Raw genomic sequence first — 57053 nt, 5'->3', positions numbered from 1 at the left:
TGCGGCGGTTGCAGCGGCTTCGCCTTCACCGTCAACAGCGAACAGGACGCCGACCTGGGCCGGGAGATCCTTGGACGTCTTGTGCAGGTAAGCGTCAACCGTGGTGCCCTCAACGCGGGAGATGCGACGGACAACAACCTTTTCGCCGAGGACAGCGCCCTCTTCGACGACGACCTCGGACAACGGCTTGCCGTCGACCTCGGTGGCCAGCAGGGTTTCGAGGTCGGCTGCGCCGGACTCGACTGCAACGTTGAGGACCTTGTCAGCCAACTGGATGAACTTGTCAGCCTTGGCGACGAAGTCGGTCTCGCAGTTGACCTCGATCATTACGCCAACCCCACCGTTGACCTTGGCAGCAACCAAGCCTTCAGCCGTGGAACGGCCTTCGCGCTTGGTGGCACCCTTGAGGCCCTTGATGCGGATAATCTCGATGGCCTTCTCAGCGTCACCGTTGGCTTCGTCAAGAGCCTTCTTGACGTCCATCATGCCGGCGCCGGTACGCTCGCGCAGGGCCTTGATGTCAGCAGCAGTGTAGTTCGCCATGTGAACCCCTCTGTCTAGAAATTTGTGTGTTTACGGACTGACAGGACGGCAGCCCACCGTGTGAGCCGCCATCCTGTCAGTTGCCCCCGACGCTGTTTCCAGCATCAGGGAAGGTCCAGATTTACTTGGCTTCGGCTTCGCCGGCTGCAGCTTCCGTTGCTTCCGGAGCTTCTGCTGCGGGAGCTTCTGCGGCCGGAGCCTCAGCTGCTGCCGCTTCTTCAGCCTTGCTGCCTTCGAGGAGCTCGCGCTCCCACTCGGCCAGCGGCTCTTCCGGAGCTTCGGTGGTGCCGGTTGCGCGCTGGTTACGGGCGATGAGGCCCTCAGCTACGGCGTCGGCAACAACGCGGGTGAGCAGGTTGACGGAGCGGATGGCGTCGTCGTTGCCCGGGATCGGGAAGTCAACTTCGTCGGGATCGCAGTTGGTGTCCAGGATGGCAACAACCGGGATGTTCAGCTTCTTGGCTTCGTCAACAGCAAGGTGTTCCTTCTTGGTGTCAACAACCCACAGAACCGAAGGAGCCTTGGTCAGGTTGCGGATACCACCGAGGTTGGACTCAAGCTTGGTGAGTTCGCGCTTGAGGAGCAGGAGCTCCTTCTTGGTGTAAGCCGAGCCTGCGACGTCGTCGAAGTTGATCTCTTCGAGTTCCTTCATGCGCTGGATGCGCTTGGCGACGGTCTGGAAGTTGGTGAGCATACCGCCCAGCCAACGCTGGTTGACGTACGGCTGGCCAACGCGGGTAGCCTGCTCGGCAATTGCTTCCTGAGCCTGCTTCTTGGTGCCGACGAACAGGACGGTGCCGCCGTGGGCGACAGTAGCCTTGACGAACTCGTAAGCGCGGTCGATGTAGGACAGCGACTGCTGGAGGTCAATAATGTAGATGCCGTTGCGCTCCGTGAAGATGAAGCGCTTCATCTTCGGGTTCCAACGACGGGTCTGGTGTCCAAAGTGGACGCCGCTGTCAAGCAGCTGGCGCATAGTTACGACGGGCATGCCGACGCTCCTTCCGGCAGGTCATTCATGAGAGAGCCCATGGGGCTGCTCTTACCCTGCCAATAGTTGACGGTTGTTTAGCCTTTGCCCGGACGGGCGCGGCTCCTGGCATCCATTGCGCTTCTCATCCGGCGGGAGCCTGAACTCAGCCGGACCGCAAGAGGCACAATCCTCCGCAGCCTGAAGCCAAGAAGCTTCGCTGGTGGAGGGCTGGATACGCGTAGTCAGCTTGGGACCCCCACATATCTGAATGAGACATGTTCCTGAACAAGCCTGAGGGCACAGCAAACTGCTCCACCAAGTGTACTACAGCGACCCCACCGGTTTGACCGCGTGAGACCACCGGTTGTCCACATACAGGGGGCTGGGGATCCTCCTGGCTTTGCCACCAAGGCAGGCTGGGGTCATGGTCCTTTTGAAGCTCGCAGCGTCCACGATTCTTACCATTGTTGTGCTGGGTGTTGTGCTGGGCGGAACCGTCAGCTCTTCACCCACGCCCGAGGCACGGTGGCAGTGGCCTCTCTCCCCCAAGCCGGCCGTCCTGCGGACGTTCGATCCGCCTGACAAACCGTGGCTGAGCGGGCACCGCGGCGTGGACTTGGGGCCAGCGCCCGACGGCGGCCCAGTCACCGCACCGTCGGACGGCGTGGTGACCTTTGCCGGCGTCGTGGTTGATCGCCCGGTTCTGACCATCGACCACGGCGGAGACGTCCGGAGCAGTTTCGAACCCGTGACCAGCGACCTCAAGCCCGGCGACACGGTGCGGAAAGGACAGATGGTCGGCATTGTGGAGCCAGGCCATTGCGGGAGCGGCATCTGCCTGCACTGGGGCGTCCGTCGCGGCGACGAATACGTCAATCCATTGAGCTTCGTAACAGACATGAGGCCATCCATCCTTCTGCCGCTCGGCTGAGTCGCCGAGCGGCCGACAGTATTGCAGGACGGCGGGACCTCTAAACGATGGCCGAAACTCCAGTGATCGCACGCCCGGTCACCAGGGTGTTGATCTCGTGCGTGCCTTCGTAGGAGTAGATTGCCTCTGCGTCCGAGAAAATCTTCGCCATTCCGTAGTCAGTCACAATGCCATTGCCACCCAGGATGCTCCGGCCCAGGGCTACACTTTCGCGCATACGTGCGGTGGTGAACGCCTTCGCCAGGGCCGACTGCTCGTCCTTCGCCACGCCGGCATCTTCGAGTTGGGCCAGCCGCACCATCATGCCCATGGAAGCCACGGTGTTGCCGAGGATCTGCACCAGTTGATTTTGCACGAGCTGGAACGCCGCCAGCGGGCGGCCAAACTGCTGGCGTTCCACGGCGTAGCTGCGGGCGACATCGAAGGCTGCCATCTGCAGGCCTACCGCTTGCCAGGCGACGGCCAGGCGCGTGACCTTGAGGACCTTGTTGGTATCGCGGAAGCTGTTGCCGTTGGCCAGCTTGAAGAAGTCCGGTACTACCACGTTGTCCAGAACGATGTCCGCGTTCTGCACCGTGCGGAGGGAGATCTTGTTCTCGATCTTGCTGGCGGAGTAGCCGGGCAGAGTGGTGTCCACCAGGAATGCCTTGACCTGGTTATCGGCCACATCCTTGGCGTAGATGACTACCCAATCGGAGAAAGTGGCATTGCCGATCCAGCGCTTGGCGCCGTTGAGGATCCACGTGTCGCCGTCGCGCTGGGCCGTGGTGCGGGTGCCGCCGGCTACGTCGGAGCCGCCGAGCGGTTCGGTCAGGCCGAAGGCGCCGATCTTCTTCAGGGAGTAGATGTCCGGCAGCCAGGCGTCCTTCTGCTCCTGGGAAGCGAGTGCCTCGATGGAACCCGTGAAGAGGCCGTCGTGAACGCCCATGAAGGTAGCGATGGACGCATCCGCCCGGGTTACCTCTGCGTGGAGCATGCCGGCAAACAAGTTGGAGTATCCCTGCCGGCGTACCGGGCTGACCAGGTCGAGTTCGCCGAGCTTGGGGATGAGGTCCATGGGGAATTCGCCGCGGTTCCAGCAATCCACGGCGATCGGCTTGACCTCGCGAGCCAGGAAGTCACGGACCTCTGCCAAGCGGTCTTGTTCCTTGCCCGTCAGCATCTGCTCAAAGGCGTAGAAGTCGCCGTCGGCATATGGAAGGTCGGTGGCGTCGAATGCGGCGTTGGACATGTTCGCTCCTTCAAGGGTGGTCACCTGCGACCACGTCGGGACCGGGAAGGGCTGCGCTGCGCGCAGGGCGACAGGCGGCCAGGTTACCGGCGGGTAGTAAGTTACTGATCAGTAACATACCGCACTCGAGGGGGAACGCAAAAGAGCCGTGGCCGACGAAGTTATCGTCGGCCACGGCTCTTTTGCGTGAAATTGTAGGGCTACTCGGACTTGAACCGAGGACCTTAGGATTATGAGTCCCGCGCTCTAACCAGCTGAGCTATAGCCCCGTGATGCCCGGTCCGGCCGCTGCGAGGCAGCTGAACCGGGCAAAGCACTCTAGCAATACTAATAGCTAAAGAGGAGTGCTTCGGTCACACCACTTTGTCCTCGTAGGAGGCTCCGCGGTAGAGGTCCTCGAACGTCTGGAGCGTGCCGTTGATGCTGTGCGGTTCAACCATTTCGCGGCTCAGCTTTCCCATGGCCTGGAGCTCGTCCTTTGGCAGCTCCACCAGCTTGGTGATCTTCGCCGCGAGTTCGTCGCTGTCGTTGGGCGTGAACAGGTAACCGTTCTCACCGTCACGGACCAGATGAGGCAGGGCCATGGCGTTGGCGAGCAACACGGGGGTGGAAGCGGACATGGCCTCCAACGTCACCAGGGACTGAAGCTCGGCCGTGCCGGGCATGCAGAAAATATCGGCCTTGATGTAGGCCTCGCGCAGATCTTCGTCGCTCGCCAAGCCAAGGAACTTCACCCGATCCCCCAGTCCGAGCTTGGCCACCTGTGCCTCAAGGGCAGGACGGACTTCGCCGCCACCCACGATTTCCAGGTTCACGTTCAGCGCGCGGGGCGTCTTGGCTACGGCGTCGATGAGGATATTGATGTGCTTCTCTTCGGCCAGTCGGCCCACGAACAGGACGGTGGGGTTGGCATGGGGCTCGATGGTCTCCCCCGGCTGCAGCTCATAGGCTGAAGAGTCAATGCCATTGGACAGCGGCAGGACTTTACGCAGGAAGGCGTGCTGGTGCATGGCCTTTGCCGCCAGTGGCGTAGGTGTGGTGACCACGTCCGCCTGGCCCATGACCTTGCCCATGTCTTTCCACGAGATCCGGCCCACAATGTCCTTGAACCATTGCGGGAACGGAAGGAAGGGGTTCAGGTTCTCCGGCATGAAGTGGTTCGTGGCAACAATCCGGATGCCGCGCTTCACGGCCTCGTAAAGAACGTGCTCGCCGATCATGTAGTGGCTCTGGATGTGCACGACGTCGGGCTTGACCTTGTCGAACAAGAGGCTGATTTCCTTTTTGATTTCCCACGGGAAGCAAATACGGAAGTACTCGTGGGTGAAAACGCCATGGGAGCGGAGCCGGTGGACGGTGGCTTCGTCACGGAATTCGGTGTAGCTCTTGCCCGAATCCGGCCGGCAGGCCAACACGTGTACGTTGTGCCCACGTGCCGTCATCCCCTTTGCCAGGCGGTAGCCGAACTGGGCGGCACCGTTCACGTGCGGCGGGTAGGTATCCGCGGCAATCAAAATAGTGAGCGGCTTGGTGGTGTCGGGAATGGTCACGTGGAGAACTCCTGATGGTCACGGTGCGGACAGCGTTGCTTGTGGCAATGCTGCGGTGTCGCCGGGTTGCCGACCGCATCAGCGGTGGCGCAAGGTAATGATGTGCCCTAGGCCTTCCGGTTGGCAGCCGCCTTCGCGTCCTTCTTGCGTTTGGTGACTTCCGGGTGGTGCCGGCTCAGGGCAATAACCCCCACGATAGCAAGCGTTGCCGCCGCGGCCATGGCGATCGCCATCACGGCGTGGACATCGGGACGCAGCTCACCAAGGATCACAATGCCGATGGCGATGCCCACCATGGGGTCGATGACGGTCAGTCCGGCGATCACCAGGTCGGGCGGGCCGCCGGAGTAGGCGCTCTGGACGAACCAGGAACCCAGCCCTCCTGCGGCCACGATGGCGATGAGCGTGTACCACTGGACGTTGAGCAGGAACAGGCCGTTCGGATCGAGCAGGTGCTTGCCGATGATGCGCGTCAGTACTGCCACGAAACCGAACAGAACGCCCGCACCCAGAATGTAGACAAAGGCACTCATCCGGTGTTTGAACATGACGGCCAGCGTGCCGAAGATGCCCACGGCCAGGGCCAGCAGGAGGACAATGGTCAGCTCGTCCTCGGCGTTGACGTGATGGTTCTCCTGCGTGACGTTGACTGCCAGCAACACGAACAACGCCGAACCGGTGACGCAGGCGCTGATGGCCACCACGGTTGCCCTGTTGATGGTCAGTCCCTGGTCCTTGGCGTTGACCACTGTGGTGATGACCAGCGCTATGGCACCAATCGGCTGCACGACGGTGAGGGGCGCAGACACCAAGGCAATGGCGTTCATCACCATTCCGAGGGCCAGGAACAAGAGGCCGAGCATCCAGCGCGGATTACGCAGGAGCCGCAAGAACCCGTTGGAGCTCAGCGCGAGGCCGCCGGTGTCGGCTTTGACTGCGCTGCCCTGCCGTTGGGCGCCAATGGCAAGGAAGAAGGCACCTAGTACCGCGAGGAAGACCGCCAGCCAAACCATCAGCCGCGTCCGCCGTCGTCGGATTTCAGTTCTTTACCCTTGCGCAGAATGGCCCAGAAGTAGTTGTAGGCGGCAATCCAATGGCCGACCAGGCCCAATCCCAGGAAGGTCCAGGCGGCCACGAAATAGACCTCGGTCAACGGGATTGGCAGCTTGGAAAGCACCAATAAGGGGGTGCCGATCAGCAGCAACGCTGTCCGGATTTTTCCGATAATGCTCACGGGAAGGTCCGGGTGGCTGCGGAAGTAGATCAGCGAGGCAATGGCCAAGGTGGCGTCCGGCACCAAGAGCGCGGCCAAGTACCACCACTGCACGACGCCGGCAATCGCCAAGGTGACAGCCACAGCCAGGAGCGCGGCCCGGTCTGCCATGGGATCCAAGATCCGGCCCAGCTTGGACGTTTGGTCGAAGCGCCTGGCGATGTAGCCGTCAATCCAGTCAGTGCTCCCCATGATGACAAGGACCAGGACCGCGAAGCCGTACTCCTGTTCAGAAAGGACGAGCCAAACGAATAACGGGACACCCATGAAACGGAGGACCGTGAGGATGTTGGGGACGGTGAAGATGAGGTCGTGATCAACCTGTGGCCGGTCGGGGTGCGACCCAGCACCGATCAATTTCATGTTGTCCCCCTTCCTCGTCTTCTGTGTTTGGTACCGCAGATGGCTGCTACTTCTTCAGCAGCTTCCTCAGGGCAACCACGAAGACCACGGCGGCCGTGGCAAACGCTGCGAGGTCCTTCCAGCGGGCGGCAAGCCGTTCGGAAAGGCTGTCGGGTACGGAATCTCCGAGGTCTGCAAGCTTGGAGGCAGCGAATTCCTTGCCCTCCTGAAACTTGCCATTGGCGCTTTCCAGCAGGGCCTGGCCCTGCTTCTTGACGTCCAACTGCTCCCCAAGCTCGTCACGGACCCCGGTCAGGTGTTGGCGGCGCTTCTTCAGGCGCGAGCGAAGTTCAGCTTCCGTGGGGGCCTTGACGGCGTCGGCTTCCTTGGCCGCTTCCTTTGCGGCTTTCTCCGCCTTGGCCTTCTCCGCGGCGGCTTCCTTCTCAGCCTTGGCAGCCTTGGCGGCCGGCGAATTCGGATCCAGGATCGACTCGTCGAAAGCGGAGCCTTCCTTCGCTATGCCGAGATCGTGCTTGATGCCACGAATGGTGTCCTCGGGGACCAAGGGCATGGCCTTCTTGAACTTGGCGATGCCTATCAGCGAGGCGATGGCAACAATCAGCAGGAAGAACGCCGCAACGATGAGGGCTGCGAGCCAACCGGGCATGATGGTGGCCAGACCGAGGATCGCCGCCACGACCAGCGCAATCACGAGGAGTGCGAGGAAGACCAGTGCTACGCCGAAGAAGGCGCCGGCGATTCCCACCTGGGTGGCTTTGCGCTTGAGTTCCACCTTGGCCAAGGCGATTTCGTCGTTGATTTGGCGTGGAGCCAAGCGCGCAACGAGCTTGAGGGTCTTCGGCAAAGTACGAATGGCTGGTCCTTGACTGGTCCGGCCGGTGTGACGTCCACTCATGGGTTCCGCCTAACTGCTTCCTCTGGGCATCGTGTTGGGCGAACGCGGCGGAAAACGATCACCGCGGACACCTGTCCTCAAAGCTATCATTCAGGTTCCTGCTGAACTTTCGGGGCCGCACTGCGGCGCGCCTGTCATACACCCAATAAATATGATCTGGGCCATAGGATAGATGATCGTGACCTCTCCCATTGCTCCGGGCGATTCTCTGAGCCGACGCGAAAAACTTGTCTACATTCTCCTGCTGGGCGCCTTGACCGCCCTGGGACCTTTCACCATCGATCTCTATCTCCCGGCGTTTCCTGCCTTGGAGGAAAGTTTCGATGTTTCGGCTGCGGCAATCCAGCTCACACTCACCGGTACTACTGTCGGCTTCGGCCTCGGCCAATTGGTGGTGGGGCCGTTCAGCGACAAGGTGGGCCGCCGCCTGCCTTTGATCCTGGCCACAGCCGTCCACATCGGCTCGTCGCTGGGAGCCGCCCTTGCCACGGACATCGGGATGCTCTCATTGTTCCGTGTGCTCATGGGCATCGGCGCGGCCGGTGGAGGCGTAGTGGCCATGGCCATGGTCCGTGACCTCTTCCACGGCTACTCCATGGTCCGCATGTTTTCCCGGATGTCGCTGGTCAACGGCCTTGCCCCCATCCTGGCTCCGGTGATCGGCTCGCAGCTGCTGCTGGCCTTCCCCTGGCCGGGCATCTTCTATTTCCTCGCAGGGTACGGCCTGCTGGTCATCCTCGCGTCCATTTTCTTCATCCGGGAGACACTCCCCGCCGAACAGCGGGGCAAGTCCACGGTCACAGTGGGCCAACGCTACAAAACTGTCCTGAGCGACCGGATCTTCGTGGGCATGGTCATGGTGGGAAGCCTGAACTTCGGTGGCCTTTTCGCCTATCTTTCGGCCTCAACTTTCCTGTTCCAGAACATCTACGGCTTTTCCCCGCAGGAATACGGCATCCTCTTCGGCATCAACTCCTTGGGCATCGTTGCAGGCGTGCAGATCAGCTCGCGCCTGATCCGCCGCGTGGCCCCGCAATGGATCGTGGCCGGCGCAACAGTCTTCATGCTGCTGATGGCCGCCCTCATCGTCATCCTGGACCTTTTGCACGTGGGGTTGTGGGGCATCCTCATTCCGTTGTGGTTCTACATCTGCGCCACCGGCTTCATGTTCCCCTGCGTTCAGGTGTTGTCCCTTGCGAACCACGGCGCCCAAGCCGGTACGGCAGCATCGCTGCTGGGTGCGTCCCAGTTCATGATGGCCGGGATCGTGCCGCCGGTGGTCGGTTGGCTGGGTGTCAGCTCCGCTGTCCCCATGGGCTCGGTGATGGCAGTCTGCATCACTGGCGCGATCGCCGCACTGTGGTTGGTTGTCCGGCCCCGGACCGTGCCGTCCATCCACTAGCCCCACCCAGCCGCCAGCGCCGCCGGCCAACAGGGAAAGCCCGTAGGCTGTGACCATGACCAAGAAACCGCACCGCAACGGCCGCGGCCTCTTCCTCGGCGCGTTGCTCGGCGCCGTCGCAGGCGCCCTTCTCGGCCGGGCGGCCGGGAGCGCCCTGTTTGGCGCGATTTTGGGTGCAGTTATTGGGGCTGCGGTGCTGTACCGAGTGAATCCGGGCCCCTGGAAACGGGACTAAGCAGCCCCCGACGGCGGGCAGCGGCCGTCGTTAGTTTTGGAACCCTCCCCTTACGGCCTCCTGCAAGGCAGAATGGTGGCCAGCCGGGGTAACCGGTGCTTGACCGGTGAAGGGGACATCACATGAGCACGGCTATGGGATTTCGGGGCACTGTGCGCGGCTTGGCAACCGTTCGGAGGCTGCCCTTGACGCTGGCCCTGGTGGCTCTTTTGTGGCTCCTTGGTGTCACTACAGGGAGCCTGCTCGGCGGCCCCAGCGAAGCCCTCCTTGACCAGGTGGGCCTGGGCCTGGCGGTGGAGCCCGGGCCCTGGTGGTCCATCTTCACGTCATCATTCTTTGCCACCTCCCTGCTGGACTACCTCGCCTGCACGGCCGTTATCCTGGTCGGTGTCGGAATCGCCGAGCGCGTCCTGGGCCCGTGGCTCGCTCTCGCCGCTTTCGTGGTGGGCGCCGCGCTCAGTGCCTTGGTGCTCGTTGCGCTGGTGGCCTATGGGACGGACAACAGCGACCAATGGCTGAGCTTCCTGGGCGGCGAGTACGTGGTGGGAGCCTATGGCGGCGCAGCCGCTGCCTTGGGATGCGCGACGGCGGCACTTGAGTCCCTGTGGCGACGGCGCCTGAGGACGTGGTTGCTGGCCGCCACGCTGATGTTCGCCCTGTTCGTGGGAGTAGCTCAAACCCTGCAGGCACTTGCCGGGGCCGTGATCGGCATGCTGGCGGGCTGGGCATTCCAGTCGCTGATCCTGCGCCGCCGGGCGGGGTCGCTCCACTCATCCAGCCTTCGGGAGACAAGGTTCCTCGTAGGCACCGTGGTGGGGGTCTTCGCCGTCGGCCCCTTGCTCACGCAGCTCACGGGGACGTGGGAAGTCGGGCCGCTCTCGGTCGTTTCCGAGGTCATGCTCCAGGCCAGCCCGGATGCGGACGAAGTCCAGGAAGCCTGCGGCAACGACAGGAACTGCGTCACGTTGCAGGGCATTGTTGGTGTGCAGAGTTTCGGTGCGGCGATCCTGACGCTGATTCCCGTACTCCTTCTGCTGGTGTGCGCCGAAGGGCTGCGGCGTGGCCGCCGCCTGGCATATCGCCTCACGCTTGTCATCCAGGTGTATTTGGCAGCGGTGACGGTACTTTCCATCCTGCAATACATCACTGATCCTGATGTCGCGTTGGGCGCTGACGACTTCGGATACCTGCTCTTGTACGCGGTCCCTGCAGTTCTGGCGCCCGTCATCATCGTGGCCTTGCTGCTGGCCAACCGGCATAAGTTCAGGGTGGAGTCGAGCGACGCGGGCTACCGCACCCTGGGACGGACATCCCTCCTCCTGGCAGTCGCGGCTGTTGTCTTGTACGTGGTCTTTTGGTTCCTGGAAGGCAATCCGGGCAGGTCCACTTTGCTGGACCTCGCCGGGCAGCTGACGCACATCCTGGTGCCCTTCCCCGTACCTTTCGTCGTGGCGCTCCCGCAAGGACTGCTGAGCACCGTTCTCTATGGACTGGGCGGGGACGTCATTTGGCTGTGCATCCTGGTGCTGGTCCTGAACAACTTCCGTCGATTCCGGATGCTGGCCAGCGATCCGGCAGCGGATCTGGGCCACGCCCGGGAACTGCTCCACGATGGCGGCGGAACGTTGTCGTGGATGGCCCTCTGGGACAACAACCAGTACTGGTTCACGCCCGACCGCAAGGCGGGCGTTGCCTACCAGGTCCACAACGGAGTGGCCCTCACGGTGGCGGGGCCCTTCGGCGCCACTGAACACCATGCCGCCGCAGCCACAGGCTTCCTTGCCCACTGCGCCGGCCTGGGATTGACCCCTTGTTTCTACTCGGCCACTGCCGAGCTTGATGTGGCGCTGCTCCCCCAAGGCTTCCGAAAGCTGGAAGTGGCGGAAGAGACCCTCCTCAATGTCCAGGCCATGACCTTCAAAGGCAAGGAATGGCAGAACGTCCGTACGGCCCTGAACCGTGCCGACAAGCTGTCCATCAAGGACCACTGGTACCACTACCCGGATATGCCTCCCGGAATCAGGGCGCAGCTCGCCGAGATCTCCGAAGAGTGGGTGGCTGACAAGGCGCTCCCCGAGATGGGTTTCACCTTGGGCGGCTTGAACGAACTGAAGGACCCCGAGGTGCTTTGCTGCGTAGCCGTGGACGACGACGGCTTGGTCCATGGGGTGACCAGCTGGCTGCCCGTATTCAGCAACGGTGTCATCTCCGGGTGGACCTTGGATTTCATGCGGCGTCGCACCACGGGCTTCAAGGGCGTCATGGAATTCCTCATCGCCTCTGCCGTGACCCACTTCAAGGAAGGAGTCCCCCACATTTCGCTGTCCGGTTCTCCCCTGGCCAATGCAGGGGCGGACGCTGCCGAGGGTGACCGCAGCACGCTGGACCGTGTTCTGGCGCTGCTGGGAAATGCGCTGGAACCCATGTACGGCTTCAAGTCCCTGGCAGCTTTCAAGTCACGGTTCCAACCGGAACACCGGACGTTGTACATGTACTACCAGGACCCTTTGGCACTGCCATCCATCGGTATTGCTGTGGGCTCCGCCTATCTGCCGGGGCTCTCGCCCGCCCAGAGCGCGGGCCTGCTGCGGCAGATGGTAGCCAAGGAGCCGGCAGCATGACACCAGAGCGGGCGTCCCAGCCATGAACGACATCCTGAAGATCGAGATCAGCGGCCCGGTGGTCATTACGGCCGCGGCGATTATCGGCGTCGGGTTCTTCCTGGTGCTGTTCCTCAGGCCCTCAGCCCGCTGGGCGCTGACAGGAATCACGGCGATAGTGGTCGCGGCCCTGCTGGGTTGGTTGACAGTGTGGATCGTGGAAGACGTCATGGACGTCTTCCACGTGGGGCTCACGCCCCGCGTGTGGTTCTGGGCGATCACCTGCTTCGCGGCGGTGGGCTTGGCTTTGGTCAGCTTCCGCCACAGCCCGCGATGGCGGAAAGTAGTGGCTGCTGTCTCCATTCCCGTGTTCATCGTGGTTGCCGGGCTGGGCATCAATGCCGAGTTCGGGCTGAACAAGACCTTGGGTTCGGCCTTCGGGATCTCCACGGAAGGGGCCATCCAACTCAGCAAACCGGACCCCGAGGCGTCCATTCCCGCGGGCCCCCTGTGGCAGAGCTGGAAACCACCGGCAAACATGCCAGCCAAGGGTGAGGTGGGCACCCAGGTCATTCCGGCCACGGCCTCAGGTTTCAACGCCCGCCCAGCTGGCATCTATCTGCCTCCGGCTGCCCTGGTGGACAATCCGCCCCGGTTGCCGTTGTTCGTCCTCATGATGGGACAGCCCGGCCTTCCCGACCCGCAATACGTCTCGGCGGCGTTGGATGAATTCGCGGCCAAAAACAACGGTTTAGCCCCCATCGCGATTGTCGCGGACCAGATCGGCCCTGACGAGAATGACAACCTCTGCCTGGACACCCCCAAATACGGCAACGTGGAAAAGTACATCAACCAGGATGTGGTGGACTGGGCCAAAGCCAACCTGAACATCCTCCCTGACCGCGAGCACTGGACAATAGCCGGATACTCCAACGGAGGACAGTGCGCCATCTCCTTTGCGGTCAAACACCCCACGATGTGGGGAAACGTGGTGGACATCTCGGGCGAAGAATTCCCCGGCGCGGAAGATCCAGCGGGTAACCTCGCGGCGATCTTCGGCGGCAACCAAGCCGCTTACGACGCCCAGAAGCCCATCAACATCATGAAGGGGAAGCAGTTTCCGGACACTACGGCTGTTTTCACGGTGGGTTCCGACGACGTGACCTACGTAGCAGCCGCCAAGGCCGTCTCCGCAGCGGCACGTTCCGCGGGCATGAGTGTGACCTACTACGAGGTGCCCAACGGCGGACATGTCGGCATCGCCCTGAACGCGGGCCTGACCAAAGGCTTCGAGGTGCTCTACCCCAGGCTGGGCCTGTCCCGGTAGCACTTCCCCTTTTGCGGCCCACACGCGGGCGATAAAGTTGAGGTGTGCCACATTGGCAAGAGCTGCAGCCGCTTCCGGCACCTTGGCAGCGTCGGGATGACCGCATCCTGCCGCTGTGGTGGGACAGGCTGTGCTCAGTGACCAGCCCACAATCCGCAGCACTCTATGCCGCCGGACTCTTCACGGATGACAGGCGCAGGCCCATCGCCCAGTGGTACAACCCCGAGACGGACGCCGCCCTGTTGGTGGCGCCGGAAACCTCCCCTGAGTGGCCGGTTCAGCGATTCGGAATCTTCTACGCTCCGCCGGGTGGCGGTTTTACGCGCGTCTACTCGGCGCCCCATGAATGGCATCCCCGCGAACCCAGGACTCCGCCCACCGAGCAGGACTCATTCCTGGCGGCCGTTGCCGAAGCTGCGCGTTTCCTGCAAGTGGAGATGGATTTCGTCTAGGAAAAAACGAACCCCGCACCGACGCTGAGCCGGTGCGGGGTTCTTGTGCTCCTCCGACTGGACTTGAACCAGTAACCCTTCGATTAACAGTCGAATGCTCTGCCAATTGAGCTACGGAGGAATGAAGCGGTTATGACTTTAGCAAAGGTTCTACCGGAATGCGAAATCGAGGCCACATACCCCCAGGGGGTATAAAAATACCCCCGTTCCGATTGCTCGGAACGGGGGTATTTTGCGCTCCTCCGACTGGACTTGAACCAGTAACCCTTCGATTAACAGTCGAATGCTCTGCCAATTGAGCTACGGAGGAATGAAGCGGTTACTAGCTTAACAGGGGCCCGCCGGAAAACGAAATCGAGGTTCTCAGCCGTCCGAACGCAAGGCCCGACGCTCCATTTCCAGCTGCATGAGCTCCCGGTTCAGCCTCTGGAACTCTTCAGGGTTGGAGGCAGCGTCCAGCCGCTGGAGCTGGCCCATCTTGTCCGCCTTGATCCGCGTGATCTGCAGTTCAAAGAGACGGGCCAGGATATCGCGGCAGTAGCGCTGCATGGCCTCGGGAGTGCTGGCGGGCAGCGGGGTGACGGCAAGCTCGGACACCAAGGAGCGCAGCGGCTCAGGCACTTCCTGGCGAATCTGTTCCACCCAGGCCACGGGATCCGCCGCCTGGACGAGTCCTGAGGCCCGTATGGCCGCGTGGACGGCCGCGTAGGCGGGCGTGGCGAAGTGGGAGGCTTCGAAGCGTTCCCAGGCTCCGCCGCCCAGGACTGCGGGATCCTGAAGCACCACTTCGAGCGCCTGCCGCTCCATTCCGGCCACGGGGTCGCGCGGGTCGGGACGATGAAAAAGGGGACCGTTCGACGGCGGTGCTGCCGCCGTCGTGGGTTGTTCGGTTGCGCCACCGGCGGCGGCACGTTTGGCGGCCGCCCCGACGTAGCGGCTGACTTCCTCGATGGGCATCCCGAGCCAGCCGGCGAGTTCGCGGGTGTAGGCGGGGCGGATTCCGGAGTCCCGGATCTGCGCCACCACGGGTGCTGCCTCCCGCAGCGCTGCGACGCGTCCTTCCACGGTGTCCAGGTTGTGGCGGCGAAGGGAGGCCTTGATGGCGAATTCGAAGAGTGGCTTGCGGCTGCCGATGAGGTCCCGCACCGCAGAGTCGCCCTTGAGTTGGCGAAGGTCACAGGGATCCGCGCCGGAGGGCTCCACCGCCACGTAGGTCTGAGCGGTGAACCGTTGGTCTTCCTCGAAGGCCCTCAGCGCGGCCTTCTGGCCTGCGGCGTCGCCGTCGAAGGTGAAGACCACCTCGCCCCCGGTGCCGTCGTCGGAGAGCAGTCGCCGGGCGATCTTGATGTGCTCGGTACCGAAGGCAGTACCGCAGGTGGCTACCGCCGTCGTGACTCCTGCCAGGTGGCAGGCCATGACGTCCGTGTACCCCTCCACCACCACCAGCTGCCGTTCCTTGGCGATGTTCCGCTTGGCGATGTCGATCCCGTAGAGAACCTGTGACTTTTTGTAGAGCGTGGTTTCCGGGGTGTTCAGGTACTTGGGGCCTTGGTCGTCCTCGTAGAGCTTACGGGCGCCGAATCCGATGGTGTCCCCGGCGATGTCGCGGATGGGCCAGATGAGCCTCCCCCGGAAGCGGTCGTAGATGCCGCGGTTGCCTTCCGAGAACATGCCTGTGAGCTTCAGCTCCGCGTCCGTGAAGCCACGTCCGCGGAGGTGCTTCAGGAGCGCGTCCCAGCCTTGGGGGGCATAGCCGACGCCGAAATGCTCGGCAGCGGCGCGATCAAAGCCACGTCCGTCCAGGAAGTTCCGCCCCTCGGCAGCTCCCGGTGTCAGCAGTTGGGCGCGGAAGAACTCATCGGCGATCTTGTGGGCATCGAGCAGGCGCTGGCGCTTGCCCACTTCCTCGCGGCTGGGACCGGTTCCACCGTCCTCGTACCGAAGCTCGTAGCCGATCCTGGCGGCCAGCTTCTCGACGGCCTCATGGAAGGAGCTGTGGTCCATCTTCTGGACGAAGGAGATGGCGTCGCCGTCCTCGCCACAGCCGAAGCAGTGGTACCTGCCCACCTGCGGGCGGACGGTGAACGAGGGTGAGCGTTCGTCGTGGAAAGGGCACAGGCCCTTAAAGCTTCCCAGCCCGGCACCCTTGAGCGTGACGTAGCCGTCAACGACTTCCTTGATATCCGTGCGCTGGCGTACTTCATCGATATCTTCACGTTTTATCAAGCCAGCCACGTGACCATCCTAGTGGGTTACCACAGCGACGGCAGGCTGCCCACCAGGCGCTCGTACATGGCCAGCGCGGAGACATCGGTCAGCGATGCAACCTGGTCGATCACGACACGCAGCCGTGCACCGTCGTCGACGGCGTCCCTCCAGTCCGCCGCGAACATCGGCTCGAGGTGGCGGTCGCCGGAGGCGTTCAAGACACCCACCAACGCGTGCAGTACCTCGCGCTGGCGTTCGTAGACCGGTTGGCGGTGATCGGTGGAGATGACGAACGTGGTGGCCAGGCCCTTGAGGACGGCGATCTCAGTGACTGTGTCCTCCGGAACCATGAGCTCGGCGTCGTAACGGGTCAGGTTCGCCGGCCCGAAGTGATCCCTGGTGGTTTCCATCGCGCTCTGGCAGAACCTGCCGATCAACTGGCTGGTCATATCCTTCAGCGCCGCCATCGACTTCCGGCTGCCGTCGGCCTCACGGACCCAGACCTTGGTGGCTTCGAGCCTGGCCAGGGCAGCGTCAATCTCAGCGGGGTCGTTGTGCGGCAGGTACCACTGTTTGGTGTACCCCACCACGCGGGCGCGGTGGTCCGGGTTCTCCATCCACTTCAGCTGGAAATGGCCGGCGACGATCGCGTCCTCTACGTCGTGGACGGAGTAGGAAATATCGTCGGCAAGGTCCATCACCTGCGCCTCAATGCAGGACCTGTTACCGGGAGCGCCTTCACGCAGCCACTCAAACACCGGAAGATCGTCTTCGTACGCACCAAACTTGCTGGTGCGGTGGCCATGGATCACGGGGGCGTCGACGGCGGACCACGGGTATTTGGACGCGGCGTCAAGGCTGGCGCGGGTCAGGTTGAGCCCCGCGGGCCGGCCGTCCTCGGCGAGCACCTTGGGTTCCAGCCGGGTCAGCAACCGCAGGGTCTGGGCATTTCCTTCGAAGCCGCCGATGGTGTGCGCGACTTCGTTCAGCGCGGACTCACCGTTGTGGCCGAAGGGTGGGTGGCCGAGGTCGTGGCTCAGGCACGCGGTGTCAACGACGTCGGGGTCGCAGCCCAGTGAACGGCCGAGCTCGCGCCCCACTTGGGCCACCTCAAGGCTGTGGGTGAGCCGGGTGCGGACAAAGTCGTCGGTGTCCGGGGCTACTACCTGCGTTTTGGCACCCAGCCTGCGCAACGCTGAGGAATGCAGGACCCTGGCCCGGTCCCGTTCAAAATCCGAGCGATAGTTGCTCTTGCGGGGCTCTTCGACCCACCGCGCGGAATCAGCCTCGACGTAACCGGGGATGGCCAGCACAAAATCGTGAGCCGTCCCGTTCTGGCCAAGTATCGCTTCGGTTCCCATGGGTATCTGCCTCCTTCAAGCGCCGGGGTGTGGAGCTTCTTGAGTCAGTCTTACACGTGTGCGGCTAGCCGCCCGAAACGTCCAGCTCCGCTGCGGAGATTTCCGCGCTCTGTTCAGCGTTCAGCTGACGGCTCACCAGCCAATCCTTGGGCAATGCGGGCTTCTTGGGCGAGCCGGCGCGGCCGCGGGGACCTTCGGAATCGACTCCCGGGTATGGCGAGTCCATGTCCAGTTCATCAAGGTATTCGCGCAGCACCTCGAGGGTGGGCACCGTGGCCAGCTTGGCCCGAAGCTCTCCACCCACCACGTAGCCCTTGAAGTACCAGGCCATGTGCTTACGGATTTCGCGCAATGCCTTGTATTCGTCGTTGCCGAAGGTCTCCACCATCAGCTCGGCGTGACGATAGACGCCCTCAGCCACTTCACGTAGTCCCGGGCGGTGCCGCTGGTCGCTGCCTTCGAAGGCTGCCTGGAGATCACCAAAAAGCCAGGGCCGGCCCTGGCAGCCACGGCCCACCACCACGCCGTCCACGCCTGTTTCGCGCACCATACGGACTGCGTCCTCTGCAGACCAAATATCGCCGTTGCCCAGCACCGGGATATCGGGCAAGGCTTCACGGAGGCGGGCAATGGCGGACCAGTCGGCCTGGCCGGAATAGAACTGCGCGGCCGTGCGTCCGTGGAGGGCGACGGCGGCCACGCCTGCGTCGCGGGCGATGCGTCCGGCGTCGAGGTACGTCAGGTGGTCCTCGTCGATGCCCTTACGCATCTTGATGGTTAGCGGGATGCCGCCCTTGGAGGCCTCCTTGACCGCTGTATTGACGATGGACGTAAAAAGGTCGATCTTCCACGGTAGCGCTGAACCACCACCGCGCCGGGTGACTTTGGGCACGGGGCAGCCGAAGTTGAGGTCGATGTGATCAGCCCGGTCCTCTTCGACGAGCATCCGCACTGCGGCACCCACAGTCACCGGATCCACGCCGTAGAGCTGGACGGAGCGGACCTTCTCGTCCTCATCGTGCGAGATGATGCGCAACGATTCGGGTGTCCGCTCCACCAGGGCACGCGACGTCACCATCTCCGCCACGTACATACCACCGCCGTATTCACGGCAGAGCCTGCGGAAGGCTGAGTTGGTGATGCCGGCCATGGGGGCAAGGATCACCGGGGTGTCCACGGTGATCCCACCGAGCTTCAACGGCGGGAGCTCAAGCTTTGGTGCGGGGGGCGTTGCTACAACAGTCACCCATCCATTGTTGCAAATCCGGGCAAATCCGCTGGCATCGGGCCGAAACCCGGTGGTCAGTCAGTCCCGGCTGTCCCCCGCCGCTCCGCTTCCCGTTGGGCGCGCCGGCTGCCTGGCCGCACCGGTTTGCCGGGCGCGTCAAGGCGGGTCTCGGCGTCGTGCTTGTCATGCGGATCGGAACCCACGACGGCGGCCGCAGCTGCCAGCGCGCCCGTGTCGTTGAGCTCGTCGGCACTGACGGACGGTCCACCCGATGCGGCCAGGCGCTTCATGCCCGTCGCCTTGACCACCAGGACGGCAATGAGAGTCGTCACCGGAATGGCAAGGACGAGTCCGATGGAGCCCACCAGGGTACGGATGACTTCCTCGGACAACTCGGCGCTGGTCAGCGCTTCATCGAGCGGGCGGTCATAGAGCATCACGATGATGAGGATCGGCAGGGCGGCGCCGGCGTAGGCGAAGGCGATGGTGTACACGGTGGAGGCGATGTGGTCCCGGCCGATCCGCATTGCCGAGGAGAACAGCTTCCTGGCGCTCGTGGTGGGCGCGAGCTCGTAGAGTTCCCACACAGCAGAGGACTGGGTGATGGTGACGTCGTTGAGAACGCCCAGGCCGGAAATAATGAGTCCGCAGAGGATGATCCCGGAGATCGAGATCTGGGGTGACATGTTCACCAGGGTGGACGCATCGTGGTTGCCTACGCCTGCAAGGTTGGCTGCGTCAGTAGCCCACGCTGCCAGCAACGCCGTGATACCGAGCCCAAATATAGTGCCCAGCAAGGCCGTGGAGGTTCGCGCCGAGAATCCGTGCGCGAAGTAGAGGACCCCGATCATGATCACGGTAGACCCCACCAACGCCAGCAGCAGCGGCGGTTTTCCCTCCACCAAGCCGGGCAGGATGAAACTGACCAGGACAAAGTAGGCACCCACCAGGCCAAGGAGCGCCCTGAAACCACGCCAGCGGGCCACCGCGATGACCACCGCCGCGTACAGCACAGCCAGGAGGGCGATGGGAATGCTGCGGACAAAGTCAACGAAAACGTATGCCGGCGCGCCGCTGCCGGCGTTGGCGCCCTGGACAGCGGAGAGGTTCAGATACCGGATGGAGTCCCCGACGTCCACACCATGGGACATGGCGACGTCAGGGTTGATGACCACCTTGACCACGTCACCGCCCTTGTCGGGTTCTGTGAAGGCGAACGTGCACTGGGATCCGGCGCCCTGGCTATTCTGGCCTGGGTCCGTCTGTCCGGTGTTGGATTGTCCGGTTTGAGTGCAGCTTTCCACCACCACGCTCTGGATCCGCCCAGTATCGAAGGTGACCCCGGGGGCGGCCTGGTAGGGACTCGAGAATGAGATTCCCTCCCGGCTGCCCGAGGGCCACATGACCAGCATGGCCACTATGGTGAGCACGCCCAGCGGGACCAGGACCGCCGCCAGCAGCCAATTGGCCCTCTTGCGCGAAGCCAGTGCCTGCGGTGTTGGCTCGGAACCTTCAGAATGACCGTGGGAGTGACCGTGGCCCATCAGCAGCAAAACCTCATGCGATAACCCTACGCGGGAAGGCAGAGGTCTCCCGACTCAGTCGGGCGCGATGTTCTGGTTGACGCGGAAGAGGTTTCCGGGATCGTACTTGGCTTTGATGGCCACCAGCCTCTCCCAATTGGGTCCGTAGTTGTCCGCCACACGATTCTGGTCCTCAGAGTCCATGAAGTTGATATATCCACCTGCTTCCGAATGCGGAGCAAGGGCCGCTGCGTACCCGCGGGCCCACGCGATGTTCGCTTCGTTATCCGCCGGGTCCACCCACTGCGTGGCGATGACCGGCGAGAACTTCATGTCGCGATGGGCAAAAGCGGTGTCTTGGACCCCTACCCGGGACACGGCTCCGTCAATGGGATAGACATGCACCGAGGTGTTGACGCTGGTGACGGTAGCGCCGTATTCGGCATGCGCCGCAATGGCACCGTCATTGAGGTCACGCAGGAAGTTGGCCTTCCAGTACCCCTGCATGCCTTTCTGGTTGAGTCCGTCGAACGCCACATTCAAGGCCGGATAGGGCATGGGGCCCACCATGGAACCCGCTACCGGAGCAGCGTCCAGGAACGGCTGCCAGCGTGCCTCGCCTTCGGCCGGATCGCCAGTCCACATTCCCACCACCACGCAGACTGATTTGCCGTGCCATTCCTCGGGAAGGAAAGGTACGGGCGGCCCTTGATGGAAGCCGAGGAAAGCCCCGAATTCTTCGGGCGCGGAGGCAATGTAGTCCCGGTAGAAGCGGGCCACTGCCGGAATGTTCTCTGCGCCATAGATGATGATCCCTGCGTAGACCATGTCCACGGGGTGAAGTTGGAACTCCAGGGACGTCACCACGCCGAAGTTGCCGCCGCCTCCGCGGATCGCCCAGAACAGGTCTTCATTGCGTTCTTCGCTGGCGATGAGGAAATTGCCGTCTGCCGTCACGACATCCGCTGAGACCAGATTGTCGCAGGAGAGGCCGTACTTCCTGGTCAAGTAACCGATCCCGCCGCCCAAAGTCAGTCCCGCGACACCAGTGGAACCTACGATCCCTCCGGTGGTTGCGAGTCCGAAAGCGTGGGTCGCGTGGTTGAAGTCGGCCCACGTGGTGCCCGCCTCAGCCCGGGCCGTGCGCTTTTCAGGGTCAACCCTTACGCCCGTGCGACGAACGAAGTCCAGCACCAAGGCATCGTCCCAGGTACCGAAACCAGGCGCACTGTGACCACCGCCCCGGATTGCCAGGGGCATGGCATTCTCGCGGGCGAAGTTCACGCCGGCAATGACATCGGAGACCTGCCCGACGCGGACGATGCCTGCGGGCCGTTTGTCCACCATGGCATTGAAGACAGCGCGGGCCGCGTCATAGTCAGGGTCTTCAGGAGTGATGAGTTGTCCGCGCAATTGTTCCCGCAGCCCGTCGAGGGCTATTTGGTTCATGTGATTTACCACCGATACAGACGAGAGACCGATCTGTTCCTCACGTGGCCTCCCTCCAGCGGTGGCAGCGTGGGGGTTTACTCCGATAGGCCTACTCCTGCCTCCGGGCACCGTCAATCATTTTTATTTACCAGGAGGTTCGCAGAGCGGCAGCGGTCCTTAACGCAGAGATCCTGCCGTCCGCACCAGTGTGCGGAAGGCAGGATCTTGACCTGCGGGGACAGTGGTCAGTCACTCACTATCAACGTGTCAGCGCCCCGAATGTGTGCTTTGCCGGATTCCAGCAAGGGCTCAAGGACTGCGCGCAAGGCCGTCATGGAATCATCGACTTCCAACAGCACGGGGTGCTGGTAGGCGATCAGTGCCAACAGGTCCCGTACGGCAAAGGCAGCGTCCGCGGCGGACAGCTCGGGATCGTGGCCCAGGAAGACATCCGACGGCTCATCGGAGTTGCCTTGGGCGTAGCTGATGGCGAACGCCTGGATCTTGCCTTTTCGGCTCGCCGGAACACCCTCGCCAAAAGCGCTGGCTTTGGGCGCACGCAGCACGATAGCGCCGTGCGCACCGGTGAGGTCGTGCAGGAACAGGCGCTGCACGGTAGCTATGCTGAGCTCCCCCGGGCTGTCCCAGTGGTGGACGTGGGAGTAGTACTTACCAACAACGTCGCTGAGCTCAACGGAGCCTGTGGCCAGGTCCTCCACCCGCTCTGAGGCTGCTTCCTCGGAACCGTCCCCAAAACGCGGCAACGTCAGCGGCTCGGGTTCCACCACCACCAACTGCGAACGCTGGATGGGGGCAAGTCCCGCGGCCGCGGCAAAGGCCGCACCGGCAGTCTCCGGCTCAACTTTGCTGCGGAGCTTGGAAACGCCCGACGGCGAGTTCCCGGCTTCGCGGCGAAGCATCGTCAGGAGGGTGGCACCAACGCCGCTGCGGCGATGATCCTTGGCAACCTCGATGTAGGCCCACAGGCGTTCCGGGTGCAGGGAAGCCTCGTGGACCACGCCTGCGGCAACGGGAATCCGCACGCCGTCGACTACGTCCTCGGCCACGATGCATCGTCGCCACGGCTGGTTGCTCGACGGCGCCAAGGCGGCACGGAACTGCTCAGCGGGAAGAGTCTCCGGGCCACCCCAGATCTCCAGGAGGGCGAGGTCGTCGCCTTCCTTCCACTCACGGTATTCCAAAGCCACGATCAGGCGCCGATCAGGCGTGCTGCCAGGTAGCCCTCAACCTTGTCCAGGGAAACGCGTTCCTGGCTCATGGTGTCGCGCTCACGGATGGTTACGGCCTGGTCTTCGAGGGTGTCGAAGTCCACGGTGATGCAGAACGGGGTACCGATCTCGTCCTGGCGACGGTAGCGGCGGCCGATGGCGCCGGCGTCGTCGAAGTCGATGTTCCAGTTCTTGCGCAGCTGCGCGCCCAGTGCCTTCGCCTTCGGGGACAGGTCCTCGTTACGGCTCAGTGGCAGCACCGCTGCCTTGACCGGGGCCAGGCGCGGATCCAGCTTCAGCACGGTACGGACATCGACGCCGCCCTTGGCGTTGGGGGCCTCATCCTCGGTGTAGGCGTCAATCAAGAACGCCATGAAGGATCGGGTAAGGCCTGCGGCAGGTTCGATCACGTACGGCGTGTAGCGCTCGTTGGTGGCCTGGTTGAAGTAGCTCAGGTCCGTGCCGGACGCTTTGGCGTGCGTGGAAAGATCGAAGTCCGTGCGGTTGGCGATGCCCTCGAGCTCGCCCCACTCGGAGCCCTGGAAACCGAAGCGGTATTCGATGTCCGTGGTGCCCTTGGAGTAGTGGCTGAGCTTCTCCAGGGGGTGCTCGAAGAAACGCAGGTTGTCTTCACGGATCCCAAGGTCCGTGTACCAGGACATGCGTTCCTTCATCCAGTACTGGTGCCAGTCCTCGTCCGTGCCCGGCTCGACGAAGAATTCCATCTCCATCTGTTCGAACTCGCGGGTGCGGAAGATGAAGTTGCCCGGGGTGATCTCATTGCGGAAGGACTTGCCGATCTGGCCGATGCCGAACGGCGGCTTCTTCCGGGACGTGGTGAGCACGTTGTTGAAGTTCACAAAGATGCCCTGTGCCGTTTCGGGGCGCAGGTAGTGCATGCCTTCGTCGCTGGCTACAGGGCCAAGGAAGGTCTTCAGGAGGCCGGAGAATTCCTGCGGTTCGGTCCACTGACCACGCGTGCCGCAGTTGGCGCAGGCGATGTCCTTCAGGCCGTTTTCTGCCGGGCGGCCCTTCTTTTCCTCGTACTCTTCCTCGAGGTGGTCGGCACGGTAGCGCTTGTGGCAGGAGAGGCACTCAACCAGGGGATCGGAAAAGACCTCCACGTGGCCGGACGCTTCCCATACCTGGCGGGGAAGGATGACCGAGGAATCCAGGCCCACCACGTCTTCGCGGCCGCGGACCATGCTCTGCCACCACTGGCGCTTGATGTTTTCCTTCAGCTCCGCACCGAGGGGACCGTAGTCCCATGCGGAACGGGAGCCACCATAGATTTCACCGGCCTGGAAGACAAAGCCCCTCCGCTTGGAGAGGGAAATGACCTGGTCAAGGACGGATTTTGCTGCCATGGGTACTCCATTTGTTCTACAGGGCCGCTGGGTGCGGTCCGCGGTGGTTTGCCCCGATTTCCGGACGAGGTTGTCCGGCGGGGTTGTGAGGGAAATTTACTGTCTCCTACCCTACCGGCCTTTCGCCGCACCCCTCCGTGCGAATGCTCCCCTGGGCCACGGCAAGGTGGCCACGATGATCGCGGCCAGGGTGAGGATGGTCCCCAGCACCGTGGGCAAGGCGACCACCGTGCCGGGGCTGGGGATCACGACGTCGAGCACCAGCGAGCCAACCAGTTGGCCGGCAATCATGCCCAGGCCGGTAATCAGGACGCCGAGGCTGCGGACCAGCAATGCTGCCAGGCCGATGAAGATGCAGCCCATGGGGCCACCGAGGTAGTACCACCACTCGGCCGGAAGCGGATTGCCCGGTCCCGCAACGGCGAGCTTGATCAGCCACGCAATCCACAGGATGGTGGAACCGGCAATGAAGTTGACCAGCGTGGCCGCCACCGGCGTCCCATAATGAACGGTGGCGGTTCCGTTCATGGCTTGTTGGAAGCTCATGAGGAAGCCTGCGGCAAGCGGCAGGAGGACGGGCAGCACCAGCGAGGCGATGTCGGCGTCTCCGCCGAACCGTGGCGAAACGGCCCAGGCGACGGCGGTCACGGTCAGGACGCTGCCGAGGACCCTGACCCCCGTGATGGCGCGGCGGCCACCGGGTCCGATGCCCATGCGGTCAACGAGCAAGCCGCTCAATGTCTGTCCCGTCACCGCGGCCACGGTGAACAGCGCGACACCCAGCAGGGCAACGGTGAAGGACTGCGCGAAGACGAACAACGCACCGATGGCACCGGCCAGGACATAGAAGCGGGGAAAGCTGCGGTTCCGGACCGCGGGGATGATCCGCTGGAGTCCGGCCCTGCCCTTGGGCGTTGCCAACGAAATCGCACTGATCAGCACCAGGCCTGTGGTGAAGCTCACCACAGCGGCCGCGATGCCGTCGTCGAGTTTGGCACCGAGGGCCCCGTTGATCCTTCCTTGAAGCGGGATGACCAAGCCCGTTGCTACTGCAATGGGGAGGCCAACGGGAAGCGGAAGGGCGGAACGGGGAGAAGGCTGCGGCACCGTCACCACACTACTTCAGGCATCATTGCTGTATGAGCAACCCCGAAATCGAAGAGATCCCCATCCGCGACGACATGATCCGCCTGGGCCAGCTGCTGAAGCTTGCCAACCTCGTGGAGGACGGCGTTGAAGCCACGGAGCTCATCAAGAACGGCTTGGTCAAGGTCAATGACGAGATCGACGAGCGCCGCGGCCGCCAACTCCACGCCGGCGATACCGTGACCGTCAACGGGCAGACGGTCCGGATCACCGCAGCCTAGTCAGTCAGTACTTTGTGGGTGAGGAACTCGCCCACGTGCCCGATCTCCTGCTGGTTGATGCCGTGCCACATCCCTGTGTAAAGCACCTTGGTGAGGTCCACGTGCTTGCGCACCCAGCCCATGGTGTAGTCGATCTTGTCGGGAGTGATCACGGGATCCTGCTGGTCCCTGCCCCAGAACATCGGCACGGAACCGTCCAGTTCGTCATCCCGGAAGGCGGCGTCAGCGCCGGCGTCGATCACAAAGCCTGAAAGCCCGACGACGGCAGCGAAGTCCGCGGGACGGTACCGGAGCATGGTGGTCGCCATGGCCATGCCCATGGAGAAGCCAAGAAGCGTAACCGAGGAATGGTTGGCCTTTACCGTGTCCAGCCATTCCAGGGCGTACTCGGCGGCAAGCTTCACGGCGTCGATGGAGTAGTCGATGGACGCGGTGAGCGGGAACCACGTAAAGCCCGGGCCCATGGGCATCGGGGCGCGGAGCGCTGCCACGACGAACCCCTCGGGGAGCAGCCCGGCCAGGCTGAAGAGATCGTCCTCGTTGGATCCGTAGCCGTGCAGCAGGACCAGGAGGGGCTTGCCGGCGCGTTCGGCTTCGTCGTGGGACCAGAGGACAACAGGTGCTGGAAAAGCGGGGGCTTCAGTCATGCCTCCATTCTTGCAGTTACCCGTAAGTAACAACCTACGGTGGCGTAGGTCGACCCTCTGGGGGCAGGATATGAGCGTGAGTGAGAACAATCATTTAGTGAAACCGGGCGAACCCGCCCAAAAGCACCCGTGGAGCCGTTACGTGGCGTTGGGTGATTCGTTCACGGAAGGCATCGGCGATCCCGAACCTGCCAATCCCGGCGGTTACCGTGGCTGGGCGGACCGTGTCGCTGAGGAGCTGGGCCGTGGGCACGATGATTTCGCCTACGCCAACCTTGCCATTCGCGGCCGATTGCTGCAGCAGATCGTCGATGAGCAGGTGGGCCCGTGCCTGGAGCTGCAACCTGACCTCGTGTCCATTTCTGCCGGCGGCAACGACCTCATCCGCCCGGGCGGCGATCCCGACCTGCTGGCGGAGAAACTCGACGTCGCGGTGGGAGACCTAAGTTCGGGCGGCGCCACTGTGGTGCTCTTCAACGGTCCGGACACAGCAGCTTCGGTGCTGGGCCGGATCCGGGGCAAAGTGGCCATTTACAACGAGAACCTCAGGACCGTAGCTGCGCGTCACGACGCCATCATTGCGGACATGTGGTCCCTGCGGCAGTTGGCGGACTCGCAGATGTGGGATGCCGACCGGCTGCACTTCTCGCCCCTGGGCCATCACACCATTGCCATGATGGTCCTGGACGCTTTGAACGTCCACCACACTTTGGAGCCCCTGATGCCCAAGGCCCTTCCTCCGCGGACGTGGCGCGAAGCCCGGTCCTCCGACTTGGTCTGGGCACGCGAGTACTTTGTCCCGTGGGTCATCCGCCGCCTGAGGCACCAGTCCTCCGGCGACGGCATCACGCCAAAACGCCCGACGCCGGGACCAGTCTTCGGGCCCAGCGGCACCTTGCTGCCGCGCCGCTAGGGTGATGTCCATGTGTTGGGTGTGCCACCATGGCGGATAACGGTTCACTTCAGGCGGAGGCTGTTCGACGACTCCGCCTGAGGCGGCAGCAATTACGGGCTCCCTTGGCCGGCAGCGCGGGGGACGTGGTCCGGAATCTTCTGGCGGTCCAATCACAGGAGTTTCCCTATGCGCGTTGGACCCTGGCACAAAGGACCGTGGACAGCACGTCCGCAGAAGTTGAGCAAGCCGTAGCCGACGGAACCATCCTGCGCACCCATATCCTCAGGCCCACCTGGCACTTTGTGCACCAGGACGATCTTGGCTGGCTGATGGGGTTGTCCGGGGAACGACTCCACCAGGGAAACAAAGGCATGTACCGCCAGACCGGCATCGACGCGGAAGCAGCTGCACGCAGTGGTGGCCTGCTTGCCGAGGCCGTGGCCGGCGGCGCCCATAAAACGCGCGAGGAACTGGCCGAGGTTTTGGGCCAGGCCGGTTTTCCCAGCAAGGGTCTTGGCTTCATCTACCACCTTATGCACGCGGAAATCAGCCGGATCATTGTGAGTGGCTCCCCCGTCCGTTCGGCCGGTGGGGCTTTGAAACAAACGTATGCATTGTTCGAGGAGCGCGTTCCCCATTACACTGCGGGGCCCCTCACCGGCGGGGACCGCGAACACGCGCTGGGTCAGTTGGCGCTCCGCTATTTCAGCAGCCGCGGTCCCGCCACGGTCAAGGACTGCGCAGCGTGGTCCGGCCTCACCATGAAGGATGTGAAACTCGGCATCCACGTGGCCGGTGAACTGTCACCCGGAGCTTTGGAGTCCGCACATCTTGATGGCCTGGACTTTCAACTGGCTGCTGGGGAGCTGGAGGAACTGGAGGAACTGGGCAAGGCAGCTGAGCCGGCCGAAGGTTCAGAGCTCCCCCGGGTGGACCTCATCCAGTGCTATGACGAATACGTCATGGGCTATTCCCAGTCCCGGCACTACCTTGGCGGAACAGCGCCCTACTTCCCAGAGGACAACGGACCCATGCACGTGGTCCTGCTGGACGGCAGGCTGGCTGGTTGGTGGCGCCATGGATTCTCCGGTGGCGTGTGCGAACTCGATGTCCGCATGAACCGTCCGGCAACGCCGGAAGAGCAGCTTGCCGTGGAGGCCGAGGTGGACCGCTACGGACGATTCCTGGACATGGATACCAAGCTGGTGTGACGGCGCAGGGTTGATTTCAGGTGCCGGGGTTGATTTCAGGTGCCGGGCTTGATTCCAGATGCCGGGCTAAGCTGGGAGAAGACCTAGGAGGCCTGCACTGTGAACAATCTGATCTTCTGGATCATCGTCTGCTCGTGGCTGATTCCCTTGGGGATCCGCATGTACAACCGGTCCAAGGCGCGTCGGCTCCAGGATGGGAACTTCCGCGGCCATGGATACCCGCAGCAGAATTTGCCTGGCCCGGCCTACCCGCCCCAGGGCTACCCTGATCCGAACTATCCTGGGCAAAACCACCCCGGGTACCCATCCGAGCCAACCGTCATCCGACCTGCGGATGTGACGCCCCAGGCCGGACCGCCGTCGGGCCCCTCCTCCCCCGCGCCGTTCCCCAGCAACGAGCCGCAAGGGTATCGGGCAAAGCGACTGGCCGAGCTTGATGCCAAATTCAGCAACGGCGAGATCGCCATGGAGGATTACATGAAGCAGCGCGGCGAGATCATGAACGGCTGAGGCCTAGGCGAAAAAAGCCTGTCGAAGCTGTGCCGAGAGCTGCCCGATTTCCGTGAGGAAGCCGTCGTGTCCAATCGGGGCCTCAATGACGTGGACCGGGACGTCCCCCGGCAGCGCAGCAGCCAGCTCCCGCGACTGGGCCGGGAAGTAGAGCCTGTCGCTGTCCACGGCCGCCACGAAGAATTCCGCTGTGGCCCGGGACAGTGACTCATGGAGCGAGCCACGGCCACGGGTGACGTCGTGCGACATCAGGGCCTCGGTGATGGCGATGTAGCTGTTGGCGTCGAAGCGTCGCACCAGCTTGGTTCCCTGGTGGTCCAGGTAGCTTTCCACTTGGTATCGGCCGCGCTCCCCCAGAACGGCAGCGGCGAGCGGTGCCTCCTGGTGCTGGGCTTCCCTGCCGAAACGGAAGTCCAACTCCAGCGCCGAGCGGTAGGTGATATGGGCGATCCGTCGGGCCAAAGCCAGCCCGTGCTCGGGGGCAGTGCCACCGTAGTAATCACCGTTGTTGAAGTGCGGATCCTGCCGGATGGCCAGGGTCTGGGCCTGGGCGAAAGCAATCTGCTCGGCAGTGCTGTAGGCGCCCACGGAAATGACGGCGCAGCGCTTCACCCGTTCGGGGAACGTCACAGCCCACTCAAGGGCCCTGGCTCCGCCCATGGAACCGCCCAGCACAGCGTGCCAGGCGTCGATGCCCAAGGCATCGGCGAGCCGCGCTTCAGCCTCAGTGCTGTCGCGCAGGGTGATCAGCGGGAACCGGGAACCCCAGGGCTTGCCGTCCGGCGCCTCGGAGGACGGGCCGGTGCTTCCGTAGCAGCCGCCCACGATGTTGATGGAGACTACGAAGAACCGGTCTGTGTCGATAGTGGCACCCGGTCCAACGAGCTGCTCCCACCAGCCTTCTTCGTCTGTGGCTCCACGGGCAACATGCGTGCTGCCGGTCAGCGCATGCTGGATCAGCACTGCATTGGAAGCATCCGCGTTCAGTCGGCCCCACGTTTCATAACCCAGCACGACATTCGGCAGGAAGCCCCCTGCTTCAAGTTCCAGCGGCCCTATGCCGGCGTACTTGACCGTTCCGTCGTGTTCTTCCGAAGTGGAAATGGCTGTGGCAGTAATGGTCATTCCTTTGACACCTATCCTCGCGCTTGCCTGTCGCCTTGCGTGCGAACAGGCCAGGTCTTCACCCGGGGCACCCCGCCGCGGAGGAGGGTTGCCGGCCAGCAAGCCGGGGCTGTGTGCTGGCACTCATGACCTAATACGAAGAGTCTAGGAAAAACAGGGCGGTTCTGGCGAAGAATATGACAACAGTGTGACGATTTGGGGCTACTTCGTTCACCAACATGCACCTTGGACTGCCGCCCGGCGAATATTCGTCGGCGCGGACGGCAGCCCACGGAAGCTGTCAGGCCAGGCCCGAAACGTGGTGTCAGGCGCCCTTGGCCGCCCGGAACCCTGCTTCGAGGTCAGCGATGATGTCATCGACGTGCTCGATGCCCACGGACAAACGCACCAGGCCAGGATTCACCCCTGCGGCGATCTGCTGCTCGACCGTGAGCTGGCTGTGCGTGGTGGACGCCGGGTGGATGACCAGGGAGCGGACATCGCCGATGTTGGCAACATGGGAGTGCAACTCCAGTCCGTCAACGAAGCGCTTGCCGGCCTCCACTCCGCCCTTGATGTTGAACGCAACGATGGCGCCGGTGCCGTTGGGGCCATACTTCCGGCCACGGTCGTACCAGGGGCTCGACGGCAGGCCCGCATAGGCGACCGATTCGACGTCGTGGTGGGCTTCAAGCCACTCCGCCACCTTGGTGGCGTTGGCAACGTGACGTTCCACGCGCAGGCTCAAGGTCTCCAGGCCCTGGGCGATGAGGAAGGCATTGAACGGAGACACCGCCGAGCCAAGGTCCCGGAGCAACTGGACGCGGGCCTTCAGGATGTAGGAAAGGTTGGCACCGAGCGCGCCGTCCTTGCCCAGGTCGCGGGCGTAAACGAGCCCGTTGTAGCTGGGGTCCGGGGTGTTGAAGCCGGGGAACCGCTCCGGGTCCTTGCCGAAATCGAAGTTGCCGGAATCCACAATCACGCCCGCGATCGCCGAACCGTGGCCGCCGAGGTACTTGGTGGCGGAGTGGACCACAATGTCGGCACCCCACTCGATGGGACGGATCAGATACGGAGTGGACAGTGTGTTGTCGACAATGAGGGGAAGTCCGGACTCGTGTGCGACGCGGGCGATGCCCTCAATGTCCAGCACGTCCTGGCGCGGGTTGGAGACGACCTCGCCGAAGAACAGCTTGGTGTTGGGCTGGACGGCGTCACGCCACTGGTCCAGGTTGTCCGGGTCCTCCACGAAGGTGACGGCGATCCCGAACTTCTTGAGGGTGTGCGCCAGCAGGTTGTACGTTCCGCCGTAGAGGCTGGGGCTGGCCACGATGTGGTCCCCGGCCTCCGCGATGTTCAGGATGGCGAACGTCTCCGCAGCCTGTCCCGAACTGAGCAGGAGGGCGCCCAGACCGCCTTCGAGGCTAGCGACGCGCTGCTCCACTGCATCCTGCGTCGGGTTACCGATCCGCGTGTAGATCGGCGCGAGCTCAGCGAGTGCGAACCGGTTGGCGGCGCTCTCCGCGCTCGGGAACACAAAGGACGTGGTTTGGTAGATCGGCAGTGACCGCGCTCCCGTGGCAGCATCCGGTTCCTGGCCTGCGTGGATCTGGCGGGTTTCGAAAGACCATCCTTGGGACATGGAGTTCTCCTGTTCGTGGCGCATATGATCGGCGGGTTTTAGTGAGACGTGAGCTGCGGCCAGTCTAGGAAGTGTCCGGACGCTAAGACAGCTTTGTGACGTCGTCGGAATCTTTCGGTCTTTTCGCGTCCCTCCATGACGCGTCGCGCAACATCCCACCTTAGTTAGGCTTGACTTAGCTGAGACCCCGATCACAAAGTGCCAAGATGAAGCCATGCGCATGGATCACGTCTCTTACGCCTGTGAACGAGATGGCCTTTTGGCCACTACCGAACGAATTTCCGCGGCATTGGGAGTGGACGCTGTCCGGGGCGGAGTGCACCCGCGCTTCGGTACCCGGAACATGATCATTCCCCTTGCGGATAACAAATACCTGGAAGTCGTGGAGGTCCTGGACCACCCCGCTTCCGACAAAGCACCCTTTGGCCAGGCCGTCCGGGCACGCTCGGCCGCCGGCGGCGGTTGGATGGGCTGGTGCGTGGCAGTTGACGACCTCGCTCCGTTTGAGGATCGCCTCGGCCGCGCCGCGGTCCCCGGCAACCGCAAATTCCCTGACGGCCGTGAGTTGGTGTGGCAGCAGATTGGCATTCTCGGCCTGATCGCCGATCCCCAGGTGCCGTACCTTCTCAAATGGGAAGGTGACCCCTCACTGCACCCGTCCAAGGTCTACGAGAGCGACGTCAAGATGTCCAGCCTCACCATCGCGGGCTCCGCTGAACGCGTGACCGAATGGTTGGGCGAACCGGTGGAGAAGCCGCTCGAGGACGTTGCGGTCCAGTGGATGGCTCCGCACGGCACCCCGGGCATCCTGGCAGTCACGTTCGAAACCGCCTCCGGAGCTGTCACCATCTGACCACTCCTTTGATCCGGGCTCGTCCCGGCCCTGGACAACCGTGCCCGGGTAAAGCTTCGGCCGCCATCAGCGGGTGCCAATGACGTCACCCACCGATGGCGGCCGGATACTTTTAACGGCAGTCCTTCCGCCGTTATCCCAGGCCCATCGCCTTGCCGAACAGGCTGAATCCGACGAACGCCACAATGTCCAGCAACGCGTGGGCAATCACCAGCGGCATCACGCGTTTCGTCTTGGTGTAGATCCAGGCGAACACCAAGCCCATCACCACATTGCCAATGAACGGCCCGAACCCTTGGTACAGGTGGTAGCTCCCCCGCAGGACCGCACTGACCACAATGGCCACGGGCATGCTCCATCCGAACTTCCCGAACCGGTCCATGAGATACCCCACCACGATCACTTCTTCCACGATCGCGTGGCGCATGGCGGAGAGAATCAGCACCGGCACGGTCCACCAGTAGGCGTCCAGGCCGCTGGGGACAATCGCAGTGGTGATCCCGAGCGCCCTGCCCGCCGCATAGAGGCCAAGGGACGGTATGCCGATGAGCGCCGCCAGGCCCAGGCCCTGGAGCAGGTCCTTGCCGGGCCGGGCAAAGTTGAAGCCGAGCCGGGCGAATGCTGAACCGCTGTCGCCGTTCCGGTTTGCCTGGACATGCGTGGACAGGAAATAAAACACCAAGGCAACTGGCACCAGGGCGAACACGATGTCCAACAGCTGGTACGTGAGGTCGAAGTACTCCCGGGTGCTCTGGGACCTGTTCAGGGTAGACGTTGCGTCTGCCAACGGCGCCCGCGTCATCTTGTCGAACAGTTGCACCACGGAGTAAACGGCCGACTGGCCCAGGGAGAGGCCCAGCACAATAAGTACTTCGGCGCGCAGCCGGCGGCGGGAAGCAAGGAACATGTACCTATCTTGCCCGCAGTTCCTGCCTCTTTGCCGGGAATGGCCACCCTATGCTTGGTGGGATGGGTGCCCCAGAGAGAATCTTCATGATCCGGCACGGCCAGTCCGCCGCGAATGCCGACACGTCCATCTACAACCGCGTGCCGGATTATCGGATCCCGTTGACCGAAGCCGGGCTGGAGCAAGCACGGATCGCCGGTGAGGACCTTCGACGAAAGCTCGATGGAGAGCAGGTCTGCGTTTACGTCTCGCCCTATTTGCGGGCCTACCAGACGCTGGAGGCCATGAACCTCGGACCGTTGGTCGAGCGCGTCATCGAGGAGCCGAGGCTGCGTGAGCAGGACTGGGCCAATTTCCAGATCTCCGGGGACATCGAGGACCAAAAGGAACTGCGCAACCTCTACGGCCATTTCTTCTACCGGTTCCGCGAGGGCGAGTCGGGTTCGGACGTGTACGACCGCGTGTCCTCGTTCATGGAGACTCTTTACCGGCACTGGCAGAAGCCCACTTATGCTCCCAACACGCTCTTGGTGACGCACGGATTGACCATGCGGCTTTTCTGCATGCGGTGGTTCCACTGGACGGTGGAATACTTCGAGTCGCTCAACAACCCGGACAACGCCGAGTTGCGCACGCTGATCAAGAACGACGGCGATCAGTACAGTTTGGATTTACCGTTCAGCCAGTGGGTGCCCAGGGATGTGGACGACTCCGTGCTGCACGCACCCAGGATGCGCTTCTAGCCGGCAGGGGCGACGATGACTTCCGTGCCCTTGGCTTCGAACGCAGCTTTGTCCTCCGCGCTGATCCCGGAATCCGTGATCAGGTGCCGGAAGTCGTAGCCAGCCATGGCGGCGAAGGAGCGGCGACCCACCTTGGAGGAGTCGGCCACCACGTAGGATTCCGTGGCCCGGCGTGCCATCACAGTGTTGACCATGGCTTCGCCTTCGTCCGTAATGGTGGGTCCAAGGTCCGGGTCAACGCCGTTGACGCCGATGAACGCGATGTCCAAAGCGACCTTCTGCATAATGACGTCCGTGTACGGACCCACGAGTTCGTACGAGCGCGGGTTGAGGATGCCCCCGGTGACCATGATTTTGATGTTGGGACGAACCGCCAACTGCGAGGCGATGTTGATGGCGTTGGTTACCACGGTGAGGGTGGGCCGGTTGGACGGCGCGTTGAGGTCCTCACGGGTGGACAGGAGTTGCGCAAGCGCTGTGTTGGTGGTTCCACCGCTCAGGCCGATGACGGCCCCCGGCCGGATCAACGACGACGCTGCCAGTGCGATCTCCTGCTTGGCCTCAGCGTGGTCGTCCCGGTTGTAGCGGCCGGGGAGGTCATAGGCCACCGACCCGGTGGTGGCACCACCCCGGGTACGGCTGAGCAACCGCTGCTTGGCAAGGCTGTCAAGATCCCGACGGGCCGTGGCAGGTGACACGCCTAGACGCGTCACGATGTCCTCGACTTCCACATGGCCGGACTCGGCCAGGAGATCGAGGATGGCGGTCAGCCGATCGGTGCGGGTCATGACAAGCCTTTCGCGGGTTCGGAGCTATTTCGCTTTGGCGAACAGCGTCAGCATACGTGCGGACTCCAACACCAGGGCATCCCGGCCGGCCTTGATGTACTTCCGGGAATCCACCACTGCAGGGTTGGCATCGAGGTACTCACGGACGGCGCGGGTAAAGAACCCGTTCAAATGTGTGGATACGTTGATCTTAGTCATACCTGTGCCGATAGCGGCTACGAGCATCTCATCTGTGACACCGGAAGAGCCATGGAGAACCAACGGTTTTCCCACCGCGGACTTCAGCCGGGTGATCAAGTGAAGGTCCAGTGCGGCACTGCGCTCCGTCATGGCATGGGACGACCCCACGGCCACGGCGAGTGCGTCCACGCCGGTGGCCTCAACGAATGCCTGCGCCTCGGCGGGGTCGGTCCGGACACCGGGCGCGTGGGCCCCGTCCTTGCCACCCACCTTGCCCAGTTCGGCCTCCACGTAGACCCCTCGTTCGTGCGCATACGCAGCCACCCGTTCGGTGACTTCAACGTTCCACTCGTAAGGCAGGTGCGCGCCGTCGTACATGACGGAACCGAAACCGAGGTCTACGGCGGCGAGTGCGAGGTCTTCGGACTCGGCATGGTCCAGGTGGAGGGCCACGGGCACGGAGGCGGAACGGGCGATCGCCAGGGCTGCAGACGCGATGGGTTCCAGGCCGCCATGGTACTTGGCGCAGTTCTCGGAGATCTGCAGGATCAGCGGAACACCGGCGGCCTCGGCTCCTGCCACCAGCCCTTCGGCTGTTTCGATGTGGATGATGTTGAACGCGCCTTGGCCCGTTCCTGCGGCCGCGGCCTTGTCCATCAGTTCCCGCGTGTTGACCAGGGTCACCGGGTCTCCTTCCATGTAACGATCAGTTGGTCCTGCAGCTCCTGGTACCGGGGCGAGATCTCGCCCGCTGCGGGCATGAGCACTGCGGCGGCGGACCAGGCGGTAGCCCGGCGAAGAATATCGCGGGGCTCTGTGATGCCTTCGGCGAGCGCGACGGCGGCAGCTGCCACACCGGCGTCGCCCGCCCCTGTGGGGTTTCCACTGAGCGATTCCGGCAGGCGCGCGCTCCAGTAGCCGCCCGGAGCGGCATGGTCAAAGGCGAGCATGCCGTCGGCGCCGGCGCTCACCAGCACGGTGCGGGCACCCATGCCTATCAGCGAGAGCGCTGCCGCTTCGAGGCTGGACTCGCCCGTGGCCTCTGCAAGTTCGTGGTGGTTTGGCTTGAGGATTTCTGCGCCTGCCTTGGCTGCGGCGATGATTCCGGGACCGGAGGTGTCGATGATGCACGGGATGCCGGCGTCGTGGGCCAGGCGCACCAGCTCCGGGTAGAAATCCGCGGGGGCGCCAGGCGGGAGGCTGCCGGAACCGACCAGGACGGAGGCGGGCAGGTTGCGGTTGCCGCTCACGGCCTCCACTACTGCGATCCGGAGGGAACGCCAATCATCCGGAAGGAGCGCTTGGCCTTCTTCGTTGAAGATGGATGTTTCGCCTGCCACCGTGTCCACGAGCGCGATGCTGCGACGGGTTTCGGCAGCAACTCCCACCAGGGTGTGTGGCACGCCGCTGGTCCAGAGTTCGGCGGCCAAGGTCTGTCCGGCGGCTCCGCCCGTGGGCGCGATGGCGAGGACGGGGTATCCGAGCTGGTGGGTGACGCGGGCTACGTTGATCCCTTTGCCGCCGGCGCGGCTCAACGGGGTCGGCACACGATGGCTGGCCCCTTCGGTGATCCCCTGCACGGTGTAGGTCATGTCGATGGCCGGGTTGGCCGTCACTGTGATGATGCGGTTCACGTTGGCTCGCTTCATTGTCCGGCTCCCAACAGGCCACGTGCATTGATGGCAGCTCCCAGGAGGCCTGCGTCCTGTCCCAGCTGGGCGCGGATCAGGTGGGGTCGCCGTTGGAAATCCAGGATCTGGTTAACACGGGTGCGGAGAGGATCAAGGAGTTCATCCCCGGCTTCGGCAAGGCCGCCGCCGATCACCACAGCTTCAGTGCCAATGATGTTGACGCATTGGCAGATGGTGAAGGCGAGGGCATCCACTGCGTCGGCCCAGACCCGGGCCGCTGCTTGGTCACCCTCGCTTGCCTTGAGCAACACGTCGCGAGCACCATTTACCCTGTTTCCGGAAGCCCGGTGGTAGCGCTTGGCGATGGCACCGGCGGAACCCACGGCTTCCAGGATGGTGGAACCTGTGGTGCCCGGGGCGGCGTCGGGATCCGGGACCTGGGCATGGCCGAGTTCGCCGGCGAAACCTCCCGCGGTCACAGCCTTGCCGCCCGAGAAAACGGCTGCCGCGATGCCGGTGCCCACCACCATCACCACAACATCGTTGAACTCCTTGGACCCACCAAAGCTGTGTTCCACCGCTGCGGCGGAACGCACATCATGATCGAACGCCACAGGAATGCCGAGCCGCTTCTCGGCTTCGGCCGTGAAGGGAAAGTCACGCCATCCGAGGTTGGCGGAGTACACGCCCACCCCGGCCACCGAGTCCACGATGCCGGGGACGATGATGCCGGCAGCCCTGGCCGGAACTCCCGGGAATTCGGCAGCCAGCTCGGCGGCAAGCTCAGCGAGCCGGTCCAGGACGGCTTCGCCGGGTCGGGCAGGGTCCAGCGGCGTGGGAACGCGGCGCATGCCCAAAACGGCCCCCCGGGCGTCAACCAACCCGGCCTTGATATCGGTCCCGCCAACATCAAAGGAGAGGACCGGCGATTCTGCGGCTCCGAGAACCATGACGGGTGCCTAGGCGGAAGCGTCGAGAATGACGGAGCGCGTCAGGTTGCGGGGCAGGTCCGGATTCAGTCCACGGACACGAGCACGTTCCAGCGTTACCTTGTGGACGCGTGCCAGTTCAGCCAGCGGGTGCTTGTCCGTGTGAATGTAGAGGGCGCCGGTAATGGCCATGTCGTTGTCCAAACCCTCGGGCTGGGTCCCGAACAACCATGTGACACGGCCCGGGGCAGCGATGGAAATGGGGCCGTGGCGGTACTCCATGGCGGGGTAGGACTCCGTCCAGCCCTGGACTGCTTCGCGCATTTTCAACCCGGCCTCGTGGGCCAGGCCAACAGTCCAACCGGTGCCCAGGAAAGTGAACTGCTCAGCGTCCAGGAGTTCCTGGGAAACGGGAGCGGTGACGGCATCGCGTGCATCCGCGATGGCCTGCTGCACATCGATACCAAGGCTCGTGAGCATGTACACCAATGCCGTGGTGGCGAAACGGGTCTGCACTACCGAACGCTCATCGGCGTACTGGAGGCCGACCACCGCATCTGCCAGTTCAACGATCGGCGAGGTGGTGTCGCCAATGATCGCGACGGTGGGGACGATGCCCTTCAACTCAGCCAGAATCTCCAGCACCTCAGTGGTGGTGCCCGAACGAGTAATGGCCACAACGGCGTCGTACTGGCGGTCGGCGCTGTTGCTGTTCAGGAAAGCCTCGGAAGCGGCGAACGCATCCGTCACGCCCTTCCCGGCGGATTCACGTGCGGCGGCGTAGCTCTGGGCCATGAACCAGGAGGTGCCACAGCCAATGACGGCGATGCGCTTGCCGTCCGCGGGAAGCAAACGCTCCGTACGTGCCTGCTCGACGGCCCGCTGCCAGACGTCGGGCTGGGAAACCAGCTCTTCCTCCATGAAGGCGCCCAGTGTGTTCTCGCTCATCGTGTGTTCCGCTCCCGCTCAGCTTAATGACGTTTTCTGATCTATAGAAACACTAAACGATCATTTTCGATCTAACAAGGAGCATTCAGCGTCATTAAGGACCCGCGACAATTACAGCGGCCATAGGGCGGAAAGCGTGTGCCGAGATGTGCAGTTAAGTTAACTGACTGTTAACTCTTGTCAACTTCTGTCCCATAGAGCAGTCTTAGACGAGTCCGCAAGAACATGACTATAACTAGCTCGGAAAAATCAAGAAGGAGCATTATGCCCGGCTTGTCATCCCCCAGACGCCTCGCCTCATTGAGTTTGGCCTGTGTCGTCGCCTCCTCCTCGCTGGGACTGCTGTCCCTTCAGCCCGCAACTGCAGCCCCGGCTACCCAACCGGCAGACATCGTCAGCGCCGCAGATACTGCCACCCTCACCTCCGGCGACCTCCGCGTGGATGTTGCCACCACCTTCCCCCAAGTCCTTGGCTACACCGACACCGCCACCAAGGCCCGCCTCGACGGCACCGCAGTGCGGTTGAACACCATCACCCTCAACGGACTGGAATACGCGGTCACCGGAACGTCCACCGCCGCCGGAAAGGACGCAAGGGATTACGTCCTCACCGTGCCCGACTTTGGCAACACCGTGATCAAGGCGCGGCTCTCGGTGAAGAAAAACGTGGTCTCCTTCAACGTCACGGAGATCAAGGACTCCGCGGACCACCTCGTGAAGACCCTGCAACTCCCCCGGCTGAACCTGGTCACCGTGGGCTCCAACCAGCCCGGGGCACAGGTGTCCACGGCCAACCTATCCGTGGATCGCGGCGTGACGGGAGACGAATTCACGCCGATCACCGCGTCGACTCCCTTGGACGCCGCCGCCAAGAGTTCGGCCTACGCACTGGCCAACACCGCTGCCCTGGGCGCCGCCGTCGAATCCAACGCCCTTTACGACACTTCCTCCGGGCCCGGTGCCAAGGACCGGGGCCGCTTCTGGCGGCAGGCGGTCAGTGACGGTGCAGGTGGCGTCTCCATGGGTCTCGCCAGCGGCCAATGGCTCTACCGCGCTGAAGGCTCTGCCACCACCGAAGAACTACCCTGGACACGCGTCGCCATCACCCCTGACGCCAACGCCGACGGCGGTGTGGACTGGCAGGACGCCGCCATCGCCATGAGGACCATCCAGGTCAGCCCCCACAAGGGTGAACAAACCCCCGATAACGTGATCACCCACATCCCGTTCAACTTTGCCTCCCAGGCAACCCACCCCTTCCTGCGGACCCTGGATGACGTCAAGCGCATCTCCTTGGCAACGGACGGGCTGGGCCAGGTGGCCATGCTCAAGGGCTACACCAGCGAAGGCCACGACTCCGCCAACACGGACTACGGCAACAACTTCAACACCCGCGCAGGCGGCCTGGAAGACCTCAACACGCTGGTCAAGGAAGGCAAGGACTGGAATGCCAGCTTCGGCGTCCACATCAACGCCACTGAGATCTACCCGGAGGCCAAGTCCTTCAGCGAAGACCTCCTGCGGGCCGACAAGGGCCTGGGGTGGAACTGGCTGGACCAGTCCTACTACATGAACCAACGCCAGGACATCAACTCCGGCAAGCTCGCTCAGCGCATCAAGGAACTGCGCGAGGCTACGGACAAAAACCTGGACTTCGTATACGTGGACGTCTACTACGAATTCGGATGGCTGGCCGAGCGCCTCCAGCAGGAACTGGTCAAGAACGGCTTCCGGGTTGGCTCCGAGTGGGCTGACCACCTGTCCCGGAACAACACGTGGTCGCACTGGGCCAACGATGAAAAATACGGTGGCTCCACCAACAAAGGCGTCAACTCGCAGATCCTGCGCTTCATCAACAACACCCAATCAGACGTGTGGAACCCGGACCCCAAGCTCGGCGTGAGCCACATTGTGGAGTTCGAAGGCTGGACCGGTCAGAACGACTTCAACGCCTTCAGTGAGAACGTCTGGACAGCCAACCTCCCGGCGAAGTTCCTGCAGCACCACCCCATCACCAAGTGGACGGCCGAGCGGATCGACCTCGCTGATGGTGTGGCCGTCACCGGAAACACCGCCGATGAACGCAACATCACCGTGGGCGGGGCATCCGTCCTCCAAGGTGGCACCTACCTCCTTCCGTGGTCCTCCAAGGAGAATGGCAAGGCCGACAAGCTCTACCACTACAACCCGGCCGGGGGTGCCAGCACCTGGACGCTCACCAAGGAGTTCGCCAAGTCCACCTCTCTTGAACTGTTCAAACTGACTGACAACGGACGCGTGAAGGTGGCGGATGTCCCCGTGGTCAACGGACAGGTCACCGTCAACGCCGACTCCAAACAGCCGTACGTCCTTGCTCCCAGGAACAACAAGGCCGATCTTCCCAAGAAAGCCGAGTTCGGCGAAGGCACCGCCTTCAACGATCCCGGCTTCAACGGCGCCGACCTCTCCCCCTGGAACCCCACGGGCCACGTCACCCAGGTGCGCGACGACAAAGGCCGCCGCTTCGCGGAGCTGGGGGCAACGCCGTCGTCCATCAGCCAGGAAGTCAAGCTGGATGCCGGAACCCAATCCGTCAGCGCATGGATTGAAATCCAGCCCGGCAAGGCCCGTCCCACCACGCTCTCCGTCGACATCAACGGCACATCCGAAAGCGTCACCATCGACTCATCCAATGCCGAAAACTTCGTCGCTGGCGACGAGAAGCACGGTACCTCGTTCCAGCGTGTACGGGTGCTGGTGGATGTGCCGCGGAACAACACGAAGGCCACTGTTTCCGTCAAAGCCGCCGACGGCGACGCCACAGTGCGCGTCGATGACTTCCGGGCGGTGAAGACCACCAAGGTGGCCACCACCGGCGTGCTCAGCGAAGATTTCGAAAACGTGGACCAGGGTTGGGGACCCTTTGTGAAGGGCGACGCCGGCGGCTCCACGGACCCGCGCACCCACATCACCGAACGCAATGAACCCTTCACGCAGAAGGGCTGGCACACCAATGTGATCGACGAAGTACTGGACGGTACCTGGTCATTGATCGCCCACGACGAGAACCGCGCTCCCAATGGCGGACCGGGCATGGTGTACCGCACCACCGAGGCGAGCATTCCGTTCCAGGCCGGCCACAAGTACAAGGTGTCCTTCGACTACCAGAATTCCAAGGCAGGGCAGTACGCCTGGGTGTCCGGCTACGACTCGCAGGCAGGGCCCGCAGTCACGGGCAGCCAACCAATCGACGCGAAAACCTCCACCACCCGGTTCGAGCAGATCCTGGATACCGGCTTCTGCGGGGACTACTTCGTAGGGCTGCAGCGCACGGGCAGCTCCAACGGTTCGGACTTCACGCTGGACAACTTCCTGGTGGAGGACCTCGGCGCTTCGGACGCCGTCCCGGCCTGCGCACAGCTTACGGCCGAACTTCAAGGCGACGTAGTCCAGCAGGGCAAAGCCCAGGACTTCGTCACCACTTTTGTCTCTGACGAACCGGCTGCTGTCGCCGAACTGTCCGTGGCGCTTGAGCTGCCTGAGGGCTGGACGGCAACCCCTTCGACGCCTGCGACTGCCGCAACCCTCCCTGCTGGCGGCAACCTCACCACCACATGGAAAATCACCGCCCCGGCATCGGCTGACGGCGACTACTCCATCACTGCCAAGGCCAGCTACACCACCACAACAGAACCTGCAGGCGGCCGGACCATCAGCACCACCACCACGGTCCGGACACTGCCCAAACCGCCGCAGGCCACAGTGTTCGCCAGCGACCACCCCTGGGTCAGCGCCACCAACGGCTGGGGGCCGGTGGAGAAGGACCAGTCCAACGGCGGGACCGGAGCCGGCGACGGGACGCCGCTCACCCTGAACGGCACCGTCTACGCGAAGGGACTCGGAGCCCACGCCAACGGCACTGTCCGCTACTACCTCGGCGGCTACTGCACTGCCTTTACCGCAACGGTAGGCATCGATGACGCCCAGCCGACACGGGGCAGCGTGAAGTTCTCCGTAGTGGCTGATGGGACCACCAAGGTCACCACCCCGGTGTTGGGCGCGTCCAGCGCTCCCCTGCCGCTCACCGTGGACGTCACCGGCGCCCAGTACGTGGAGCTGACAGCCAACGATGCCGGCGACTCCAATGGCAACGACCACGCGGACTGGGCCGACGCCAAGTTCACCTGCTCCTCCACGTCCCAGGAACCGCCGGCACCCGTCCTGCAAGGCACCGTTTTTGCCTCCGACCTGCCCTGGATCGGCAGCACCAACGGCTGGGGACCGGCGGAACGGGACCGGGCCAACGGTGAGCAGAACGCCGGCGACGGGCCCGCACTGCGGCTCGACGGCGTCGTCTACCCCAAGGGCATCGGCGTCCACGCCGACTCGAAGATCAGCATCTCCACGGAAGCCAAGTGCAACGCCTTCACCGCCGTGGTGGGAGTGGACGACGCCAAGCTGAACAAGGGCCTGCACGGATCAGTGGTGTTCATCGTGAAGGGCGACGGGCGGGAACTTCTCCGCACCCCCGTCCTCAGCGCCGACTCAGCAGCACTGCCCCTGAACGTGGACATCACCGGAGTCCGGAACGTCGAGCTGATCGCCGACAAGAACGGCGATGATGCCGGCGACGACTGGGGTGATTGGGCAGATGCGAAGTTCAGCTGCGCATAGTCGCTCCACGCCCCAGTAAAGACTCCACACCTCAGTAAAGACTCCACACCTCAGTAAAGACTCCACACCTCAGTAAAGACTCCACACCTCAGTAAAGAAGGGCGGTGTTCCCACCGGAACACCGCCTTTCTCTGTTGTTTGTGCCGCGCCGCCCTAGACCGCGCGTATGCCCGCCCGCCACACCGAGTGCGTCAGCGGGATCCCGGGACGGTAAGCCAGATGCGTTGCCGACGGGGCCTTCAACATGTGCAGGTCAGCCCGATGGCCGACGACGAGCGAACCCACCGCGCGTTCGCCGTCGACGTCGTTCCCGGACTCCCGGCCCAACGCCAAGGCGCCGCCGTACGTCGCCGCGCGGACGGCCTCGTGGACGCTCAAGTGCATCTGGAGAACCGCTGTGGTGACGCAGAAAGCCATGGACGTGGTGTACGACGTTCCAGGGTTGCAGTTGGCCGCCAGCGCGATTTGCACGCCGGCGTCGATCAATTCACGCCCAGGCGCCAAAGGCTGGCGGGTGGAGAGATCGCAAGCCGGAAGGCAGGTAGCAACCGTGCCCCGTGCTCCCTGGCCTGTAGCGGCGTCCCAGCCGGTCCAGGTTTCCGCGAGGGCGGCGATGTCCTTGTCCGAAAGGTAGTTCACGTGGTCCACACTCGCAGCCGCGAACTCCACGGCCAGCGCCACGCCCGGCCCCTCGCCGAGCTGGTTGCCGTGGACCCGCAGGCCGAGACCTGCGTTGCGGGCCGCCGTCAGGACGCGACGGGACTGGTCTTCGGTGAAAGCGCCGCGCTCGCAGAAGACGTCTGCCCAGCGGACGTGCGGGAGGACGGCGTCGAGCATGTCCCCGCACACCAGGTCCGTGTATTCCTCGGGGTCCGAACCGGCGGGTACCAAGTGCGCGCCGAGGTAGGTGACCTCATCCACTTCGGCCGCAGCGATGCGGGCACTGCGCGCTTCGTTCTCAACGTCCAGCCCATAACCGGTCTTGCTCTCCAGGTAGGTGGTGCCCTGGGAGACTGCCTCGGCCACTCGGTCCCGCACCAGGCGGGTGAGCTCGGCATCGCTGACGCTGCGCGTCGCTCCCGTGGTGACTGCGATGCCGCCGGCACTGTAACTTTCGCCGGCCATGCGGGCTTCGAACTCCGCGGTGCGGTCACCGGCAAACACCAGGTGCGAGTGCGAATCAACCCAACCGGGCAAGACGGCGCGGCCTTCGGCGTCGATCTTTTCGTCAGCCGCGGGGGCGTCCTTGCTGGACCCCATCCATGCGATGCGCTCTCCTTCGACCACGATCGCCGCGTCCTTGAGGACTCGGTGTTCCAGGTCCTGGGTCATCAGCTCGCCGATATTGGTGATGAGGGTGGTGGTTGGATTGGTTGCGCTCATGACCCTATTGTTCAGCGCCGGATGGACCAGCGCACGGCTGCGAGCTGCTCCGCTGTCCGGGATTCCGGACTGTCCGCCGTGACGTGGCCGAGGATCAGCGACGCAGCCAGTTCCGCGATGGCTGACGACGTCTGGAATCCATAGCCACCTTGACCGGCCAGCCAAAAGAAGCCCGGCGCTTCAGCGTCGAAGCCCACCACCGGGATGCCGTCAGCAGCTTCGGTTCTCAATCCAGTCCACGCGCGGTCAACAGAACGGATGCCCATGGTTGTCACCTCGTTGAGGTTGCGGATCAGCTTCTCTACATCCCCCGGGTAGGGCTTGGCATCCTCCGCTCCACTCGGAACAGTTTCCGACGGCGAGATCAAAACCTGGTTGCCCTCGGGGCGGAAGTAAAACGAATAGTCAGCGGCACATACCATGGGTGTTTCCGGCGTCAGCGGGTTCTCCACGTTCACGATTGCCGCTGTCCGACGGTACGGTTGCAGGCCCAACTTTTCAACGCCGCTGATAACGGCCAGCTCATCGGCCCACGCACCGGCCGCATTAACCACGACGCCGGACTGGAAACCTTCCGTGCCGGCGCCCACCTGCCAGCCACTCCCCAGCCGCTGGGCCGAGTGCACCTTGGCGCCGGTGATGATGTCCACTCCCGCAGCTTCCGCAGTCTGCCGGTGTTCCTCGAGGAGCAAAGGGGCGTTGCAGCCGAAGGAGCCGTTATCCAGCCCTGCTGCCGTAAAGGATCCTGGGTTGAGGGCCGGGCAGAGACGCATGGCTTCGTCATGGGTAATGGGATGCATGGTGCCGCTGGCCTCGGCATGCACAGTCTCTTCGTCCCCCACCAGCATGAAGCCGCGGGGGGTCAGGATTGGCTCAGCTGCGTCGGCGTCCCTTTCCGCCAGCATTTCCAGTGTCCGAACAGTCAGTTCCTGGACCACGTCCGGACCGTAGCTGGGGATCAACTGCCGCGCCGAGCGGGAGGAAGTATGGAAAGCCAGGGACTGCTCGGCCTCAACGAGCGCGACGCTGCACTTGCCCGCCAGTGCCGCCGCCAACGACAATCCGCCGATACCGCCGCCAACGATTACCACGTCATAATTCGAAGCCATGGCTCCATCCTGTCAGAAGCCGGCCGAACGTGGACAGGCTTCCACCCCGCCCCTTAAACCCACTCCCTCTCTCACATCCCATCCCTTAAACCCACTCCCTCTCTCACATCCCACCGTCGCGAGGTGTGCTGGTCCGGGCAGGGTCAACGTCGGCCGGGGCTGCAACAATGACGGCATGCACCTCAACCATCCGATCCGACGAGTGGCAGAAGGTCCCACCAACGCGCTGGACCGTACCCAATGGCCGGCCAACCTTCCCCCCGTCACGCAACTCCTGGAACACGGCCTGGATCTGACGCCTGCAACCATCCTCGTGGGCGAAAACGGCTCCGGGTAAGTCCACAGTGGTTGAAGCCATCGCCTTGGCCTACGGTTTGTCTCCTGAGGGCGGATCAACAGGGGCCCGGCACACCACAAGGTCCACTGAATCCGAATTGGGCAGCCATCTGCAACTGATCCGCAACGCGGGCAGCAGCCGGCGAGGCTACTTCCTCCGCGCCGAGACGATGCATGGCTTCTTCACCTATTTGGAGAAGAACCCCAGCAGGTACGGCGACCTGCCCTTCCACGACATGTCCCATGGCGAATCGTTCCTTGAACTCGCCGTCGACCGGTTCCGTGGACCCGGGCTATGGGTCTTGGATGAGCCGGAATCGGCCTTGTCCTTCAACGGCTGCCTCAGCCTGCTGTCTGTCCTCAAGGAGTTGCTGGTTGGAGGCAAGTCCCATGTCATCATGTCCACTCACTCGCCACTTCTTGCCGCACTTCCGGGCGCCCAAATACTTGAAGTCGGAGAGTGGGGCCTACGTCCCAGGCAATGGGCCGAACTGGATCTGATCACCAACTGGCGATCATTCCTGGACTCCCCGGAAAGGTACGTTCGGCACCTATAGGCCGATGCTCTCGCTTTCGTGAAGAAAGTGAGAGAGCATCGGCCGGAAACCCGCGGGAAGTGAGAGAGCATCGGCCGGAAACCCGCGGGAAGCGAGAGAGCGTCAGGCGACGGCGGCGCGACTCTTGACGAACGCCTGAACGCACGCTTCGACGTCGTCAGCGCTGTGCGCGGCGGAAAGCTGCACGCGGATCCGGGCCACGCCCTTCGGCACTACGGGGAAGCTGAACGCGGTTACGAAGACGCCGTTGTTGAGCATTTCGTCGGCCACCTTGGCGGCCACCACGGCGTCGCCGAACATGACAGGGATGATGGCGTGTTCGCCATCGAGGAGTTCAAAGCCTTCCTCGCTCATGCGGCGGCGGAACAGCGCAGCGTTCTCGAAGAGACGCGTGCGGAGTTCGCCCGACTCCTGAACCAGCTCGATCGCCTTGATGGTGGCCGCAACGATGGCCGGGGCGAGGGAGTTGGAGAACAGGTACGGGCGGGCTTTTTGGCGCAGCATGGCGACGATTTCGCCGCGGCCGGAAACGTATCCGCCCGAAGCCCCGCCGAGGGCCTTGCCGAAGGTTCCCGTGTAGATGTCGACACGCTCGGAGACACCGGCGTGCTCGGGCGTGCCGGCACCGGTGGGCCCCATGAAACCGACGGCGTGGGAGTCGTCCACCATGACCAAGGCGTCGTGCTTCTCGGCGAGGTCGCAGATGGCCTCCAGCGGTGCAAGGTAGCCGTCCATGGAAAACACGCCATCGGTGACGATGATCTTGCGGCGTGAACCCTGGGCTTCAACGAGCTTGGCTTCAAGGTCTGCCATGTCCTGGTTGGCGTAGCGGAACCGCTTGGCCTTGCTCAGGCGGATGCCGTCGATGATGGACGCATGGTTCAGCGAGTCCGAGATGATGGCGTCCTCGGGGCCGAACAGGGACTCGAAGACACCGCCGTTGGCGTCGAAGCAGCTGGAGAACAGGATGGTGTCCTCCGTGCCGAGGAACTTCGAGACGCGGGCTTCGAGCTCCAGGTGGAGATCCTGCGTGCCGCAGATGAAGCGCACGGAGGCCATGCCGAAGCCGCGCTCGTCCATGGCGGACTTGGCGGCGGCGATGATGTCCGGGTGGTCGGCCAGGCCAAGGTAGTTGTTGGCGCAGAAGTTCAGGACCTTGTTGGCCGGCTGGCCGAGCTGTCCTGCGGCGATGTGGCTTGCCTGCGGGGAATCGATGTGGCGTTCGGTCTTGAAGAGGCCGGCGGTGCGGATCTCGTCCAGTTCGCCCTGCAGTTGGTCTTTGATGGCTGAGTACATGGGTGCTCCTAAGTCTTTGGCGGTCCGGGTGGCGGTTCGGTCCGGTTTACAGTTCGGTCCAGTCCAGGACCACTTTGCCGCCGGTGCCGTTGCGGGCAATCTCGAAGCCCTTTTCCCAGTCAGCTGCGGACAGCTTGTCGGTCACGACGGCGGAAATGCTGCGGTGGAGCACGGGGTTGGAGGACAGCATGGCGCTCATGGCGTACCAGGTCTCGAACATCTCGCGGCCGTAGATGCCCTTGAGCGTGAGCATGTGGGTGACTACCTTGCCCCAATCGATGTCGATGGACTGGCTGGGAAGGCCGAGCATGGCGATGCGTCCGCCGTGGTTCATGTTGTCGATCATCTCAGGCAGTGCCGTGGGGTGTCCCGACATTTCAAGACCGATATCAAAGCCTTCGCGCATCCCGAGTTCCTGCTGTGCCTCGCGGACGCGCATCTTGGAAACGTCGACGGCGAGGTCCACGCCCATCCGGCGGGCGAGTTCCAGCCGGGGCGCGGAGACGTCGGTGATGGCGATCTTGCGTGCACCGGCGTGTCGGGCCACAGCGATGGCCATCAGCCCGATGGGGCCAGCTCCTGTGATGAGAACGTCTTCGCCGACCAGCGGGAAGCTCAGGGCGGTGTGGACGGCGTTGCCAAAGGGGTCGAAGATGGCGCCGAGCTCAGGGGTGACCGATTCATCGTGGTGGACCCAGACGTTCGTCTCCGGGATCACGACGTATTCGGCGAACGCGCCATCGCGCTGCACGCCAACAGAGACAGTGTGGATGCACATCTGGCGGCGTCCGGCCCGGCAGTTGCGGCAGATCCCGCACACCACGTGGCCCTCGCCGGAGACGCGGTCCCCCACTTTGACGTCTCGGACATCCTCGCCGATTTCCACCACTTCACCGTAGAACTCGTGGCCTGCGATCAAAGGCGTTTCGATGATGCTTTGCGCCCAGGCGTCCCAGCTCTGGATGTGGAGATCGGTACCGCAAATGCCTGTGGTCATCACACGGATCTTGACGTCGCTGGCGCCGGCTTCGGGCTCGGGACGGTCAACGAGTTCGAACCCTGCGTGCGGTCTGGATTTGTAGAGAGCCTTCATGGGATTCCTCACTGCTGGGGCTGCTTCACTGCTGCTGAGTCCATTGAAGCCCCGGCAACGATTTAGCACAACTAGATTCTTCTCAATCAACGATTTAGGATTTGCTAATGGAAATTCATCAGCTGCAGATGCTCCGGGAACTCGGCGACCTGGGCAGCGTCAAGGCGGTCGCCGAGACCTTGATGGTGACGCCGTCGGCCGTTTCGCAACAGCTCGCCCTGCTGCAGAAGTCCGTGGATGTGCCCCTGACGCGCAAGGAGGGCCGCTCCCTGGTGCTGACCGACGCGGGTCGCGTGCTGGCCGAGGCGGGTGCCGCCGTCGTGAATGCCATGGCAGATGCTCGGGCAGCGATCGGCGCGTATCACGATGCTCCCGACGCGCCGGTCAGCGTGAGCGCCTTCCACAGTGCCGGGCAGGCGCTGTTCGCGCCGCTGGCAGCGTTGCTGGCGTCCGACGGCGGGAGGTCGCCTCGCCTGCGCCTGTCCGACGAGGATGTGGCCCAGGAGGATTTCCCGGGGTTGGCGGCTCGGTACGACCTGGTGCTGGCGCACCGCATGGACAACAGCCCGCAATGGCCGGAAGACAAGGTTGCGGTGATTCCGCTGGCCGACGAGCCGCTGGACATCGCCTTGCCGGCGGATCACCCGCTCGCAGCCCGCCGCGAACTGGAGCCGTCCGACGTCGTGGATGAACCCTGGGTGACCAGCCGTGACGGCTACTCCCCCGCGGACGTCCTGGCCGCCGTCGTGGCTGTGAGCGGGCGACCGGCGGAAGTGCTGCACCGGATCAACGACTACTCAACGGTTGCCGCACTCGTCTCGGCGGGCGGCGCGATCGGCCTCCTCCCGCGCTTCACGGCGCGCAGGGTGCTGGACGCGGGCGTGGTGCTGCGTCCGCTGTCAGGAGTGAACTCCGTGCGCAAGATCGACATCCTGGCCCGCCCGGAAACGCTGAAACGAAAATCGGTCATGACGGTGTGCGAGTCACTTCACACCGTCATGACCGGGCTTTCCTCACCCCACTAGGTCAGTCGCGAACCAAGGCGGGCTGGCCGGCGTCGAAGTAGGCCACCAGCTCGGCCGGAAGCTCCGGGACCTCTCGCGCTGAGCCGTCGCCGCGCAGCGATTCAGCCGCGAGGATGCCTGCCACTACTGCCTGCCGTGCAGCTATGGGACTGGTCTGCGTTGGGCCGCCCTCCGACGCGAAGCGGAGGAATTCCTCGATCAGGCGCGGGTCGGCGCCGCCGTGGCCGCCTTCGCCGTCCTGGATAGTGATGACCTCGTCCGGCGCCGCATATCCCGACGTCCGACTGGTCCACACATTGATGGTCTCCCCGGGGCCGTCGCCCAGGTTCTCGATCCGGCCCTTGGTGCCGATGACGGTGTAATTCCGCCAGTAGTCCGGCGTGAAGTGGCACTGCTGATAGGAGGCCAGCACACCGTTGTCCAGGACCATGTTCATCATGGAGATGTCCTCGACGTCAATCACCTCAGCCAGGTCCTTCTGCTCGGTTGGCGGCCAATTGTCCAGCGAGAACCAGTCCCCCATGCGCTTGCCCGTGTTATCAGCGCGGTTGGCGACGTCACCATAGACCGCAAGATCGCCGACGGCGGCAACCCGCTTGGTGTAACCACCGGCGAGCCAGTGGATCACGTCGATGTCGTGCGCACCTTTTTGGAGGAGCAGGGAGGTGACATTGGCGCGCTGCGCGTGCCAGTCCTTGAAGTAGTAGTCACCGCCGTGGCCCACGAAGTGGCGGCACCAGACCGCCTTGACCTCACCGATCCGGCCTTCCTCGATGAGTTGGCGCATCTGCACCACCACCGGCATGTGACGCATGTTGTGGCCCACGTACAAGCGCGTGCCGGTTTCGTAGGCGGTCTTCAGGATCTGGTCTGCAGCTTCCACCGTGATGTCGAGCGGCTTTTCGCAGAAGGTGGGGATACCCGCCTTGAGCGTCTGGACCGCGACGGCGGCGTGCTGGTTGTCGGGGGTCAGGACCAGTACGGCGTCGAGGCCGCTGGCGAGCAGTTCCTCGATATTGTCCGTAATCCGGGCCGATGGGATACGTTCGGCGGCGTCGGCCCGGCCGCGTTCACTCAGGTCACAGACGATCGCGACCTCCGAGCCCTGGCCCGGCTTGTGGGCGTGTCTCCACAAACCCGACCGCAGGCCGAATCCCACGATGCCGACCTTCAAATCCTTTTCCATGATGTGCAATTTCCTTCTGCTGATTCTTAGTAAAGTCTGGTTGCGGCGCTGCGGTGGGGCGCCGATTCGCGCACGAACAAGTGCCACGGGAAGTCGAGGACGGTGGGGCCGGTTGCCGAGTCCGGGGTGGACTGGGCGGTTGCCCGCCGCAGGAGCAACCGGGAGAGCTTGTCGAAGAAGTCCACGGGACCCACGGTGCTGAGGGAAGGTGACATCCGCTCACCTTCCACGGTGTTGCCCACACCGATGATGTCCACGTCGGTGCCAACAGCAAGCCCCAGCCGTTGAGCGGCGTTGATGGCACTGACCGCGGCGTAATCCGTGGTGGCATATATGGCGGTGGGCCGGTCCTGCATGCTGAGCAGCCGGGTGGCAGCCGCGTAGGCCCCGGCGCTGGTGCCGTCGAACAGCCCCACGTAATCGTCCCGCTCCGGAATGCCGGCGTTGGCCAAGGCGTCGGAGTAAGCCCGGTAACGAGTCCCACCGGAGGTGCCTGCAGCTGTTGCCGGCGTCAGGCAAGCGACCTGCCGGTGGCCGTGGAGCAGGTGCTCCACGGCCATGCGGCAGCCCGGCCCGGCGATGGAACGGATGACATCGAAGCCCTCCGCTTCCACCTCCTCATCAAAGACCACCAGCGTGGTTCCATGTTCGGCCAACTTGCGCAGCGCGTCCCGCTGCTCAGGCCGGACGGCATCGACGAACACGGCATCTGCGTTGTGTGTACCGAGCACTTTCACCCAGTCGGCGTCGCCGAGGATCATCGGTGTGATCCCCAGCGGGACCGCCGCCCTTTGCACAGCCTCGATGACGGACAGGGACCACGGATCGGACAGCATGGTCAGCGAGAGGATCACTGTGTTGGTGCGTCCCGTCCTGATGGCACGGGCCGCCTGGTTGGGGCGGTAGCCAAGCCGCTCCGCAGCTGCCTTCACCTTCTCCGCCGTCGGATCCGAAACGCCCGGTCCGCCATCGCCCCGCCGCCCCGACAACACGTAGGAAACAGTGGCGGTGGAGACGCCGGCCAGTTCGGCCACCATTCGGATGGTGGGCCGTACTCCGGTGCTGCTCGCTTTTGCCATGATTCCCCCTGCTGGTGATCTTTGTTTGCGCGTCGGTTCGGTGTTGGTTTGAGGCTAGCTCCTGAATACCGGCACGTTGGGGTCCAACGCGGCCTGGTACTCATCGCGCATCTTGTCGCCGCCTTCGCTCTTCCAGCGCTTGACCGCATCCTTGAGCTCGTCGATCTTGGCGCGGCCGGTGATGATATCCACCACCTTGTCCCGCAACTGCTTGGTGATCTTGGCACCCACCTTGGCGTTGGTGTCCGAGTAGGAACCGTTGGTGGGATTGCGCCAGGCGAACTCGAGGAGTTTCTCCTCCTGCTGGCTGACGTAGCGGGTGTCGTCGTCGAAACCGGGGTTGAAGATGACGTTCTCCGGACTGGACATGATGTTCAGCGCCGATACCAGGCCGGGCGCATTGGTGGTACCCGTCTCGGTTCGTGCCGGGTTGCCCGAGGCGTCCACGGTGTAGTCCTGGCCGAGTTCGCCGAAGTTCTTCTGCATGTACTCCACAGTGCCGAAGGGTGCCGACAGGTAGTTGATCAGGGCCAGCAGTTCGCGGATCTTGCCCTCCTCGGCCTTCTTGAACGGGGTGAAACCCACCGTGCCGTAGCCCATGTCGTACACGGGCCTGACCTTGCCGTCGGCGCTGAACGGGATCAGCACATCGAACTGCGCATCCTTGTTCAGGGCACGGTAGCTGCGGATATCGTGCGGACCCACCACTACCTGCGCGGCCACACTGCCGTTGGCCACCCGGGACCGGATGTCAGTGGCCTTGGAGTCCGGGTAGAAGACGCCAGCTGCGAACATCTTGGCGGTGAACTCCACGCCGGCCATGTACTCATCTGTCTCATAAAGGTGCGTGAGGGTGCGGTCCTTGTTGACCGCCCAACTGTTCGGGGCGCCAAACCATTCGGTGACCATGTGGAGGGCGTTGATGTAGGCCGGCTCCAGTGCGTACTTCTGGTCGCCCGGGCGGGTCAGTTCCTTGGCCTTCTCCAGGAATTCGTCAGCGCTGCCGGCCTCAAAGCCCCCTACCTGAGCCCAGACATCGTGGTTGCCCACGTACACCTGGCCGAATGGCGTGCTGGGGATGGGAGCTCCCCAGATCTTGCCGTTCACGACGGCGGTCTTCCAGGAATCGGGCTTCAGCGCGGCCAAGTTGGGGTACTCAAGGACGGCGTCACCGGAGAGGTACGGCGTCAGGTCCTGGAACTTGGCTTCAAGCATGGGGCCGACGTTGGGAATGCCCTGGTTCGGCGGAACCCACATCATGTCCGGGAGGTCGTTGCTTGCCAGGACGGTAGCAAACTTCGCAGGGTAGCCGTCTCCGATGTCTTCGGCGATCTGCAGTTCCAGGTCTCCGCCGAGCTTGGCGTTGAGCCGCTGCCAGAAAGGATTGTCCTTCAGGCCCGGGCTCATGGTGTCGAAGGTTTCGGTCAGGCCCGTGACTTTGCCCTTGAGCGGTGGCGTCTTCACGGACTGCACAGCGGTGGGCAGCTTGAAGTAGCCGGCCTGGAGGCCCTTGGCGTTGCCCGCGATGTCCGGGGTAACGCCGGTGAATTCCTTGTACGTGGGCAGTTTGACCGAAGCAGAGGCAGCGGCGCCTCCGTTACTTGCGGCTCCGCCACCACCGCAGGCGGACAGGCCGGCGGCGGTCACGGCCAAGCCTGCGAGGCCAAGGAAACCGCGGCGGCTGAATCCAGCCTGTGAGGTAGTGCTCGTCATGGCATAACCCTTTCTGGTTACTTGCTTCATGGGGTGTGGGGTTTCAGTTCTTTTCGGGGTCCGCGGGTGCGGCTAGCCCTTGACGGCGCCGGTGATGACGCCCTTGGCAAAGTGCTTCTGGAGGAATGGGTAGACCATCAGGATGGGGACCAGGGCTACCACGACCACGGCCATCTGAATGGACTGGGGCGGTGGAGTGGTGGTGATTCCGAGCTGGTCTGCCGCGCCGCTGCCCTGGACCACGAAGTTGCGGAGCAACAGCTGGATGGGCCATTTGCTGTGGTCGTTGATGTAGAGGAGGGCGTTGAAGAACGAGTTCCAGAAGCCCACCGCGTAAAAGAGGCCGACGACGGCGATCACGGCTTTGGAGAGCGGCATCACGATGCGCCACAGGATTTGCCAGTCGTTGGCGCCGTCGATCCTGGCGCTTTCAATCAGTTCACCCGGGATGTTCATGAAGAACGAGCGCATCACCACGAAGTTGAAGGCCCCGAAGATGCCGGGAAGGATCAGCGACCACAGGGAGTCCAGCAGGCCGAGCTGGCGGATCATGAGGAAGGACGGGATGAGGCCGGGTGCGAACAGGAGCGTGAACAAGACTGCCAGGATGACCGGCCGGCCGAAGAGGACCGAGCGGCTGGTGGCGTAGGCCATGGTGATGGTCACGAACAGCGCCAGGATGGTGCCTACTGCGGTGACCAACATGCTCACGCCGAGTGACTGCAGGACCATGGGGCCTTTGAAGATGGTGGCGTAGGCCTCCAGTGTGGGGCGTTCAGGCCACAGGACGAAGCCTCCGGCCTTCACGAGTTGTTCGGTGTCCGCCAGTGAGGTTGAGACCACCAGGAGGATGGGCGTCAGGATGGACAAGCTGAACACGATCAAGACCACTGCTTTGACCGTTTGGTACAGCGCGGAAGGCTTTTCCTTCCACACCGGGCGTTTGGGGTTGTAGCTCAGTTCCCGGGGTTTCTTGGTGAAAAGTGTTGTTGCCATGGGGTTCTCCTTGTGCGGCAGCAGCGCGGGCTTTTAGCGCGCTTGTTTCGCAAAAATTCCGTCTTCGCCGAAGCGGTGGGCAAGTTTGTTCGCGCCGTAGATCAACAGGGCGCTGACCACGCCCTTCGCGAGACCGGCTGCTGCGCCGGAACTCCAGCCGCCTCCCACTACGCCGGTGTAGTAGGTGAAGGTGTCCAGCACTTCCGCGGCCCCGGCGCCCACGGCGTCCCGCTGCAGGATGAACTGTTCGAAGCCGACGGAGAGGATGTCGCCGATGCGCAGGATCAGGAGCAGGACGATCACGGGGCGCAGCCCGGGAAGGGTGATGTGCCACATCCTGCGCCAACGCCCGGCCCCGTCGGCTGCTGCAGCTTCATAGAGCGAGGCATCAATGCTGGCGAGGGCTGCCAGGAAGATGATCATTGCCCAGCCGGCGTCCTTCCAGATCATCTGGACCACCACCATCACCGGGAAGGTCTCCGGATTGGTCATGAACGGAATCGGATCCATGCCCCAGTCCCGGAGCAGGTTGTTGACGAAGCCCGCACCACCCAGCATCTGCTGGAAGAACGCGATCACCAGCACCCAGGACAGGAAGTGCGGCAGGTATGCGATGCTCTGGAAGATCCTGCGGACCCGGGTGCTGATCAGTGAGTCCACAATCAGCGCCAGGACCAAAGGCACCGGGAACAGGAAGACCAACTGCCACGCGGCCAGGTAGAGGGTGTTCCAGAACGCGTGGATGAAGTCCGGGTTGCCGAACAGGTCCACGAAGTTCTGCCAGCCAACCCACAGGCTGTCCCCGATGCCCAGGTAGGGCTGGTAATCCTGGAACGCGATGACGTTGCCCAGGATGGGAATGTAGAAGAAGAGCAGCAGGAAGGCCACACCCGGCACCATCATGAGCAGCATCTGCTTATCGCGGCGCAGACGGGACCGGAAACTTTGCTGCGGGACCTTGTTCCTCTTCCGCTTCCCAGGACCGGATCCCGGGGATTTCCCACCCGCCGGTGCCGGGACTCGGCGAGCTTCGGGCAATGCCGGAGCCTGTTCCGTCGTCGAGTTCATGCTGTCTCCTCAAGTGTTGAGCAAAAACCCAATGTGATTCAGGCCACGCTCGTTAACCGTTTAACAAACCATAAGTGATGGCCATCTCTTTTTGCAAGATCATGATCGAAACTGCTCGCAGAAATCAGCTTTCATCATTTCAGCCGGTGATCTGCACGGTAGAATTGGGCACTGGACATCATCGGAAGGAGGGTTGCTATGGCTGGATGCTGTAGTCCAGGCGCAGGCGCCGAGGACCATTCGCTGCCACGGCTGCCCCTCCCCCTGGCCGAGGTGGAACGGCGCGCGGACGCGACCACCGCCGTCGAGGTTTCCTTGGGCGGGACGCCGTCGGCGGAACGTTCAGTCCGCGCGGCCCAGCCCAACGACGTCCAGGTTCCGGGTGGAGTCTTCACCATGGGCGACCCCTTCGATGAAGGCTACGACGCCGACGGCGAGTCGCCAGTGCACCAAGTAAGGGTTTCCCCCTTCCGGATCAGTGCCACCACCGTGACCAACCAGGAATTCGCGGAGTTCATCGACGCCACCGGTCACCGCACCGAGTCGGAGGTCTTCGGGACGTCGGCGGTGTTCCACCTGGCCGTCACAGCCGATCACAAGGACATCCTCAACCGGGTCAACAACGTCCCGTGGTGGTTGAACGTTCGGGGAGCGGACTGGGCGCACCCTGCGGGACCGCTCTCCCACTGGAGCGACGCAGCAGACCATCCAGTGACGCATGTGTCGCACAACGATGCCCTGGCATACTGCGCATGGGCCGGCCGCCGGCTCCCCACCGAGGCCGAATGGGAGTATGCGGCCCGTGGCGGGCTGTCCGGGCAGCGCTACCCCTGGGGCAATGAACTGCTCAACGACGCCGCCGGCACGGCAGCCCACCATTGCAACATCTGGCAAGGTGACTTCCCGGTACGCAACGACCTCGACGACGGCTACCTCACCACGGCACCCGTCCGTTCCTTCGCTCCCAACGGCTACGGCCTGTACCAGACCAGCGGGAATGTCTGGGAGTGGTGCAGCGACTGGTTCCTGCCCAAGTATTACAAGACGTGCCTCGCGCAAGGCACGGTCGAGGACCCGCAAGG

48 protein-coding genes, 3 tRNA genes, 1 pseudogene and 1 riboswitch (2 of these 53 cut by a window edge) are annotated in these 57053 nt (G+C 63.4%); of the genes and pseudogenes, 16 read left to right on the top strand and 36 right to left on the bottom strand.

The genetic code is table 11. The annotated features are described in order from the left end of the window. Nucleotides 1–543: the 5' portion of a translation elongation factor Ts gene (gene tsf / locus FQP90_RS16265; RefSeq protein WP_011774217.1), read on the bottom strand. It extends 294 nt beyond the left edge of the window; the window shows 543 of its 837 coding nt (coding positions 1–543); its start codon is at nt 541–543; its stop codon lies off the left edge, out of view. Between the two features lie 121 nt (nt 544–664). Further along, entirely contained in the window at nt 665–1534 is an 870-nt protein-coding gene (gene rpsB, locus FQP90_RS16260) for a 30S ribosomal protein S2 (RefSeq protein WP_144652119.1), read from the bottom strand. A 406-nt stretch (nt 1535–1940) separates the two neighbouring features. Here rpsB and FQP90_RS16255 point away from each other — a divergent pair, with 406 nt between their 5' ends. Next, nucleotides 1941–2447 carry a M23 family metallopeptidase gene (locus tag FQP90_RS16255; RefSeq protein ID WP_144652118.1) on the top strand — a complete coding sequence of 169 codons (507 nt, stop codon included), beginning with the start codon at nt 1941–1943 and terminating at the stop codon, nt 2445–2447. Between the two features lie 40 nt (nt 2448–2487). Here FQP90_RS16255 and FQP90_RS16250 read toward each other — a convergent pair whose 3' ends face one another. The 6 genes from FQP90_RS16250 to FQP90_RS16225 form a co-directional block, all read right to left on the bottom strand. Further along, a complete protein-coding gene (locus tag FQP90_RS16250; RefSeq protein WP_144652117.1) occupies nt 2488–3678 on the bottom strand; it encodes an acyl-CoA dehydrogenase family protein in 1191 nt (396 codons plus the stop codon). Nucleotides 3679–3873: 195 nt separating this feature from the next. Next, nucleotides 3874–3947, bottom strand: a tRNA-Ile gene (locus tag FQP90_RS16245). Nucleotides 3948–4031: 84 nt separating this feature from the next. Further along, nucleotides 4032–5228, bottom strand: coding sequence for a glycosyltransferase (locus FQP90_RS16240; protein WP_144652116.1), 1197 nt, complete (start codon nt 5226–5228; stop codon nt 4032–4034). Nucleotides 5229–5335: 107 nt separating this feature from the next. Next, nucleotides 5336–6241, bottom strand: coding sequence for a DMT family transporter (locus FQP90_RS16235; protein WP_144652115.1), 906 nt, complete (start codon nt 6239–6241; stop codon nt 5336–5338). Continuing rightward, nucleotides 6241–6864, bottom strand: coding sequence for a CDP-alcohol phosphatidyltransferase family protein (locus tag FQP90_RS16230; protein ID WP_144652114.1), 624 nt, complete (start codon nt 6862–6864; stop codon nt 6241–6243). The genes FQP90_RS16235 and FQP90_RS16230 overlap by 1 nt, the downstream gene beginning before the upstream one ends. A gap of 46 nt (nt 6865–6910) precedes the next feature. Further along, the gene (locus tag FQP90_RS16225; protein WP_144652113.1) at nt 6911–7759 is read right to left on the bottom strand and encodes a phage holin family protein; all 849 of its coding nucleotides are present in this window, start codon (nt 7757–7759) and stop codon (nt 6911–6913) included. A 172-nt stretch (nt 7760–7931) separates the two neighbouring features. Between FQP90_RS16225 and FQP90_RS16220 the strand changes: the two genes are divergently transcribed. The 5 genes from FQP90_RS16220 to FQP90_RS16200 all read left to right on the top strand — a co-directional run bounded on the left by FQP90_RS16220 (nt 7932) and on the right by FQP90_RS16200 (nt 13775). Continuing rightward, nucleotides 7932–9161: a multidrug effflux MFS transporter gene (locus FQP90_RS16220; protein ID WP_144652112.1), complete on the top strand. Its 1230-nt coding sequence runs from the start codon at nt 7932–7934 to the stop codon at nt 9159–9161. Nucleotides 9162–9216: 55 nt separating this feature from the next. Next, nucleotides 9217–9396, top strand: a complete 180-nt coding sequence (locus tag FQP90_RS16215) for a glycine zipper domain-containing protein (RefSeq protein ID WP_144652111.1) — start codon at nt 9217–9219, stop codon at nt 9394–9396. A 122-nt stretch (nt 9397–9518) separates the two neighbouring features. Further along, nucleotides 9519–12017 (top strand): bifunctional lysylphosphatidylglycerol flippase/synthetase MprF, encoded by a 2499-nt coding sequence (locus tag FQP90_RS16210; protein WP_144652110.1) that lies wholly within the window; start codon nt 9519–9521, stop codon nt 12015–12017. A gap of 22 nt (nt 12018–12039) precedes the next feature. After that, nucleotides 12040–13323: an alpha/beta hydrolase gene (locus tag FQP90_RS16205; RefSeq protein ID WP_144652109.1), complete on the top strand. Its 1284-nt coding sequence runs from the start codon at nt 12040–12042 to the stop codon at nt 13321–13323. Nucleotides 13324–13367: 44 nt separating this feature from the next. After that, nucleotides 13368–13775, top strand: a complete 408-nt coding sequence (locus tag FQP90_RS16200; RefSeq protein ID WP_144652108.1) for a hypothetical protein — start codon at nt 13368–13370, stop codon at nt 13773–13775. 48 nt (nt 13776–13823) lie between these two features. Here FQP90_RS16200 and FQP90_RS16195 read toward each other — a convergent pair. The 10 genes from FQP90_RS16195 to FQP90_RS16150 all read right to left on the bottom strand — a co-directional run bounded on the left by FQP90_RS16195 (nt 13824) and on the right by FQP90_RS16150 (nt 25238). After that, nucleotides 13824–13896: transfer RNA gene (locus FQP90_RS16195), tRNA-Asn, on the bottom strand. A 116-nt stretch (nt 13897–14012) separates the two neighbouring features. After that, nucleotides 14013–14085: transfer RNA gene (locus FQP90_RS16190), tRNA-Asn, on the bottom strand. Nucleotides 14086–14138: 53 nt separating this feature from the next. Next, complete coding sequence (gene dnaG / locus FQP90_RS16185) at nt 14139–16010, bottom strand: DNA primase (RefSeq protein ID WP_144652107.1); 1872 nt, start codon at nt 16008–16010, stop codon at nt 14139–14141. Between the two features lie 17 nt (nt 16011–16027). Further along, nucleotides 16028–17344 carry a deoxyguanosinetriphosphate triphosphohydrolase gene (locus FQP90_RS16180; RefSeq protein ID WP_144652106.1) on the bottom strand — a complete coding sequence of 439 codons (1317 nt, stop codon included), beginning with the start codon at nt 17342–17344 and terminating at the stop codon, nt 16028–16030. A 64-nt stretch (nt 17345–17408) separates the two neighbouring features. Next, on the bottom strand, nt 17409–18590 hold the full coding sequence (dusB, locus tag FQP90_RS16175; protein ID WP_144652105.1) for a tRNA dihydrouridine synthase DusB: 1182 nt from the start codon (nt 18588–18590) through the stop codon (nt 17409–17411). Nucleotides 18591–18646: 56 nt separating this feature from the next. Further along, nucleotides 18647–20116 carry a YibE/F family protein gene (locus FQP90_RS16170; RefSeq protein ID WP_144652104.1) on the bottom strand — a complete coding sequence of 490 codons (1470 nt, stop codon included), beginning with the start codon at nt 20114–20116 and terminating at the stop codon, nt 18647–18649. Nucleotides 20117–20170: 54 nt separating this feature from the next. Next, the gene (locus FQP90_RS16165) at nt 20171–21544 is read right to left on the bottom strand and encodes an FAD-binding oxidoreductase (RefSeq protein WP_144652103.1); all 1374 of its coding nucleotides are present in this window, start codon (nt 21542–21544) and stop codon (nt 20171–20173) included. Between the two features lie 227 nt (nt 21545–21771). Next, nucleotides 21772–22734, bottom strand: a complete 963-nt coding sequence (locus FQP90_RS16160; RefSeq protein WP_144652102.1) for a GNAT family N-acetyltransferase — start codon at nt 22732–22734, stop codon at nt 21772–21774. 2 nt (nt 22735–22736) lie between these two features. Further along, the gene (locus FQP90_RS16155) at nt 22737–24122 is read right to left on the bottom strand and encodes a glycine--tRNA ligase (RefSeq protein WP_144652101.1); all 1386 of its coding nucleotides are present in this window, start codon (nt 24120–24122) and stop codon (nt 22737–22739) included. Nucleotides 24123–24233: 111 nt separating this feature from the next. Beyond that, entirely contained in the window at nt 24234–25238 is a 1005-nt protein-coding gene (locus tag FQP90_RS16150) for a DMT family transporter (protein WP_144652100.1), read from the bottom strand. 23 nt (nt 25239–25261) lie between these two features. Here FQP90_RS16150 and FQP90_RS16145 point away from each other — a divergent pair, with 23 nt between their 5' ends. Next, nucleotides 25262–25489 carry an RNA-binding S4 domain-containing protein gene (locus tag FQP90_RS16145; protein WP_144652099.1) on the top strand — a complete coding sequence of 76 codons (228 nt, stop codon included), beginning with the start codon at nt 25262–25264 and terminating at the stop codon, nt 25487–25489. Here FQP90_RS16145 and FQP90_RS16140 read toward each other — a convergent pair. Beyond that, complete coding sequence (locus FQP90_RS16140) at nt 25486–26136, bottom strand: alpha/beta hydrolase (RefSeq protein ID WP_144652098.1); 651 nt, start codon at nt 26134–26136, stop codon at nt 25486–25488. The genes FQP90_RS16145 and FQP90_RS16140 overlap by 4 nt on opposite strands. Nucleotides 26137–26206: 70 nt before the next feature. On the opposite strand from FQP90_RS16140, the gene FQP90_RS16135 reads away from it, so the two are divergent. The 3 genes from FQP90_RS16135 (at nt 26207) to FQP90_RS16125 (ending at nt 28752) form a co-directional block, all read left to right on the top strand. Next, the gene (locus FQP90_RS16135) at nt 26207–27049 is read left to right on the top strand and encodes an SGNH/GDSL hydrolase family protein (protein WP_144652097.1); all 843 of its coding nucleotides are present in this window, start codon (nt 26207–26209) and stop codon (nt 27047–27049) included. Nucleotides 27050–27078: 29 nt separating this feature from the next. Then, entirely contained in the window at nt 27079–28242 is a 1164-nt protein-coding gene (locus FQP90_RS16130; protein ID WP_144652096.1) for a winged helix DNA-binding domain-containing protein, read from the top strand. Between the two features lie 99 nt (nt 28243–28341). Next, nucleotides 28342–28752 carry a hypothetical protein gene (locus FQP90_RS16125; RefSeq protein WP_144652095.1) on the top strand — a complete coding sequence of 137 codons (411 nt, stop codon included), beginning with the start codon at nt 28342–28344 and terminating at the stop codon, nt 28750–28752. Nucleotides 28753–28755: 3 nt separating this feature from the next. On the opposite strand, the gene metX is transcribed toward FQP90_RS16125, so the two are convergent. Both metX and FQP90_RS16115 read right to left on the bottom strand, forming a co-directional pair. Then, entirely contained in the window at nt 28756–29877 is a 1122-nt protein-coding gene (gene metX / locus FQP90_RS16120; protein ID WP_144652094.1) for a homoserine O-acetyltransferase MetX, read from the bottom strand. 14 nt (nt 29878–29891) lie between these two features. Further along, nucleotides 29892–30008: riboswitch (SAM riboswitch) on the bottom strand. Between the two features lie 173 nt (nt 30009–30181). Continuing rightward, nucleotides 30182–31522, bottom strand: coding sequence for a bifunctional o-acetylhomoserine/o-acetylserine sulfhydrylase (locus tag FQP90_RS16115; RefSeq protein WP_144652093.1), 1341 nt, complete (start codon nt 31520–31522; stop codon nt 30182–30184). 190 nt (nt 31523–31712) lie between these two features. Between FQP90_RS16115 and FQP90_RS16110 the strand changes: the two genes are divergently transcribed. Then, entirely contained in the window at nt 31713–32351 is a 639-nt protein-coding gene (locus FQP90_RS16110) for a VOC family protein (protein WP_144652092.1), read from the top strand. Between the two features lie 133 nt (nt 32352–32484). On the opposite strand, the gene FQP90_RS16105 is transcribed toward FQP90_RS16110, so the two are convergent. Next, a complete protein-coding gene (locus FQP90_RS16105; RefSeq protein WP_144652091.1) occupies nt 32485–33258 on the bottom strand; it encodes a CPBP family intramembrane glutamic endopeptidase in 774 nt (257 codons plus the stop codon). A 62-nt stretch (nt 33259–33320) separates the two neighbouring features. On the opposite strand from FQP90_RS16105, the gene FQP90_RS16100 reads away from it, so the two are divergent. Further along, entirely contained in the window at nt 33321–34001 is a 681-nt protein-coding gene (locus FQP90_RS16100; RefSeq protein WP_244296805.1) for a histidine phosphatase family protein, read from the top strand. Here the strand turns inward: FQP90_RS16100 and FQP90_RS16095 are convergent. The 5 genes from FQP90_RS16095 to FQP90_RS16075 are packed head-to-tail and all read right to left on the bottom strand — an operon-like array spanning nt 33998 to nt 38477. Next, nucleotides 33998–34789 (bottom strand): DeoR/GlpR family DNA-binding transcription regulator, encoded by a 792-nt coding sequence (locus FQP90_RS16095; protein WP_144652089.1) that lies wholly within the window; start codon nt 34787–34789, stop codon nt 33998–34000. The genes FQP90_RS16100 and FQP90_RS16095 overlap by 4 nt on opposite strands. A 24-nt stretch (nt 34790–34813) precedes the next feature. Beyond that, complete coding sequence (locus tag FQP90_RS16090; RefSeq protein ID WP_144652088.1) at nt 34814–35668, bottom strand: class II fructose-bisphosphate aldolase; 855 nt, start codon at nt 35666–35668, stop codon at nt 34814–34816. Continuing rightward, nucleotides 35650–36618: a 1-phosphofructokinase family hexose kinase gene (locus tag FQP90_RS16085; RefSeq protein WP_144652087.1), complete on the bottom strand. Its 969-nt coding sequence runs from the start codon at nt 36616–36618 to the stop codon at nt 35650–35652. Before FQP90_RS16085 ends, FQP90_RS16090 begins: the two co-directional genes overlap by 19 nt. Then, a complete protein-coding gene (locus FQP90_RS16080) occupies nt 36615–37550 on the bottom strand; it encodes an ROK family protein (RefSeq protein ID WP_144652086.1) in 936 nt (311 codons plus the stop codon). Before FQP90_RS16080 ends, FQP90_RS16085 begins: the two co-directional genes overlap by 4 nt. A gap of 9 nt (nt 37551–37559) precedes the next feature. Further along, nucleotides 37560–38477 (bottom strand): SIS domain-containing protein, encoded by a 918-nt coding sequence (locus FQP90_RS16075; protein WP_144652085.1) that lies wholly within the window; start codon nt 38475–38477, stop codon nt 37560–37562. A 264-nt stretch (nt 38478–38741) separates the two neighbouring features. Here FQP90_RS16075 and FQP90_RS16070 point away from each other — a divergent pair, with 264 nt between their 5' ends. Further along, nucleotides 38742–43130 (top strand): endo-alpha-N-acetylgalactosaminidase family protein, encoded by a 4389-nt coding sequence (locus tag FQP90_RS16070; RefSeq protein ID WP_144652084.1) that lies wholly within the window; start codon nt 38742–38744, stop codon nt 43128–43130. Between the two features lie 153 nt (nt 43131–43283). Here FQP90_RS16070 and hutI read toward each other — a convergent pair whose 3' ends face one another. After that, on the bottom strand, nt 43284–44513 hold the full coding sequence (gene hutI, locus FQP90_RS16065; protein WP_144652083.1) for an imidazolonepropionase: 1230 nt from the start codon (nt 44511–44513) through the stop codon (nt 43284–43286). Nucleotides 44514–44524: 11 nt separating this feature from the next. Further along, a complete protein-coding gene (locus FQP90_RS16060; protein WP_144652082.1) occupies nt 44525–45622 on the bottom strand; it encodes an NAD(P)/FAD-dependent oxidoreductase in 1098 nt (365 codons plus the stop codon). A gap of 175 nt (nt 45623–45797) precedes the next feature. On the opposite strand from FQP90_RS16060, the pseudogene FQP90_RS16055 reads away from it, so the two are divergent. Continuing rightward, nucleotides 45798–46515: pseudogene (locus FQP90_RS16055) on the top strand (AAA family ATPase). Between the two features lie 102 nt (nt 46516–46617). Here FQP90_RS16055 and FQP90_RS16050 read toward each other — a convergent pair. Next, complete coding sequence (locus FQP90_RS16050) at nt 46618–47811, bottom strand: glycine C-acetyltransferase (RefSeq protein ID WP_144652081.1); 1194 nt, start codon at nt 47809–47811, stop codon at nt 46618–46620. 46 nt (nt 47812–47857) lie between these two features. Then, nucleotides 47858–48904: an L-threonine 3-dehydrogenase gene (gene tdh, locus FQP90_RS16045; protein ID WP_144652080.1), complete on the bottom strand. Its 1047-nt coding sequence runs from the start codon at nt 48902–48904 to the stop codon at nt 47858–47860. Nucleotides 48905–49011: 107 nt separating this feature from the next. On the opposite strand from tdh, the gene FQP90_RS16040 reads away from it, so the two are divergent. Beyond that, on the top strand, nt 49012–49929 hold the full coding sequence (locus tag FQP90_RS16040) for a LysR family transcriptional regulator (protein ID WP_144652079.1): 918 nt from the start codon (nt 49012–49014) through the stop codon (nt 49927–49929). Between the two features lies 1 nt (nt 49930). Here FQP90_RS16040 and FQP90_RS16035 read toward each other — a convergent pair whose 3' ends face one another. The 5 genes from FQP90_RS16035 to FQP90_RS16015 form a co-directional block, all read right to left on the bottom strand. Continuing rightward, nucleotides 49931–51115, bottom strand: a complete 1185-nt coding sequence (locus FQP90_RS16035) for a Gfo/Idh/MocA family protein (protein WP_244296804.1) — start codon at nt 51113–51115, stop codon at nt 49931–49933. Between the two features lie 26 nt (nt 51116–51141). Then, nucleotides 51142–52194, bottom strand: coding sequence for a LacI family DNA-binding transcriptional regulator (locus FQP90_RS16030; RefSeq protein WP_144652077.1), 1053 nt, complete (start codon nt 52192–52194; stop codon nt 51142–51144). Between the two features lie 54 nt (nt 52195–52248). Further along, the gene (locus FQP90_RS16025) at nt 52249–53907 is read right to left on the bottom strand and encodes a sugar ABC transporter substrate-binding protein (RefSeq protein WP_144652076.1); all 1659 of its coding nucleotides are present in this window, start codon (nt 53905–53907) and stop codon (nt 52249–52251) included. A gap of 72 nt (nt 53908–53979) precedes the next feature. Beyond that, complete coding sequence (locus tag FQP90_RS16020; protein ID WP_090819386.1) at nt 53980–54903, bottom strand: carbohydrate ABC transporter permease; 924 nt, start codon at nt 54901–54903, stop codon at nt 53980–53982. A 33-nt stretch (nt 54904–54936) separates the two neighbouring features. Next, on the bottom strand, nt 54937–55971 hold the full coding sequence (locus tag FQP90_RS16015; protein ID WP_144652075.1) for an ABC transporter permease: 1035 nt from the start codon (nt 55969–55971) through the stop codon (nt 54937–54939). A 198-nt stretch (nt 55972–56169) separates the two neighbouring features. On the opposite strand from FQP90_RS16015, the gene FQP90_RS16010 reads away from it, so the two are divergent. After that, nucleotides 56170–57053, top strand: partial view of a formylglycine-generating enzyme family protein gene (locus tag FQP90_RS16010; RefSeq protein WP_144652074.1) — the 5' portion only. It continues 148 nt past the right edge of the window; only the first 884 of its 1032 coding nucleotides appear in the window; it begins with the start codon at nt 56170–56172; its stop codon lies off the right edge, out of view.

Source organism: Paenarthrobacter nitroguajacolicus (genome assembly GCF_007786235.1).
In the GTDB taxonomy this organism is placed as follows: domain Bacteria; phylum Actinomycetota; class Actinomycetes; order Actinomycetales; family Micrococcaceae; genus Arthrobacter; species Arthrobacter nitroguajacolicus_A.
The sequence above is the reverse complement of the archived record's forward strand: the minus strand, read 5'-3'. Positions and strand labels throughout refer to the sequence as shown.

Bases quoted from the DNA above. Each gene is read 5' to 3' on its own strand.
- FQP90_RS16100 (WP_244296805.1), top strand. From the start codon at position 33,321: ATGGGTGCCCCAGAGAGAATCTTCATGATCCGGCACGGCCAGTCCGCC.
- FQP90_RS16250 (WP_144652117.1), bottom strand. From the start codon at position 3,678: ATGTCCAACGCCGCATTCGACGCCACCGACCTTCCATATGCCGACGGC.
- FQP90_RS16015 (WP_144652075.1), bottom strand. From the start codon at position 55,971: ATGAACTCGACGACGGAACAGGCTCCGGCATTGCCCGAAGCTCGCCGA.
- FQP90_RS16215 (WP_144652111.1), top strand. From the start codon at position 9,217: ATGACCAAGAAACCGCACCGCAACGGCCGCGGCCTCTTCCTCGGCGCG.
- FQP90_RS16255 (WP_144652118.1), top strand. From the start codon at position 1,941: ATGGTCCTTTTGAAGCTCGCAGCGTCCACGATTCTTACCATTGTTGTG.
- FQP90_RS16085 (WP_144652087.1), bottom strand. From the start codon at position 36,618: ATGAAGCGAGCCAACGTGAACCGCATCATCACAGTGACGGCCAACCCG.
- rpsB (WP_144652119.1), bottom strand. From the start codon at position 1,534: ATGCCCGTCGTAACTATGCGCCAGCTGCTTGACAGCGGCGTCCACTTT.
- FQP90_RS16225 (WP_144652113.1), bottom strand. From the start codon at position 7,759: ATGAGTGGACGTCACACCGGCCGGACCAGTCAAGGACCAGCCATTCGT.
- FQP90_RS16035 (WP_244296804.1), bottom strand. From the start codon at position 51,115: ATGGAAAAGGATTTGAAGGTCGGCATCGTGGGATTCGGCCTGCGGTCG.
- FQP90_RS16060 (WP_144652082.1), bottom strand. From the start codon at position 45,622: ATGGCTTCGAATTATGACGTGGTAATCGTTGGCGGCGGTATCGGCGGA.
- FQP90_RS16050 (WP_144652081.1), bottom strand. From the start codon at position 47,811: ATGTACTCAGCCATCAAAGACCAACTGCAGGGCGAACTGGACGAGATC.
- FQP90_RS16020 (WP_090819386.1), bottom strand. From the start codon at position 54,903: ATGGCAACAACACTTTTCACCAAGAAACCCCGGGAACTGAGCTACAAC.
- FQP90_RS16210 (WP_144652110.1), top strand. From the start codon at position 9,519: ATGAGCACGGCTATGGGATTTCGGGGCACTGTGCGCGGCTTGGCAACC.
- metX (WP_144652094.1), bottom strand. From the start codon at position 29,877: ATGACCATTACTGCCACAGCCATTTCCACTTCGGAAGAACACGACGGA.
- hutI (WP_144652083.1), bottom strand. From the start codon at position 44,513: ATGAGCGCAACCAATCCAACCACCACCCTCATCACCAATATCGGCGAG.
- FQP90_RS16130 (WP_144652096.1), top strand. From the start codon at position 27,079: ATGGCGGATAACGGTTCACTTCAGGCGGAGGCTGTTCGACGACTCCGC.
- FQP90_RS16220 (WP_144652112.1), top strand. From the start codon at position 7,932: ATGATCGTGACCTCTCCCATTGCTCCGGGCGATTCTCTGAGCCGACGC.
- FQP90_RS16070 (WP_144652084.1), top strand. From the start codon at position 38,742: ATGCCCGGCTTGTCATCCCCCAGACGCCTCGCCTCATTGAGTTTGGCC.
- FQP90_RS16145 (WP_144652099.1), top strand. From the start codon at position 25,262: ATGAGCAACCCCGAAATCGAAGAGATCCCCATCCGCGACGACATGATC.
- FQP90_RS16135 (WP_144652097.1), top strand. From the start codon at position 26,207: ATGAGCGTGAGTGAGAACAATCATTTAGTGAAACCGGGCGAACCCGCC.
- FQP90_RS16080 (WP_144652086.1), bottom strand. From the start codon at position 37,550: ATGGTTCTCGGAGCCGCAGAATCGCCGGTCCTCTCCTTTGATGTTGGC.
- tdh (WP_144652080.1), bottom strand. From the start codon at position 48,904: ATGAAGGCTCTCTACAAATCCAGACCGCACGCAGGGTTCGAACTCGTT.
- FQP90_RS16090 (WP_144652088.1), bottom strand. From the start codon at position 35,668: ATGGAAGGAGACCCGGTGACCCTGGTCAACACGCGGGAACTGATGGAC.
- FQP90_RS16235 (WP_144652115.1), bottom strand. From the start codon at position 6,241: ATGGTTTGGCTGGCGGTCTTCCTCGCGGTACTAGGTGCCTTCTTCCTT.
- FQP90_RS16230 (WP_144652114.1), bottom strand. From the start codon at position 6,864: ATGAAATTGATCGGTGCTGGGTCGCACCCCGACCGGCCACAGGTTGAT.
- FQP90_RS16155 (WP_144652101.1), bottom strand. From the start codon at position 24,122: ATGGCAGCAAAATCCGTCCTTGACCAGGTCATTTCCCTCTCCAAGCGG.
- FQP90_RS16030 (WP_144652077.1), bottom strand. From the start codon at position 52,194: ATGGCAAAAGCGAGCAGCACCGGAGTACGGCCCACCATCCGAATGGTG.
- FQP90_RS16170 (WP_144652104.1), bottom strand. From the start codon at position 20,116: ATGGGCCACGGTCACTCCCACGGTCATTCTGAAGGTTCCGAGCCAACA.
- FQP90_RS16165 (WP_144652103.1), bottom strand. From the start codon at position 21,544: ATGAACCAAATAGCCCTCGACGGGCTGCGGGAACAATTGCGCGGACAA.
- FQP90_RS16095 (WP_144652089.1), bottom strand. From the start codon at position 34,789: ATGACCCGCACCGATCGGCTGACCGCCATCCTCGATCTCCTGGCCGAG.
- FQP90_RS16205 (WP_144652109.1), top strand. From the start codon at position 12,040: ATGAACGACATCCTGAAGATCGAGATCAGCGGCCCGGTGGTCATTACG.
- FQP90_RS16110 (WP_144652092.1), top strand. From the start codon at position 31,713: ATGCGCATGGATCACGTCTCTTACGCCTGTGAACGAGATGGCCTTTTG.
- FQP90_RS16075 (WP_144652085.1), bottom strand. From the start codon at position 38,477: ATGAGCGAGAACACACTGGGCGCCTTCATGGAGGAAGAGCTGGTTTCC.
- FQP90_RS16040 (WP_144652079.1), top strand. From the start codon at position 49,012: ATGGAAATTCATCAGCTGCAGATGCTCCGGGAACTCGGCGACCTGGGC.
- FQP90_RS16140 (WP_144652098.1), bottom strand. From the start codon at position 26,136: ATGACTGAAGCCCCCGCTTTTCCAGCACCTGTTGTCCTCTGGTCCCAC.
- FQP90_RS16105 (WP_144652091.1), bottom strand. From the start codon at position 33,258: ATGTTCCTTGCTTCCCGCCGCCGGCTGCGCGCCGAAGTACTTATTGTG.
- FQP90_RS16115 (WP_144652093.1), bottom strand. From the start codon at position 31,522: ATGCGCCACGAACAGGAGAACTCCATGTCCCAAGGATGGTCTTTCGAA.
- FQP90_RS16180 (WP_144652106.1), bottom strand. From the start codon at position 17,344: ATGGGAACCGAAGCGATACTTGGCCAGAACGGGACGGCTCACGATTTT.
- FQP90_RS16025 (WP_144652076.1), bottom strand. From the start codon at position 53,907: ATGACGAGCACTACCTCACAGGCTGGATTCAGCCGCCGCGGTTTCCTT.